Raw genomic sequence first — 57,583 nt, 5'->3', positions numbered from 1 at the left:
ACACAACTGGTCATGAAGCCTTTTTAATTAGCTTTTTCAACTGATTTTATTTAGCTTTTTCATTTGGCGTCGACAAAGGGGGAATATCCATAGAGACAAAAGATTAATCAAGCAACTATTTAAACAACAGAACAATGAACCATCAAACGAAAGAAAATGTATTATTTATCTCCGGCATAGACACGAACGTCGGAAAGACCGTAGCCACCGGAATGATCGCCAAGGCATTGGCGAAAGCCGGAAAGAAAGTGATCACCCAAAAGATGATACAGACCGGATGCGAGCACGTATCGGAGGATATCGAGGCACACCGCCAAATCCAAGGGCTCCCCTTTACCGACGAGGATACGCAAGGACTGACTTGTCCTTATATCTTCACCTATCCCTGCTCTCCTCATATGGCGGCGGCGAAAGATGGAAGACGTATCGATTTAGACACGATCACCCAAGCCACTCGGCGATTGCGAGAGACCTACGAGTATGTATTACTGGAAGGAGCTGGAGGACTGATGGTTCCGAACGACATGGAATCCCTCACGATCGATTATGTAAAGGAACAGGCGTATCCTTTGATACTTGTCACGTCCGGCAAGCTGGGAAGTATCAATCATACTTTGCTTAGCTTGTACGCCTGCGAGCGGTACGGTATCGAGGTAAAAGCCATCGTCTATAACCAATATCCAAGCATCGACCCGCTGATCGAGGCGAATACCTTGGAGTATCTAAAGGCCAAATTCCCGGAGATCCCCTTAATCCTCCTTCCGGAAATGAAAAAGGGAAGCGAGGAGCTTCCCGATATTCGCCCGTTGCTATAACGCCCTATCAAGCCGGATCAGGAAATAGATCCAGTATTTTCTGATCCGCTTTTCTCCGGATCTCCGGTGTAATGCTATCCTTCACCATTTTCAATACGAAAGTCATCACCGCCACATCGTCCGTGAAGCCGATAATGGGGAGCACGCTCTCCGGGATCAAGTCGAAAGGCAATATAAAGTATCCTAAAGCCCCGATTATATAAGCCTTATGTTGAAGAGGCACCTTTTCATCCTGCAACATATAATACAGCGTCAAGACAGGACGCAATACCGTAGCCCCCACTTTCTTCGCTACCCGCTCTATCTTCTTCCAGAAACTCTTCTCCGAGAAATAAGTCCCATATCTTTGTATCTCATGTACTTCCTCGAAAGGAACATCCTCAATCTTTCTTGTGTCCATAAACGAATCCTATTAAATCATCTTTCACAAAGATAACAAGTAGTGTAGAAAAATTGCACATCAAATGAGGAAATATTACACAATGCCACCTCCACACCCGTATTCAAAGCTTTTCGTAATAATCTCATAAGAAAACAATTATAAAGAAATCTACAGGATTTATCACATCTGGCACGCCTTTTTCAGATAATCCTTTAGTTAGTATAGGTATTAATAAGACGTTTTAAACAAAAAGAGATGAGAAATGTAAAAACATGGGGCATACTATTCCTATGTCTACTTCTATTGCCCGGGGTAGCGTATGCGCAAAAAAGACAGATCGAAGGAACGGTGATTTCCCAAGAGGACAAGGAGCCTCTGATAGGAGCGACCGTTATCGTAAAAGGGAGCCTGTCGGGAGCGGAGACCGATCTTGACGGGCATTTCACGCTGGAAGTTGATCCTGACGCCAAATTCATTATTGTCGATTACATCGGCATGAAGCAGACCCAAGTACCTATCCCGAAAAGCGGTATCTTAAACGTGGCTTTACAACCGGAGGCGATGAACCTCGATGAGGTCGTGGTAACCGGTTACGGTAACTTCTCACGTTCTTCCTTTACCGGTTCCGCCAACACTTTACGGGCTGACCTACTGAAAGAGATGCCGGTGGTTTCCATAGAACAAAAACTACAAGGCATGACCTCCGGTGTCAATATCACGGGAAGCTCCGGGCAACCGGGAGCGAACGCATCCATCCGTATCCGTGGTATGGGCTCGTTCAACGCATCGAACGAACCTTTGTTTGTGATAGACGGAGTTCCCGTCACCTCGGGAAACCTAAGTACCGGAAGCGGATCGGAGGCCTCCTACATGAACAATGCCAAGACCAACATCATGAGTACGATCAATCCCTCCGATATCGAGAATATCACGGTTATCAAGGATGCCGCCGCCGCCTCCCTTTACGGTTCCCGTGCGGCCAACGGTGTTATCTTGATCACGACCAAACAAGGATCGAAAGGACGTACCCGGGTCACGTTGAACGCTAGCGCAGGATTCTCGGACGCGGCGGTAGACTTCCGCCCGACCCTCAACGGAGAGCAACGCCGGGAACTACTTTATGAAGGCTTGGTTAATTACGCGCAAGACCAGATCGCCAAAGATCCCGCATCTTTCACCCAGACTCCGGAAGAGTACGCCAACGCCAATATCGGGGCATACACCTCTGTTCCCGCTTTAGGCTATACCGATTGGAAAGACGTGTTGATGAGACAGGCCGTACATCAAAATTATGAGGCTTCCGTTTCCGGTGGCTCCGAGAACACGACGGTCTACAGCTCCTTGGGTTATCAAAAACAAGAGGGTCTGGTGGAGAACTCATCGATGGAACGATACTCCGGACGCTTTAACGTACAACAAAAGATCGGCAAACGAGGCGAGGCCGGAGCGAACCTCATGTTCTCGCAAGTGAATCAAGAGATGAACGAGGAACGTACATCCAGTATCAATCCTTTCTATTGCATGGCAGTAGCCACTCCTCCCTCCTACCCAGTATTTAACGAGGATGGTTCCTACGCCAATACCTATCCCGGAACGAACGTAAATCCTTTGCGGGATATGCGTACCGACTATAACCGGGTTCGTATGACCCGTATCTTCGGTACGGCGCACGGTGCGGTAGAGATTATCAAAGGACTTAAATTAAAGGAAGTACTCAGCTATGATTATAGCATCCAAAAGGATGCCCGCTATTTCAACGCATTAAGCGGGGCGGGTCCCAAGAGCGGTAGCGATGCCCAATCGTCCAAAGGTTTTATCGAATACGGGAAATTGATCTCTTCTACCTCGTTGAACTACGTGAGGACATTCGCCAACAAACATCATCTGGATGTACTAGCCGCTTATGAGGCGGAAAGTTTCCAGACAGATAAAGCCGCCGGTGAGAAAAGCAAGATGCCGTCCGACCAATTATTCGAGCCGGACAATGCCGCCGTTATAAACAGTTTCGTATCCTCTACACAGGATTATCGGTTGCTTTCTTATCTAACCCGCTTGAATTATGATTACGACAACCGGTATTATATCGCCGGAAGTTTCCGCCGGGATGGTAGTTCCCGATTGGCACCGGAGCATCGCTGGGGTAATTTCTGGTCGGTCTCAGGCATGTGGCATCTGGGAGCCGAGGATTTCATGAAAGCCGTAAAGCCGGTGTTGAGCGATGTCAAGATCCGTGCCTCTTATGGTGTGAACGGTAATCAGCCGGGATCTTATTACGGTTATATGGGTTTATATAGTTACGGAAAGAACTATATGGATAACCCCGGTTCGTATGAAAGCACACAAGCCAATCCCAATCTAAAATGGGAGAAGAACTATAATATGAACCTCGGACTAGACCTCGCGTTTATCGATCGCATCTTCGTAACGCTCGAGTATTACAATCGTGACACCAAGGATTTGCTTTACAACCGTCCGATCAGCGCCACGACCGGATTCCTGAACTATCTGGGTAATCTGGGGCAGTTAAACAATAAAGGTGTCGAGCTGGAGGTTCGTTCCTTGAATATCTCGAACGCAGATTTTAATTGGACTACGGTATTGAACTTGACACATAACAAGAATAAGATCGTGGCCCTTGATGGTAATCTCGATCAAGTGGTAGAAAGTAGTTGGTTTATCCGGAAAATAGGATTGCCATTCAATACATTCTATGTAAAGGAATTCGCCGGGGTAGATCCCTCGAGCGGAAATGCGCTGTATTATAAAAATACGGAAGACGAGAACGGCAATCTAGACCGCACCTTGACCCAAGATGTCAATGAGGCGCAAGCGGTTCCTTATAAACAAGTAGATCCAAAGATATCCGGCGGCCTTACCAATATCCTTTCTTATAAATGGTTCGACTTGGCCTTTACGCTCTCTTATTCATTGGGCGGCTATTCTTTCGACAAGACCGGTACGTATATCGAGACAGACGGAGCCAGCGAAGGAAACCGCAACCTGCCCATCTATGAGTTAGACCGTTGGCAAAAGCCCGGTGATATCACCGACATTCCCCGTTTCGTATTGGGACGCTCCGACAAAGTGAGCGGTGGTTCCTCTCGCTTCGTACATAGTACGGATCACTTGAGATTAAAGAACCTGACGTTCGGGTTTACCCTGCCTCATAACTGGACCGATAAAGTCTTGCTGGATAAAGTCCGTGTCTATTTCTCCGGCAGCAACTTGCTGACTTGGGCGAAATGGAAGCAATATGATCCAGAGGTGCCCGTATCCGGCGAGGTATTCTGCGAGACACCGCCCATGCGAACCTTTAGCTTCGGCGTGGAAGTTAATTTCTAAACACAACAATTCATTCGATAAAAAAGAAATACAATGAAATGGTCAATTAAATATATCGTAAGCGCTCTTCCTTTCTTATTCACGGCTTGCTCCGGAGATTGGCTGGATCTGGATCCCTCCACTTCCGTGACCAGCGATAACGCTATTCAGTCACTGGAAGACGCTAAAACCGCATTAAATGGAATCTATCGCATAGCATCCGAGCATAGTTATTATGGAGACAACTACCTCTATTATGCCGACTGCCGTGGCGAAGACGTACAAGCTCGTATTGACAAAGGTCCCGGCAGACGTGTATCTCCGTACTATCTGTTCAACGTAGCCGCCGACGACGCTTTTAATATCACGAGAGTATGGAACCAACCCTATATCGTGATTCATCAAGCGAACAGCTTAATCGAGAAAATAGACAACGGTAGCGTCCAAACCTCCGACACGCAAGAAATCGCCCGTATAAAAGCAGAGGCGTTGGCTATGCGTGGCTTGGCCTTATTCGATTTAACCCGCCTCTTTGGCATGCCTTATACACTGGATAATGGGGCGTCCTTGGGTGTGCCCATCGAGATCAAGACGGAGTTGCCGACTCACCAACCGTCTCGCAACACGGTAGCCGAATGCTACAACCAAGTGATCAAAGACCTGACCGAAGCCTTACCCAACCTTGTTACAACCAAATCCGACGGTCACCAAAATGTATGGAGCGTGAAAGCACTTCTATCTCGTATCTATTTATATATGAACGACAACGAGAACGCCCTTAAATACGCTCAAGAAGTAATCAATAACGGAGGTCTTTATACCTTGTTCACGCACGATGAGTATGCCTCCGTATGGGGAAAAGACTTCAATTCCGAATCCCTGTTCGAGTTCTACTTTACGCTTACCGAGCCTTCCGGCGGTAGTGGCGGAGAAGGCGCTCCCATGGTATATGCCGATAACGTGAAAGATTGGAACAATTTGGTCTTGACGAAAGATTTCTTGGATTTACTGGGTGAAGACCCGGATGATGTTCGCCATGCCTTATGCCGCTTACCTCAAAAACCGGACGAGGATATCCTTCCAACCGGTTCGACTGGACATCCTAAATATCTGGCGAAGTATCCCGGAAAAACAGGAGATGTATTGACCGGCAATCCGCAAGACAATGACCTATGCATCATCCGTCTGTCCGAGATATACTTAAATGCGGCCGAGGCAGCTTTCAAGCTAGGAAAACGTAGCGAGGCGTTAGGCTACCTGAATCAAATCGTAAGCCGAGCCAACCCCAATAAATCCGTTAGCGACTCCGAGCTTTCCCTAGAGAGAATCCTTAAAGAACGCCGCAAAGAATTGGTTGGCGAAGGACATGCGTTCTTTGATTACATGCGTAACAATATTCCGGTAATCCGCAAGGGCGGTTGGCATTTGCCGCAATTACCTACCGACGCACAGGTGATCAACGCTTCCGATCCCCGGGTAGCACTCCCGATTCCGCAAAGCGAGATCGACGCAAACCCGAATATCGTACAGAATAAACGGTAACCAACAAGAAAAAGGGGAATGGCATTAAAACCATTCCCCTTTTTCTTGTTTCGCTTATTTCTTTTTCAAGATCCGTTGCGCCGAATCCGACAGCACCACGATCGCACCGGCCAGTATCGCCGTATCTTTTATCACCAATCGCCCGGCCCCCGATAATAACGGGAAACCAAATTCCCCGCTGCCGAGATTAGGTACCCAGACCTCCGGAGTCGTGACCAAGAAGGACAACGTCCCGAACGTCATGATTATAGCCAACCCCGCTCCTACCAAACCGATCTTCGGCGAGAAAATGCCGAGGAAAGTCAAGATACCGATCGCCATGATCAAGATTCCCAAGCCACGAGAGAAGCCATACGTGTTATTCTCTTGATGCCACTCATGCTTCGCTTGATCGAACTCACCCTCTTTTAATTTATACGTCTTATATTCGGGAGCGCTTTTCGTATAGAAGAAACTCATGAAAGGGCTGTTCGCCACAAACGGAACGATGCCTTCCGCTTCATAATTCCAGAACTTCAAACCGCCGATCCACACAAATATGATCAAGATCGATATACGGATCAAATGAATACCTAGCTTCTGAGTAGAGGCCGCCACTTGCAAAAACGAGTAAAACAGGTCATTCAACTTTTTCATCTTATTATTTGTTTTATAGTATTGAACTTATACCGCAAAGATCGGTAGAAACACCTATCCCGTAAATGGCGATTTTACCGGATGAGTTAGCAATTATTCCCGTTTCTCTCTTTTCCGGTACTCAGAGACGCTTTCTCCCGTCATTTTCTTGAAAAAACGGCTGAATGTGGCTTGATCCTCGAAGCCCAAGATCTCCGTGATTTCCTTCGCGCTCTTCTGGCTATATAATAGCAATCGTTTGGCCTCAGCCTCAATTCGTTCGTGAATGATCCGTAACGGAGAAGGTAATCCGCAAGTCGTAAAAAGGTTGGATAGGGTTTTTGGGGAGCGATGCAGCATATCCGCATAATCTTGGACCATCTTCTTTTCCTTAAAATGGTTATCTACCAATACATAGAACTGGCGAACCATATCGAACGCCTTTTCCCGTTCCGGGCTTACCGAAAACTTCTCACGTGCGATCCGGGTGCACAAAATAATGAAACGTTTCAGTAAGATACGCAGCATCTCCTCTTGCAAATTATCCTTTATGGCGTACTCACTCGTTAGGCTGTCTGTGATATCGCGCAAAGAGGCAACTTGGGATTCGCTCAATTTCAATTGCATCACATTGGAAGTCCCGTTAAAAAGAAAACCATTACACGACACCTCATTGTCATGTCCGAAAATACAATAGAAGTTACTGTTAAACAGAAGGGTCAAGTACTCGCCATTGATCGCCTTGAACTCGATATGGTGCAAAGGAGTCAAGGGAATAATCTCACCTTTCACTAAGGTAGTCGGTACGTGATCGATCTCCAGTTGCAACGAACCGCTTTGTACCCAAATAAACTTGTAAAGCGTATTATCTTTCTGCAAAGCAAGGTTCGTGTGATACGAATCGGTCAACGCTATATTACCTCTTAAGCGAGTATTAAAAATATATTCCATAGATTTCTTCCGGATTTTAAGACGGATAAAGATAACAATATTATATAAACAAAAAGCGGAAGTTCACTTTATTCCCAGCAAACTTCCGCGTCACTAATCCCCAAAACACACTATACGAGTTATTTCGACTCTAATAAAATATCATCTACCAATTTCTTCAACTCATTCTTCGGCATAGCCCCTTGAACCATACTCGGTTCTTTCTTCATCGGTACAAACAATAAAGAAGGAATACTACGGATACCGAAAACACTCGCTAAATCCGCCTCTTTATCGACATTCACCTTATATACGTTGATTTTACCCTCGTACTCTTTGCTGATCTCATCCAAGATAGGAGACATCATCTTACAAGGGCCACACCAAGTGGCATAGAAATCGATAACCGCAGGTTTATCACCCTCGAACTTCCATGCGTTCGGGTTTGTCTCAAAGTCATACACTTTCTTTACGAAATCTTCTTGTGTTAATTCTGTTACTGTCATTTTATTTTCTGTTTTATTGTTATTATTCTTATTTCCATTACTAGCGTTCGCCATTCCTACCAAAAGACTTGCGAACAATACGGCACCGACCTTAATAAAACCCATCTTGAACCTCCTTTTTATTTATTACTTTGTCTTCTATTTATATTGCAAAGTTCATCTTATTTCCACGATTAAGAAATGGCCATATCGCCGGATAAGTTTGCAATACTTCCCGATCCCCATCAAAAAAGTATAAAATAAGTTTTTTCAAGATAAATGCCGTACCTTTGCGACGTTTTCCCAAAGAACACATTATGAGCAATAAACAATTATTCAACGACCCTGTTCAACGTAAACGATATATTTGCGCTTTATTAATGATCTTATTAATGGTGGGTGTCTCCGAGCTTATGGGAGAGAAAGAGATTATCTTCCCGGAGATGGCGGCGCTCACGATCGGAATGTGGATCGTAGATAAAAAAGTATGGACCGTAAGTCGTCTTAAATTAGTTCTGTTAATGTCGATCGGGGCCATCGTCGGTGTCTGTATCGTACGCTATTCTCCTTTTCCCTTGATCGTAAATCTATGTATCTCGTTCGCGTTCTCGGCGATATGCCTACAAGTCTCCCGGACCACATTGATTCCACACATATCAGCCTGTATGCTCCCGATCCTTTTAGGGACGGAGAGTTGGGTATATCCGATAGCCGTGACGGTTATGTCGTTGGTGGTCGTTGGCGGACAAAAGTGGATGGAGAAAAATAAGTATAGAAAAGAGATTACCTATACCCCGGTTCAACGAGACCCGAAGAAGAATTGCCTCAAATAGGGAACCTTGCTGGCAACGATACCTCTTATCGCCGCAATTCCCATTCATACCGGTTATTTGTATTGTATCCTTCCCCCGTTAATCGTAACGTACGTGGAATTCTCCACCTCGAAGGCCGGATTCCGAGGACGTCCCTTGGGAACTTTCCTGCTGCTGGCAATAGCGGCTGTCTTAGGAAGTACCTCCCAATTGATCGGACATATTTATTTGCATTTACCGGAGACGGTCGTAGCCCTCTTCCTTTTCATCTGCTTATTTATCTTATTCGAGTGGTGGGGGAAATTTTTCGCTCCGGCCGGGGCGATCGCGTTAGTCCCGATGATCATTTCTCCCCAAGGGCTGATAGGGTATCCATTGCAAGTAATGATAGGTGCTGCCCTGCTCATCTTCATCGCCATGGTTCTTTTTTTAAAATGTTACAAATGGCCTAAATCACATCTAATTTATTGTTTAGTCCCCGCCCCCATACGTACTTCCCATAGATACCGATCCTATTTACGCCAACAAGAAAGAAAAACGATGCCGAACCTTGGTTAACAAGATCCGGCATATCGTACGTTCTTTTTCCGTAAAACCTCAACGATCTACAAATGCAACTGCAAGCCGATAGAAACCGGATGCACCTTCGGACCTTTCCCATTTTCAAAGAGGTCGATCGGTGAGTACTTGGCGTAAAGACCGATCCAATCCCAACCGGCTTGAAATAAGAAATCCATAGTTACCGGACGGATATTCATACCGGAATCCATTTTCTCTTTGTGCTTTTTACCGGAAGCGTCATTATATACGATCTTCGAGGAAGAACAAGTCTTGATCACACCGACTACACCCGCAGACAAGAAGAATTCACTCGAACGCTTTTTAGGTTGCCATTCCAATAACAACGGAATGGTCAGACTCGTGATATTCAACTTACTCGCTTTCAACGTAACACCCTCAGGAGCCGGACGCAAAGCCGTAACACCGTCTATCTCCTTGAAATACTCATTCGTATCTATCCGGTAACGGCTCCAACGCATACCGGCACCGATCACCACCGCCCAACGATACCGAGAGAACGGGAACGCTTTTTCCAATACATTCAAATTATATTCCAATGAGTTTCCACTACGAAGGGAGACTCCGTCTACATCATTTACATGTAAACTCCCATCCGCAAAGTTCGCGAAGCCCATTCCAAAACCGGCCCAATGCGGATTGAAGTCCTTATCCCAAGTAGGCACAGGGATATTGATAGACTTCACGTGTTTACGGCGTTCATAGCTTTGTCCGTCCCGGTAATGCCCTTCGAAGATCAACTCGTCGTCCACGGAATCACCCTCCTCGTCTACCTCATACACCCTGACTTTCATGCGATCGCCATTATCTTTCACCTCGATACGTTTTCTCTCAAGGGTGATAATCGTATCCCCAGCCAAAGGCTCAACCTCAGCGGCCATCAACCCGATTACTGGGAAGCAAGCCATTAAGACTAAAAGTATTCTTTTCATCTTCCTATCTGTTTTGTTTGTTTATAAATCTTTCTTCGTAAATAATAGCGTGATTAAATCATCACTATCCAAATCTCCCTCAATGTACACCAAGGTTATTACCCCTTTCTTGCTGACCTTAAAAAGGACAAAACGGTTGATATCTGCTTCTACGCCCTTCAACTGGTAATAAGCGGAGACTACCCCTCCATCGTCCGTCACCTCTTTGATCTTCCGGGCCCCTTTCTGGTCCGCTTCCAGACATTGGCGGGTAAACCGCAGGGCTTCCGGATCATCTTTGATCGTAATACTCTTATAACGAGTCATGCCATACGTTTCCAACATCTCGTTAGACAACTCCACCATCGTGACATTACGTTTTTTGCCATATCGTTGAAAAACTTCCTGAATCTTCAAGTCTTTCTGTGTCTCGGCAGCCGAGACACCACAAGGCATTAAGCAAAATACCGCCACCAGCAACCATAACATGTATTCGAACCGTCTCATATTTACAGTATTTTTATTCATTATCATCAAATAAAGAACGAAGCTCGTCCAATTGGTTATCAATAATCATACGGTCGGCCTCATCACGATCCACTTCCGGGAAGTACTCGTCCGCAGGTGTGGCCACCTCCTGCAAAGCTTCCAGCGCCATGGAGCGAACTTTATGAATATCCGTATAACAACGACCGTTTATAACGACATAATTATCCGAGCAGAAACAAGGATCTACCGGATTCAACAGATGGTTAAGCCCCAAAAGCAGCAAGAAACTGGCGGCGATACCGGATACCAAATACAACACGGATCGTAAAGTAAACGTCTTCTTTTCCTCCACCTTTTCCGCATCCAGCATAAAAAGGATATCCTCATCAATCGGAATCAATGCCTCATCCGGCTGTCGCTCCTTCCGGCTCTCTTCCTCCAAATAGGCAAACATAGGCGTATAGACCGCCAACCTGTCCGGAACATTCCCGGAAGTAAAGAAGGCTCGAAGTTCCCGCTCTTCTTCCGAAGAGGTTTCTCCTTCAAAATATCGGTTTAATAACTCGTCTATGTCCATTTCTCTTGTTTATTTAATTGTAAAAACTGTTCCCGTATCTTTTTCCGAGCCCTTGAGAGATTCACCCGGACATTCTCGACCGGTGTAGCCGTGATCTCCGCAATCTCGGCTAACTCATAGCCCTCTACATCCTTCATCCGGATAATGGTTTGCTGCAAAGCGGGCAACTGGGCGATCAAGTGCCGTATGCATTCAGCGGCATCCCTTTGCTCCAGTTGTTCGTCGGGGCTTACCGCATCCGATACCAACGTAACGCTCTCCAACTCCGATCCCTGCGGCTTTCGCAACTTTATCTTATCCAATGAGAGATTTTTCGTAACCTGCATAGCCAGCGCCTCCACGCTATGGTAGGCATCCAGTTTTTCCCGGATATACCAAAGCTTTATGAATGCCTCTTGCACCACATCCTCAGCTTCGGCTGTGTCCTCAACCAGTCTCTGGGAGAAATTCAACATCTTCTGCCGGAGAGGTAGTACGGTTATTTTAAACGTCTCAAGTTCCATTTCTATAATCAAGACGACAAAGGAAGAAAAACATATCATGGAAAATTAACTTATTTGGAAAAAACTTTGCCTGTCACCTGCTTGTTTGTAATAGAAAACTTAAACGTTATGAAACTAAAAGTATCATTTACAGCCATTTTATTCATGAGCTACTGCTTATTCCTCACCGTAGGTTGCCAACAAAAGAAACAAGGTTCCGATGACAAATCGGTCCCTCAAGCGATTCAAAAGGTGATCCAGATAAAATATCCGGGGGCGACCATTACCGATTACGATAAAGATACCGCAGGTGTAGAAGTCGACATCAAGGATAAAGGCGTTAAGAAAGAGGTTCTGCTCGGCAAAAATAACGAGTGGCTAAGCACGAAATTCGATATCCATGCCGAAGATGTTCCCGTAGACATCATGGACAACCTAACAAATTCGGCTTATCATGAATATAAGATAGATGAGGTGACACAAATAGACAAGCCTTCGGGAACATTTTACGTATTCAAACTAGAGCATGAGAACAATGAGGTTCGCCTCACGTTTAACTCAGAGGCCCAATTATTGAAGTAGAACGGTACTGAATCTTTTCTTATTCCAGATTTTTACCAGAATATTTCAGTAGCTTTGTGTGATTAACAAGCTAGCCTATGAAAATTCTGGTAGTCGAAGATGAAAACGCATTGAGAGAAGTTATCGTTCGTTCTCTTGAGAAAGAACGATATGTGATAGAGAGCGCTTCCTCTTTCCGGGAAGCTTCTCTTAAAATAAATGATTATGATTACGATTGTATCGTATTAGACATCATGCTTCCGGGAGGTAGCGGCCTTACCCTTTTGAAGGAATTAAGGGCCTTACGCAAGAAAGACAGCATCATCATTATCTCCGCAAAAGACTCTATCGAGGATAAAGTTACAGGATTAGATCTTGGGGCCGATGATTATCTGACCAAGCCTTTCCATCTGGCGGAATTGAACGCCCGCATCAAGAGCGTTATCCGCCGCAAGCAACAAGATGGGGAATTGCAACTGTCTTTAGCGAACCTAACGATATATCCCGATAAACATTCCGTCTATATAAACGGGAAAGAGATCGTATTGAACCGTAAGGAGTTCGATCTGCTCTACTATTTCATATCCAACCCCAACCGTTTGATCAGCAAAGCTACTTTAGCCGAGTCCGTCTGGGGAGATTATATAGACCAAGCCGATAATTTCGACTTCATCTATAGCCAAGTAAAAAACTTGCGAAAGAAATTAAAAGCCGCCGGAGCCATCCCCGAAATAAAGGCGGTCTATGGCTTCGGTTACAAAATGACCGACGAGGAATAAATATGAAGCTAATCCATTACACCCTCCGCAATTTATTTGTCCCCATATTGGTCATTTTCGCCGCTTGGGGATGTGTTTTCTGCCTTATGATTCTACATGAGGTAGAAGACGAGACGAATGACAGCCTTGAGAACTACAAAGAGATTATCATCCGCTCCGCCTTAGCGGACAGCACATTGCTGAAAGATCATGTGGATATCATGACCCGGTACTACATTCGTGAGGTTCCGGAAAGCGAAGCGAAACTAGATAAGGACGAGTTCTACGATACTACGGTATACATAGAGATAGAGCAAGAATACGAACCGGTTCGTGCCTTACGCACTTATTTCATGACAAAAGATCGTAAATTCTACGAACTGACGCTGGAGTTATCCACCTTAGAACAAGAAGATATGATCGAGACGATTATCTGGAGCATGGCCGTCTTATATATCGCATTGATAAGTTGCATCTTATTCGTGATCCATCGAGGATTCAAAAAAAGCTTTAAGCCTTTATATAAGCTATTAAGCTGGCTGAAAAGTTTTCAAGTAGGCAAATATAATCCTCCATTAAACAACCCTACACCCATCGAGGAATTTAAGATATTAAACGAGACCGTTCAAGAAAGCGTCAACCAGAGTGACAAGCTATACAACAAACAAAGACATTTCGTAGAGAATGCCGCCCACGAGTTACAAACTCCATTGGCCGTATGCATGAATAAATTAGAATTATTGAGCGAACATCCGGATTGCACGGAAGATCAACTGAAAGAGATCGCTGGCTTGCATCAAGCGTTGAACGGCATCATCCGGTTGAATAAATCCCTCCTATTACTTTCTCGGATAGATAACAAACAATTCCCCGAAACCCGGGATATTTGCCTAAATCATCTTATCCATAAGATATTAGAAGGAATTAATGACATATACGAAAGAAAAGCTCTCCACTTACGAGTTTCAGAAAAAGAGAGTTTGGTATGCACCATGAATGAATCGCTGGCCACTACGTTAATCACCAATCTCATAAAAAACGCCTATGTCCATAATTACGAGAAAGGGGATATAGGAATCACGATCTCTCGCCGTATGCTTACGATCGCAAATACGGGAATCGACAAAACCCTTGATAAGGAATTATTATTTGCCCGTTTTGCCAGCCAAAGCAAACAACAAGAATCGACGGGCCTTGGGTTGGCCATTGTCAAATCAATAGTCGATCTATATTCGATCCGGATAGATTACCAATACGCAAATGGTATGCATACATTCATATTATTATTCTATTAACGGCCGAAATTCCCAATTTTTTCCAAAATGCATCCTTTTCTTTGCGGTATAATAAAAAACAAGGCATATGAAAAGGATCAATTATTTACTGATAGTCTTATCATTATTATCTGTCATAGCTTGTGCCGGCAACGATAAGATCACGAGTGACACCAACGTATTGCCGGTTTCCAGCCGCCAATTCATATCGGATCATTTTAAGGACATCCCGGTATCGCATATCCAAATAGAGAAAAATCTGATCCGGATTAGCAGTTACGACGTGATCCTCACGGACGGGACCAATGTTGAGTTTAACCATAAAGGAGAATGGAAAGAGATTAAACGGCATGGGCTCCCTATCCCGCAAGCGATCATTCCGGAGGTAATACAAGACCTTATCAAGAAAAACTATTCATCGAATAAGGTTGTTAAAATAGAAAAAGAGATACGGGATTATGAGATAAAGCTAGATAACGGTCTTGAGATGACATTCGACTTAAAAGGGAACTTGATTGATATCGATGACTAATAGACACTCTAAGATAAGTATTAATATATTTTTAATTAAAATCAATCGTATGAAAACAAAAGCATTCATAATGGCAACTTTGGTTTGCAGCTCATTCGTATTCATGTCATGTGATGACGATGATGACAAATTCACACCTGAGAGTATTGTAACAAAAGCCTTTGACACAAAATATCCGGATGCGCAACGTGTCAGTTGGGAGAACGAGGCAGGCTATGTCAAAGCAGAATTTTACACCGGTTCATATGAGGCTGAAGCGTGGTTTGATCCGCAAGGCAACTGGATGCTGACAGAGACCGATCTTCCTTACAAGGCTTTGCCCCAAACCGTAAAAAACAGTTTCGAGGCAAGCCTATACGCTAAATGGAAGATAGACGATGTAGATATGCTAGAACGTCCGGACGCTGGTACCATTTACGTTCTCGACGTTGAAAATGGCGAGCAAGATGCAGACCTACATTATACGGAAGGCGGTATTCTCATCAAGGAAGTAACCGATGGTAACGGCGACAACGAGCATCGTCCCTCCGTTACCCCCAGCGCTATTAAGGAACTCATTTCAGAGATGTATCCGGGAGCGACAATCCTTGAGATAGATACGGAGGCAAAAGGTACCGAGGTGGATATCCTTCATGAGAATATCCATAAGGAAGTTTGGCTGGATACCCAGAACAAATGGTTATATACAGAGTGGGAAATACGCTCTTCCCAAGTACCCGATATCGTGATGACCGCATTCAAGGCCTCCGCATATGCCTCTTATCGAATCGATGATATCCATGTCATTCAAAAAGCGGAAGGACTCTCTTATGAGTTCGAGCTGGAGCAAGGAGACCGAGATATAACGATTCTTTTTAATGAAGAAGGGATCTTAGTCTCTCCTACCCATTAAAAAAAGACTCTTTATCGCAGTACTACTGCAACCCACGTGCAGTAGTACTGCAAAGCGGGTTGCAGTAAAACCTCATGAACTATATCGGAGTGGATGGATAAGGAAAGAATTACTGAAAATGATATTTCTGCCACGTATAGACTTTCGGTTCACTGAGATACGGCTCTATTTTCTCACGAGCCTCTTGGCTCAGATATTGAGGAGTCGTATAAATGGCGGTCAAAGTCTGATCATCCGGACTCAATCGATATTGAATTAAATCCATATCCAAATGTGAGGCGGCCTCTTGATAGGCTTCGTCTTTCTTATCCATTCCCTGCTTGATATACCAATCGGAAGTTGGCTGCGTGAATAAATCGGATGTTGCCAAAGGCTCCCAATTGGTCGTGAAAAACTCGATACGGCTATCCGGAACCGGGCCGTTTACCGTAGAGATCATACAAACCACGTAGGTATTGTTTACCAAGGGAAGTAATTTCATCTCTACCGTGCTACGCTCCGTAGTCTGTAGCAAAAGGTAATCGTTCGTTAGCTTTTGCAAGGTAGAAAAGCCATTCATCGTATTTTTCAGCCGGGATTCTTTTCCTGAAGTATAAAGATCCACCAAATCCTTTCGCCAAGCGTGCTCCAATTGAGGAATGTATTGGTCTGGCATCGCCGTGAACACACTTGTCATATCTTGTGCGTTCATTCCCAACGCAAAGACACAGATCAACAACGTAACTATAACTCGTCTCATTATCTAATTTTCTATTTTGTCCCCAAATATAGGAATATCATTCCTAACAACACAAGGAATAAGTCGATCGCCTTGTTCTTTAAGTTTTTTTCATGGAAGAAGATGGCTCCCGCCAAGAATGTCACCAATACGTTACTCCGACGTACCATCGATACGATCGAGATCATGGAATCCGGGAATGTCAAAGCATAAAAGTACACCCAATCCGCCACGCATAAGAATACGGAGATAAAGATGATATTCCATCGCCATTGGAAAGGCGTGCTCTTTTTCCGGTTCGGATACCATAGAAACAACAGGATAAATGACATGATAACACATTGATAGACATTAAACCAGACTTGTACCGTCATTACATCCATACTACGCATCAAATGCTTATCATACAATCCGCTCATCGCCCCGGTCAAGATAGACAGGACCGTGAAGAAGATCCATTTATTATGGGCAAAATGAATCCCCTCTTTCTTCCCCGATGAGGAAAGGAGATAAAAGGAAGCGATAGAAAGCAAGACTCCGACCCATTGAAATAGATTCAGCCGTTCCCCGAACAGAAGCATCGCACCCAGTAATGTAAGCACGGGCTGGCTGGCCTTGATCGGCCCGGTTATCGTCAGCGGCAAATGTTTCAAGGCAAAATACCCCGATATCCAAGAGGATAAGACGATCACCGCCTTTATCAATACCTTCAGATGGTCCTCTAAAGAGGCACGGGGTACATACACTATCGTCCCGTCCAAGCAATCCGTATAAAAAGAGAGCAAGATGAACGGGACGAAAATCAAACTGCTTATGAGCGTATTGAAGAATAAAACGGGAATAACGGCATTCCCATTTAACGACATTTTCTTATTGACCTCGTAACAACCTAACAAGAAGGCGGAGAGGAAGGCTAGAGCTAACCACATGGTTTAACCCTCCACTGGAAAGAGTTCTTCCGGGTACGTGACGTCTACCAAGAACAGGGCGTGTCCCGGCACGGAGGTTCCGGCCTTGCAACGATCCTTTGCCTCAATCACGTTTCGGAAGCCGTCTATCGTTAAACGTCCTCTTCCGACTTCCAATAAAGTACCAACGATCGCACGCACCATATTACGAAGGAAACGGTCTGCACGGATCGTAAACACCCAAGTATCCCCTTCTTGCGTCCAACCCGCATGTTGGATATGGCAATTATTCGTCTTTACATCCGTATGCAACTTACTGAAACTCGTAAAATCGATATAATCGAATAAGACCTTACACGCCTCGTTCATCGCCTCGAAATCCAAACGACCGGGAAGCTTATAAACCAGCTCGTAATTAAACGGATCTTTCCTGGTCGTAATATAATATTTATAGGTTCGTGAAGTGGCGTCGAAGCGGGCATGCGCTTCCGGTACGACAGGCACGATCTTATAAACGGCGATATCTTTAGACAGCAGCCTATTTAATTTTTCCGCAAGGAAAGCCAAATCCTCGATCGGTCCTTCCCAATCAAAATGGGCGATCATTAAGCGGGCATGTACACCGGCATCGGTACGGCCGGCCCCCACAATAGGCACGGGCTTACGCATCAAGATGGCCAAGGCCTCCTCTATAGATTGCTGCACCGTCATACCATTCGGCTGGATCTGCCAACCCCGAAAATTCTTTCCGTTATACCCCAGATATATAAAATATCGTCTCACGCTTATACTCTTTACTTTATCTTTTCTAAAATATGGCACAAAGGTACAGAAATCCAGCCAAGCCGTTGCCTGAATGGACTAAAAAGTTTAATTTTGCATCTTTAACAGCTTCACTTCAAAACTATCTGACATGTTTGAAACATTACTTCAGTCTTCTTATTTTGCCCTGTTTCTGATCATAGCGCTTGGATTCATGCTAGGCCGGATACAGATCAAAGGTCTTTCGCTAGATGTATCGGCAGTTATTTTCATCGCCCTGTTATTCGGTCATTTTGGGGTTATCATACCCAAGGAATTAGGGAATATGGGGTTGGTGTTATTCATCTTTACCATTGGTATCCAAGCGGGCCCCGGATTTTTCGACTCCTTCCGTTCCAAAGGCAAGACACTCATTATCCTGACGTTATTAATTGTCGGTTCGGCATGCCTGACAGGAATCTTATTCAAGTATATCTTGGATATCGATACCCCGAGTATCGTCGGTCTGATCGCCGGGGCATTGACGAGTACGCCCGGTTTGGCGGTAGCGATCGACTCCACGCAATCATCCGCCGCATCCATCGCCTATGGTATCGCTTATCCGTTCGGCGTAATCGGCGTGATCCTTTTCGTGAAACTATTGCCAAAAATGCTTCGCAAGGATTTGATAGCCGAGGCTAAAGTGCTGGAAACCCAAAGGAAAAGCCAATATCCTACATTACATACCGCCGCATTTAAAGTCACGAATAAAAACATCTGCGGAAAGAGTTTGGCTCAATTGCAGGTACGGGCCATGACCGGAGCGGTAGTCTCCCGTATAAAACACGACAATGTCATATCTATGCCAACTCCCCATACCACGCTTAACGAAGGAGATTTACTGAAGGCCGTAGGTAACGACAAAGCCTTGGAGCAACTGACATTATTGTTGGGAGAACGTATCGAGGGAGATCTGCCGTTAAGTGGCGGACAGACCTTGCAATCCCTGTTACTGACCAATAAGAGCATTATCAATAAATCGCTAGGCCATTTAAATTTACAAGGCACTTTCGGTTGTACGGTAACCCGTGTGCGTCGAAGCGGAATCGACCTTTCCCCGGAACCTAATTTAGTGTTGAAGTTTGGAGATAAGTTGATGGTCGCCGGCGAGAAAGAAAGCGTAAACGAACTCGCCCAATTCATCGGCAATGATGAGAAACGTCTTTCGGATACGGACTTTTTCCCGATCGCTATGGGTATCGTATTGGGCGTATTGTTTGGAAAATTAAATATATCCTTCTCGGATTCTTTCTCATTCTCTCCGGGACTGACCGGCGGTATCCTTATGGTTGCCTTGGTATTAAGCGCCATCGGAAAAACAGGCCCGATCATTTGGTCTATGTCCGGCTCCGCTAATAACCTGCTTCGCCAATTGGGATTATTACTATTCCTCTCCGAAGTAGGGACATCTGCCGGTGTAAACCTAGTTTCCACTTTCCAATCAAGCGGTTTAACGTTATTCGGAGTCGGTATCGCCATAACAATGATCCCTATGATCGTAGCTGTATTAGCCGGATATTATTTCTTTAAGATCAACATTCTCGATTTAGTCGGAACAATCGCCGGCGGTATGACCAGTACCCCGGGGCTTGCCGCCGCAGATTCCATGACAGACAGCCCAGCCCCAAGCGTGGCTTATGCGACAGTTTATCCGATAGCGATGGTATTCCTGATCTTGTTTATACAGATGATAGCGAATTTGATTGTCTAAATCTTTATTTATTGAAAAACACAGAATATGAGAAGAAAGAACATGAAAAAAACCGCGGCTTTATTCCTCTTAAGTGTCGGTATAAACTGCATGACCGCACAAGACATCGTGCCTGTGTATGAGTTTGACATCGATGTACAGAATGTAGGTGCGCCTATCCAATCAACTATGTATGGAATCTTCTTCGAGGATATCAATTTCGGGGCAGATGGAGGATTGTATGCGGAACTAATCAAGAACCGCTCCTTCGAGTTTGAGAATCCATGGGGAGGTTGGGAACCTTTCGGTGATGTAAGCATAGCTGAAAAGAATCCCTGTTTCGACAAAAACCCCCATTACGCACACCTGACTTATGCCGGACAAATCACCGGAACCGGTCTGGAGAACGAAGGCTTCAAAGGTATCGGTATAAAAGCTAATGAAAATTACGACTTTTCCTTATATGCCCGTACCGAGACCAATAACCCGATCAAACTACGTATCGAATTGGTAAATAGAGATAACGATATTTATGAGACACAACACCTAGAGATAAAAGGAAAAGACTGGAAGAAATATTCCGTTATCTTGTCTCCCAAAGCGACCGAGGCTAAATCACGCCTACGCATCACGATGGAAACGGCAGGCTCCTTGGATCTGGAACATATCTCCCTTTTTCCGCAAAAGACATTCAACAATCGCACGAACGGCCTACGCCGCGATCTAGCACAAGCGTTGAAAGATCTAAAGCCGGGAATCTTTCGTTTTCCGGGTGGATGTATCGTTGAGGGTACAACCATCGCCACACGCTACCAATGGAAAAATACGGTAGGCCCCGTAGAGAACCGGCCTATCAATATCAACCGGTGGAATTATACATTTCCTCACAAGAAATTCCCGGATTATTATCAATCTTACGGTTTGGGATTCTTTGAGTATTTCCAATTAAGCGAAGATATCGGAGCCGAGCCCTTGCCTGTGTTGAATTGCGGGCTGTCATGCCAGTTTGAGAATGAGGACATGGACCAGCATGTGCCAGTAGATAAATTACAACCTTATATAGACGATGCCTTGGACTTAATCGAATTCGCCAATGGCCCGGTTACCTCCCAATGGGGCAAAATGCGTGCAGATATGGGGCATCCGGCTTCTTTTAATCTGAAATTTATCGCTATCGGTAACGAGCAATGGGGACCGTTATATCCCGAACGCCTCGAGCCGTTCGGGAAAGCCATCCGAGCTAAATATCCGGAGATCAAAATCATTGGTAGTTCCGGTCCTAATTCGGAAGGAAAAGATTTCGAATATCTATGGCCGGAGATGAAACGCTTAAAAGTAGATCTGGTGGATGAACATTTCTATCGCTCACCTGAATGGTTCCTAAATAGTGCCAAACGATATGATTCGTATGATCGGCAAGGTCCCAAAGTGTTCGCCGGTGAATATGCTTGCCACCCGACTAACCGGGAGAATAGCTTCCTGACCGCATTATGCGAGGCTGCGTTTATGACCGGTCTTGAACGGAATGCCGACGTGGTTGAATTATGCACATACGCCCCTTTATTCGCACATGTCGATGCGTGGCAATGGCGCCCGGACTTAATCTGGTTCGACAACCTAAACATCGTGAAAACTCCTAACTACTATGTACAACAATTATACGGGCACAATGCTGGAACAAACGTATTGCCCCTGACGATGAACAAAGAAGCCGTTACCGGGCAAAGCGAGCTATTCGCCACAGCCGCTTTCGACAAAGGCACAAACGAGTTCATCATCAAAATCGTCAATACCAGCATCCAGAGCAAAAAGATCCAATTAAACCTAAACGGAATCTCATCCGGCAAGCATAAAGGAAAGTTGACAGTCTTACATGCCTCAGACCTAGAAGCGAAGAATACATTGGGTAAACCGGAAACAGTCATACCCATTGAATCAGCGGTGGAACTAGAGGCTCCCGTTACTGAAGTCTCCATCCAACCATTAAGTTTCTTAGTCTATAGGATATCGCTATAATCTATCATACATACGAAAGTTATGAATATTGAAGAGTTTAGGGAATATTGCCTTTCGTTGAATGGTGTTTATGAAAAAATGCCTTTCACGAATGTCCCTGATAAATACAGTCGGGACGTTCTTTGCTTTTATGTAGGAAGTAAATGGTTCTGCTTCGTAAATATCGAAGTATTTGATTTTTGCTGTATCAAATGTGACCCGAATGAATCGGGAGAGTTGCAAGCTCGATACTCTGGCATAACACCCGGTTGGCATATGAATAAAAAATACTGGATTAGTGTCTATTTTAATCAAGATGTACCCGACAACAAGATCAAAGAGCTTATAAAACAATCCTACGATATCGTATATCAATCTCTTCCTAAAAAGGAAAAAGGGATGTAGATTTTAGCGCAGTTACTCCGTTTATTTTCCATTTGAGAAGGACGTTTGAAAGATTATACGTACATTTGTGAATTCACCTAAACGACTTAAATATGATGCAAACAAATTTACAATTGGACCTTGCCTTCAACTATCTGGAAAATACCGGAACCAACATCTTCCTTACCGGAAAAGCGGGAACAGGAAAGACCACATTCTTGAAAAAACTTAAAGAGACTTCCCCAAAACGGATGATTGTGGTAGCACCTACCGGAGTGGCGGCGATTAACGCGGGAGGGGTAACCATTCACTCCTTCTTTCAGCTACCTTTCGGACCGTATATACCGGGTAGCGAAATGGCCTCCGGGCAAAATAAATCCTATTCTCATAAATTCAGCCGGGATAAGATCAATATCATCCGTAGTATGGACCTGCTCGTTATTGATGAGGTCAGTATGGTACGTGCCGATTTGCTGGACGCTATCAGTGATATGCTACGTCGTTACCGGGATAGGAATAAACCCTTTGGGGGCGTTCAATTATTATTGATCGGAGATTTACAACAATTAGCCCCCGTAGCGAAGGAGGACGAATGGAATTTGTTGAGAGAACATTACGCCTCTCCCTTCTTTTTTGACAGTAAGGCTCTTTCCGAAAGTGATTATCTTTGCATCGAATTAACTCAAGTATATCGCCAAGCGGACGATACGTTCGTACGCTTATTGAACAATATCCGGGAAAACCGCTTCGACGAGAATACGCTACACACCTTAAACCAACGTTATATCCCCAATTTTAAACCAAATGACAAAGCGGGTTATATCACGCTGACAACCCATAATTATCAAGCCCAGCAAATCAATAACCGGAAATTGCAAGAATTACCCGGCCCGGCTTATACGTATAAGGCGGAGATCAAGGATGACTTTCCGGCTTACTCCTACCCGACCGACGAGGTATTGGAGCTAAAGCAAGACGCTCAAGTCATGTTCGTAAAAAACGACTCTTCCGGCGAAAGACGATATTATAACGGAAAGATCGGCCGAATTGTCTTCATCAGCCCGAGCAAGATTATCGTATCCGACGAATTAGGAAACGATATCACCGTAGACCGGGAGACATGGACAAACGTGAAATATACGATCGACGAGAACACGAAGGATATCACGGAGACAATCGCCGGCTCTTTCAGCCAATACCCACTGAAAACCACTTGGGCGATCACGATCCATAAAAGCCAAGGCTTGACTTTCGAGCATGCCATCATCGACGCATCCGCCGCCTTCTCACACGGACAAGTCTACGTTGCTTTGAGCCGTTGCAAGACATTGGAAGGAATGGTATTAAGTAGCCCGATCACTCGAAACGCCATGATTAGCGATGAGAAGATATTAAGTTATACCTCTTCCCTCTCGGAGCGTCAACCGTGTGAAGACCAACTGCGTCAAGCCCAACAACAGTATTATTTGAGATTGGCAACCGAGCTATTCGACTTCAATCCCGTACAACAAAAGTTGCAATATACATCTTACGCGGCATACACCCATCTGCAAAAACTATACCCGGAATTAAGCAACCAATATCCCCGGGTACGGGATTATTTCCGTTCGGATATAGTAGAAGTAGGCGAACGTTTCTGCCAGCAACTCACCCGTATGATCTCCAGCACGAATCTCTATGATACGGACGAGCATATACAAGACCGCATCCGAAAAGGTTGCGCTTACTTTCTGGAAAAGATCGAGACCTATTGCCTCCCTTTGATAGAGGCTTCCGATGTAGAGATCGACAATAAAGAGGCCCGTAAGGCATTTACATCCGCATTAAAAGCTTTCAGCGATGAGCTTACGATCAAGGTCGCTACATTAAAAGCCTGCCAAGATGGTTTTCGTCTCATCGACTATCTATCCGCCAAGGCTAAAGCGAACATTGAGGAGTCGGCTGTTGCCAGCAAGCGGAAATCGACACGGAAATCGACGGAAGCGGAAAAGATCCCCGTCTCCACGGATGTCTTACATCCTGAGCTATATGCCCGTTTGAAACAATGGAGATACGAGCTTGCCGTAGAAAAGGAGTTGCCTCCTTACACGATCTTGCAACAGAAAGCCTTAATTGGCGTTTGCAACACTTTGCCCACGAACTCGAAAGAACTGTTGAAGATACCCGGAATCGGCAAAAAGATCATAGAGAACTACGGTGAGACCCTATTAGAAATCGTATCTTCCTACTCACCTTCCACGCATGGGAACGGGCTGTGAGATACGGAGACAACTCACGATAGCGGCGACTAAAGCGAAACCGACCGCCACATACATACAAATCGGCATACTATCGGTCGCAGAGGTGACACTAAAGATCAAAGCGACAAATGTCGTCCCCAGCGTTTGCCCCAGCAGTCGTGCCGTACCTTGCATACCGTTCGCCCCACCACTCCGGGAACGAGGGGCGGCCGATATCATCGTACTATTATTCGGGGTCTGGAACAGGCCAAAACCCATACCGCAAAGCATCAATCGCCAAGCGATATCCATATTGGTGGGTTGCTCCGGCAATAAAGCCAATAGAAGAAGTCCGGTCGCATACACCACCATTCCGATACCGCCTAACAATCCGGGATGATATTTCTCGATCAGCCTCCCGGCCACCGGAGCGATCAAGATCGTCGCTACCGGCCAAGGAGTCAACAGCAGCCCCGTCTCCACCTCATTTCTTCCGGCTACATTTTGCAAATAAAAAGGTAATGATACCATCGCCAACAACTGTGCCGTAAATGAAGTAATCGAGGATAATACGGACAAGGCGAATATCGGAATCCGCATCAAGTCCAATGGCAATATCGGAACCTCCTGCCGTAGTTGCCTGCGGATAAAAAATGTTCCGATCACCAATAGAAGAAGAACCTGTAAAGCGATCATTCTCCAGTTCTCATGATGGGCGATGCCTTCCAACGAATAAATCAGCAATCCGAAAGTCAAGGCATTCGAGATTCCACCGATCTTATCAAACTTTCGTTTCGGCCCATCCTTGCAAGGATTTTGAGGCAAAAGAAAATAACCCGTTATAATCGCGCAAATCCCTAAAGGTACGTTGATAGCGAACAACCAATTCCAAGAAGCGACTGATAAGATAGCGCCCGCCAACGACGGCCCGGCAGCAATCGATACCGCCACGACCATGGCATTGATACTCATTCCCCGCCCTATATATTGTGGAGGATAAATAATACGAAGTAAAGCGGTCGTCACGCTCATGATAGCCGAGGCTCCGATCCCTTGCAATATTCTCGCGACCGTCAACATGGCGAAAGACGAGGATAAGGCACAGAATAATGACGTTGAGCAGAATATTGTCGTCCCGATCAAGAAAATCCGCTTATATCCATAAATATCTCCCAAAGCGGAGAACGATAAAAGAGACATCGTAATCGTTAGCTGATAAGCGTTGACAATCCAGATCGTGGAGGAAGGGGATGTCCCGAATTCACGGGACAAGGTAGGAAGCGCCACGTTGACAATCGTGCCGTCCAACACGGACATGGTCAATGCCAACGCAACCGCTATTACTGCCCAATAACGCCTCGGTATAAATCGTATCATATTACATTATTTCTTCAAATCGAAACCCAGCATCATGCCATCATATTCACTTGCCAACTTATTGATAGCTTTCAAGGTCGTATTGCTGGATATAGAAGAAACCGTGCTCAAGAACTTCAGTAATTTATCCGCGTTAAAAAGCAATGTCAACTCATTACCAGAAAGGACGACATGGGCGGTAAGCGTAGAAACGGTCAGCTTCTTATTACCCACCGTATACCGTAACGTCACCGTTTTATCTTCCGGACTCACCGAGTAAGTACCTTTCAGGCTTCCCCTTTTCAACGCGCTCGTAAACGTACTATCCGAATTAAAGACATAATTAAATACACCTTCCACGATACCTACTTTCGCGCAATATTCCTTCATTTTCTTCTCTGCCTCGGTAGCAGCCAAGCTTCCCGCTACATTCTTCAAGGCATTATCACCTTCCAGTTGCAGGGCAGGGTTCACATACATCCAAGTTCCCTGTAAATTCTCGAAAGTCACGGCTTTCCCTCCGGTGACAGAAGTCACGGCGTTCTTTACGGCAGATGAATTTAAGATATCTTTCAAGGACTGTCCCTTCATGTTTCCGGGAATCAACAAAAGGCCGCATACGACCATCCACATACATAGTAACTTTTTCATCTCTTTGTTTTTTACTCAATTAGAAAAATCGACCAAAGATACGAATATTATTCATACATTTGTTTTAAATAACTTTATACAAACATACCATGAGAAAGCAAGTCGTACGTATTTGTATGTTACTGGCCTGCGCCTTTAGCTTTATGCAAGGGCAAGCCAGCATCCAGCCTTCTATCGTAAAAGCTACGATTGACGAGCTAATAGCCAAGGACGCTAAGAATCAAGCAGGAATCACGAAGGGTGTCGAGCAAGTAGCCCGCCTCTGGCAAACCTCCGATGGGGATGAGCAAGCGTTTCAAACCTTCTGCCGGGAGAATTATCTATCCGATCCCGCCGAAAAAGACCAAGTTTTCCTCAAGATCAGCGAGTATCTTGAAGGTATCAATGGCAATTTCAACGAGATGGTACTCTGTCTGCAACGAAATTTGAACCTAGATACCGGACCTCTACACGCCATCGATGAGAAATTCGGATCCTACAGCCCCAGTTCCCACCTAATGGACGATCTATACGCCAACAAGATCGGCTTCATCATCGCCCTCAACTTTCCCCAACTTACTCTCAAGGAGAAAGAGGCGTTAGGTGATGACCGTAAAGCATGGGCCTACGCCCGGCTAGGCGATATGTTTACGGAACGAATACCGGCGGAAGTAAAGCAAGCCGCCGCAGATACGGAAAGTGACGCGGATATTTACATAGCGGATTATAATATCTATATGGGGCATTTACTAACTCCTAAAGGAAAAACCATTTTCCCCTCCGACATGCGCTTACTTTGCCATTGGAACCTTCGCGACGAGATCAAGGCCAGTTATAACAAAGGAAAAGAGGGATTGGAAAAACAACGGATGGTATATGAGATCATGAAGCGAATCATCTCGCAAGAAATCCCGAAAGAGGTGATCAACTCGGATCGTTACGAATGGAACCCGTACGCCAATACGTTATCTCAAGCAGGAAATGAACTAGAAGGTACCCCTGAAAGCCCGGCCCGCTATCAGAAAATGTTGAATAACTTCAACGCCATGCAGCGTATAGACAAATATACGGGAAACACCTATATAGACCGTAAGTTCACGGAAGATATGGAAATAGATGTCAACGATGTAGAAGCCCTGTTCGATCAATTCCTTTCCGCCCCCGAACTAAAGGAAGTGGGGAAAATCATCTCCAAACGCCTCGGACGCAAACTGGAAGCCTACGATATATGGTACGATGGCTTCAAGGCCCGTAGCAATCTGGACGAGAACAAGCTAAACGAGCAAACCCGTACCCTGTATCCCGATGCGGTAACGATGGAAAAGAAGCTACCGGAAATCTTACAGAAACTAGGATTCAGCCCCGATCGTGCCCAATATCTGGCGGATAAGATCGCAGTCGATCCCGCCCGTGGTTCCGGTCATGCGTGGGGAGCCTCCATGAAAGGCCAGCGTTCCCGTTTACGTACCCGTATTCCTTCACAAGGGATGGATTACAAAGGATATAATATCGCCATCCATGAGTTTGGGCACAACGTAGAGCAAACGATCTCATTATATGATGTCGATTATTATATGCTCAACGGAGTTCCCAATACGGCTTTCACCGAAGCGCTGGCCTTTGTCTTCCAGAAAAGAGACCTTGAGTTACTGGGCATAAAAGACGAGAATCCGGAAAAAGAAAAGATGGATATCTTGGATAAGATATGGAGCATGTATGAGATTTGCGGTGTTTCCATGCTGGATATCTCCGTATGGAAATGGATGTACGCACATCCTAACGCTACCGCCGGGGAATTGCAGGAGGCCGTGATCCGTCTTTCCAAGGAAATCTGGAATAAGTATTACGCTCCGGTATTCGGTGTGAAAGACGAGACCGTCCTAGCGATTTACTCCCATATGATCGGTTATCCGCTCTACCTTTCCGCCTACGCTTTCGGACAGATTATCGAGTTCCAACTTGAGAACTACCTCAACGGCAAGGATTTCGCGAATGAGGTTAGCCGTATCTTCAAGCAAGGCCGCCTCACCCCGAATGTGTGGATCAAGCAAGCTACCGGCAACGATCTTACCGTAGATCCGATGTTGGAAGCACTCCGTAAGGTATTAAAAGACTAAAACTCTTAGGCCTCATATACTTGGCTCTTACAACCAGAACAAACCGATTCAGATGTGTGTGTGTCAAAAAGAATGATCAAGTCTGTATGGACACGACAACATTTTGGCACACACCTATACAATAAAAAGAAGACTTTTCCCCAATTTGATTATTATTCGCCAAGTTATTCTATACGGCTACAAATACGATCCCATCGTACCCCCCTTGTCTGCGGATTCATGGATCTCCATATAAAGGTGGCCTTTCCCACTATAAATTCTTCAGGCAACAAGCCCCAATAACGAGAGTCTTGCGAGTCCTCGATCCGGTCCCCTGCCACGAAATAGTAATTCTTTTGGAAGGTGTAGCTCACGATCCGGGGATCAAGCTTTTGGCCGGTCTCCCATTCTATCAGCTTACGATAGATACTGATGTTCTCACGATTCATATCAATCACATCCCCTTTCCTTGGGAGATACAGCGGGCCGAAGTTTTTCACGTTCCAACTTATCAAGCTGTCTTTCGGAAAACTCCAATATAACCCGGCATCTTTCAGCATTTTGTTACTCTGGACGGAAAATAGTTCTTGTCCCTCGATATTCCCTACGGGTTCAAATATCCCATTGACTCTATAATAACCATTTACGATAGATAGACTATCACCCGGCAACCCCAGACAACGTTTAATGTAATATTTCATCATATGCATCCCTATCTTGTCCGAATCGTTAGGGTACGGATAATTAAACACGACCACGTCATTTCTCCTTATCTCTCTTAGCCCCGGTAGACGAACGATCTGAACCTGCTCGCCACGCAAAGAAGCGAAAACGTTGAACAAACGGGCTCCAGGAATCAGCTTGTTCACCAGCACATAGTCTCCCGCTATCAGTCCGGGTTCCATGGAATTGCTCGGGATCTTAAAGGACGAGAAGAGGAACATTTGCATAACCACGAATAAGGCCACGACCATACAGCCCCAAAATAGCGTATCGACCACATATCGGCAGAGCTTGTAAACAAGATCTATTTTCTCATTTTTCTTCATCTTACAAGAACGATTTCCTTTTAAAAGCACCCGTAGGTTCCAAATACAGTAGCACACGAGATTCCCATAACACCTCCATCTCCATTTCCCTAAATTCCATCAATCCCCAATTAGGCACGCCCACCAAAAAGAATCCTCCATGAAAGCCATAACACACAGCGAAGTCATACGCTCCCCAATCATTCCTTATATGTAAGATGACCGGATGGGGGAATTTTTTCAAGTTCGACAAGGTAGACGCTCCGGTTTGCGTACGTAATCCCACCGTTTCCGCCACGTTCGCCAAATCGGATAGAAAAGTTCTTCCGTCTGTTGACTGGCAGGCTGGCAATAAACGGGCAGAATCTACAGCTCCTTTATGGTATCTTATGATTGATAGCAGACACATCACCCCGGAAGATGGAATATCCCGATACACAAATGTCTTTCGTATAAAGCGGAGTGATTTCATATTGCCTCTGTATTTATAGCCGTACTTTCCGCCAAGATCTTTGTTCGCATCATGGAAAGATTTCGTTTGAAAGTAGCATAATTCTCAAACAGTTGGACGATTCTCTTCTCGATTGTTCGTGAAGAGTCCAACTTAATACGTGCCCTCAACCCCAAACCGTGATAGACCACCCGCGCTGAGTTTCCTAATTGATCCGATTTTAATGATAAGGGGCATACAAGCATGGGTACCTCCTTTTCGATACATTCCGCGATGCTATTCATCCCGCCAGACGTGATCATCAAGTCGCAGTATGAAAGCAAGTGCAACTGGGGTACCTGTTGGAACACATATAGATTGGACGGACAAGGGAGTAAATAAGAGGTATTATGATACTTTCCTACAGATAGTATGAAAACAAATTGAGGATTTCGTAAGCAAATATCCCTTATTTTCATGAAAATGATCTTAGATCGTTTTTCAAACCCCATAACGGTACTTGAAAAACAATAGATGATCTTGATATCCGGGCGTTGCTGCTTCTGTAAACAAACCTCCTCCATGACCCGGGCATATCGTTGGTTGAGCATGGGATCCTCCCGCATCAAGTCCACTCTAGAGGGCGCATATTGGCAATTAGGTGGATATTTACGGGGAAAATCAAGGCTTGAGGGATTCATAGACAGGATCTTACTCTCTTTTATTCCTATTATAAAAGGCCGCCTCCAATCGATCTTCTCCTCAAAAGGGAAACCACATTCTAAGAAAAGCCTCTTATACAAAGAGAAATAGTCTTGTCTACATAGCAGCATAGAGAAAAACAGGTTCCTGATTTTTCTCACTATCACGATCTTTTCCCACGCCAAGCGTATGCCCAGCCTAGATATGCTTGTCTGCTTAGGGATCAGGCCGGAGGTGAAAGGAGGAACCCAAGGGTCATAAAGGGATAGCGGCATTGTCTCTACTAATACGACAGGAATTCCCAGCTTATGATACAAGGCCGTGCGCAAGGCGCATTGGGCATCCAAATAGACACGATCGGGAGATAAGGATGTAATCCGGTTTTCCCAATCGGCTATTTCCCGGAAAAAGGCATGCTTCCTTTTTTGCGTAAACACAGAGGAGAAACACTCCCCAATAAAACGCAATCCTTTTACACGTAGCTCCTGTTTATCAGACTCTAAGGGATAATCCAGCATGATACACTCAAATCCCTTAGTCTCAATAATCTTTTTATGCTCGGCTTCTACCGCACAATAAACAACTCGATGCTGTCTCTCCCGCCACTGATTCGCAAGCGCAAAACTTGCGTTCAAGTGGCCGATGGCCGGATATATGTCGAATAATAGGGTCATGGCTCTTTAATTAATTTAGTAAGTCCCCTACATCTAGATAGGCGAACTGTATATCTGCATTCAGGCTCATTAAAATTCGGTTATTGTCTTTATCATAGCAAAATCTTATGACCGGATATCCGGTTTCTAACGTCTTTAGATAATTACCATCCAAATCGAAAACTACAAATTTTGTGGGATAATTAGTCTTTCCATTTGTGAAAGATTTATTTCCAGAGTAAAGAGCGACTATTCTATTATTACAAAATACCACAGGTCCATAATAGTCAATGCCATGCGTTTCCGTACTCCACTCAGTTCCATATACATTATACTTTAATGTTCCATCTAGATTACATATTGTCATCAAATCATGAGGGATATAAGTCTCCACATAAATACCATGTTCCATAGAGATATCAAAACAAACACGTTTCTTTTTAACATCCGGATGAGTAGTATAACTCATAGGTGTTATTTTGCCGGTTGCCATATTGAATTTTGCAACAATTGGATTGAAATTACCGTTGCCTAAACGTTGTATAATGACTCCAATAGATAATGTGTCGTTAATGTATGTATATTTCTCTATAACTAGTTGTTCATTCATTGTCATTTTTTCAATAGGTAAATATGCCGGATCTGCTATCGCACTATCCAAATCATAGCTAAAAATCTTATATTTACCAAAATCTGACACGTAAAACTTACGATTCATTTTATCTTCTTCTATAGACCCTATACGTGCGATCTCTCCCGGTCCTTGTCCTCTTGGGGCAATACTTGTTATATACTTAAAGTCGTTCTTATCAAAAATATGTACAAACTCATTTGCTGTTTTATAATCGGTGATAAGCATATAATTATCTATTACAATTGGCCATGAATAGCTATTGACAAGGATATCTTCTATCACGATCTCCTTTATCCGATCACGAACATTGATTACATTATCTCTTTTTCCTTGGTGTTTTTCAGTCGCAGAGTTTGAGGAACATCCCCAACAAAAAACGATCAGAAGAAATAGGCAGACTATTTTATTCATATCGAGTACTGTTTGATTTTGTGAAACATATTTCCTTTTTTAGAATGCTTAGGGATTAATGATCTATTTAACCCCTAAACATCTAAACTAGTTAAGCTGATATTATCATAAACTTACATGCCATATTCTCGATAGAAATAAATGCCATTACACTCGCATACACCACTACCATCTACACACCCATTCGGGCAGTAAGCCAGCGCCTCAGTGTTCGCCGACATAAGATCGGAAACTGAAACCTCCTCGTTAGTACTATCGGTATTATTGAACCCGAAAGCGGCTGCTATCGCCGCAAAGCTACCTATTGTTAAAATTTTCTTAAGCATAATGTTCTTGTTTTTGATTTGTTAATTGGAAATAATCCACACTTCCTAAGCCTATTAAACTTATGGAAATTGCCAAAACCTAACTTATAGGTCGATAACTTTTCGTACCTTTGTACACCTCCTTTCTTTTTAAGGGGTAGTGTCTCTACAGCGATGACGGGAATTCCCAGCTTATGATACAAGGCCATATGCATGGCGCATTGGGCATCCATACATACACGATCGGGAGACAGCTCCGCAATCTTTTTTTCCCAATCGGCCGCTCTCCGGGAAAAAGCCTGTTCCCTTTCTTGTGTAAACGCAGAGATTACGCATTCCAAGATAAAACGCAGACCCTTTACACGCAGCTCTTGCTTGTCCGAGTCCAAAAGATAATCCAGCATAACGCACTCAAAACCATTATCTTCTATCCGCTTCTTATGCTCGGCTTCTACCGCGCAATAAACAACTCGATGCTCTCTCTCCCGCCACTGATTCGCTAGCGCAAAACTTGCGTTCAAGTGGCCGATGGCGGGGTATATGTCGAATAATAGGGTCATGGCTTTCTAATCTAATAGGGTTCCTACATCTAGATAAGTGAATTGCATGGTGTCATTCATATTCATTATAATTCGATGATTGCTCTCATCATAACAAATATTTGCAATCTTATATCCCGTTTCTAATGTTTTTAAATAATTACCCTCCAAGTCAAAAACGACAAATTGGGTAGGCAAATTAGATTTTCGCTCTTTTGTAAAAGATCTCTCCCCCGAATAAAGGGCAACTATCCTATTTCCACAAAATATAACAGGACCGAAGAAATCTTTACCGTGTGTCTCTGTATCCCACTTAGGACCGTACACATTATATTTCAGATCTCCATCAAGACTACAAATAGTCATCAAATCATGTGGCGCATAACACTCCACATAAATACTATCCTTTAAAGATACAGCGAAAGTAATTCGTTTCTTTTTAACCTTTGGATTAATCGTATAAGGCATAGGGGTTATTTCTCTGGACCGCATGTTTAATTTTCCTATCACCGGTAAAAAATCATGACTACTAAGACGGTGTATGGTTATAGCGATAGACAATGTATCATTAATATATACATATCTGTCTGGAAAAACATCTTCGCCCATTTTCATCTTCTCAATAGGAAGATAGGCAGGATCTGCTATTGCGCTATCGATATCAAAACTGAAAATTTTATTTTTACCATGATCTGATACATAAAACTTACGATGCGCTTTATCTTCCGCAATATGACCTATATTGGTGATCTCTCCGGGCCCTTGCCCTTTAAGAGCGGTACTTGCTACATATTTAAAATCACTCTTGTTAAAAATATGGATTAATTCGTTTGCCGATTTATAATCAGTGATGAACAAATACTTATCAATAATCTGCATCAATGCGAAATTACTAATAAGAACATTCTCTATTGATATGCCTTTTATTTGATCATGCACATTAATTATATTTTCCCTTTTCGATTGATATTTTGCTGTGGTGGAATCAGAAGAACAACTCCAGCAAAAAGTTATTAATAAAAGTTGACAGATGACTTTATACATAAACAACATTTTTTAGAACGTTGACAAATCGATATTTTTTCATTCAATTAACATTTACAATAATTGGAGGTTAAAATACATTTAACCTCCAAAACGTTATACTTATATGAACCTTATGAAGCTATAAGATAACACTGGCTCGAATTACCCGCCACTATATTCTTTATAACAAGGATACCAACCATTACAATAACATCCATTTCCATTTTCTACACACCCATTCAGGCAATCAGCCAGCGCCTCAGTGTTAGCCGACATAAGATCAGAAACTGAAACCTCCTCGTTAGTACTACCGGTATTATTGAACCCGAAAGCGGCTGCTATCGCCGCAAAGCTACCTATTGTTAAAATTTTCTTAAGCATAATGTTCTTGTTTTTGATTTGTTAATTGGAAATAACCCACACTTCCTAAGCCTATTAAACTTATGGAAATTGCCAAAACCTAACGTATAGGTCGATAACTTTCCGTACCTTTGTACACCTCCTTTCTTTTTTAAGGGGTAGTGGGGAGAGTTTGCCAAGTGTTTCGAGGCGCAGGGCAAACCTCTCCTTTCTTTACCCGATGATTATTTATTCCGCTCTACCTCGGATCCGGAGCTTGGCCGGATATTCGGTATTGCATTTCAACTGAATGATCTCATTGAAGAAGCCGACATCCTTGGGATTCATCGTGACTTCCACGGTAGCGATTCCACCCGGGGGAATGGGCTGTTTCGGATATTCTACCGAGGCGCAACCGCAAGTGGAGCTTGTGGCAATGATAACCAGCGGCTTATCACCCGTATTCTTTACCTCGAAAAGCTGTTTCTTGCTGTCGCCTACCTTCAAGGTTCCCAAATCGGCCTTGATGGGGCTTACCTCGCTCGTTGTTATCAATTTGTCATCTTTTTCGTTGGCTGTATCGTAGGTCTCCGACAGCTGCTTGAAATACAGGCTTCGGATCTCCGTACTATGCACAGGATTGCCGATCACCAAGACCTTATTGTCTTTATCTAATAATAAGGTATGGAACTGGGGGAATGGTGGGAAATCGTTTAACTTGTTCAGCTCGCCATCAAAATCGATGCAGACCGGCAAGTCGAACAGATCCCTTTTAAAGAATTGGCACAACTCCTTATAGTCTTTCGGGAAAAAGAAAAACAGGAAAGGGATTTCCCCATCGCTTATCGAATTAGTATACTTAATCAATTCCTGCCATTTCTGCAATTGCAGTTTACAGTCCACACAACCGGAGGAATCCACATACACCAACACCTTATAGGGAGACTGGGGTATCGAGTAGTCCACAGTATCTTTGCCGTAAAGTGTGAATACGGGATGATCCGGGAATTTAACCTCTTTCCCATACCATTCCTTAACGATGGGAAGCAGCTCATTATCGCCCTTTTGCCTGCCACAGGATAAAAACATGATAAAAGTCAGCAGCATAAGCCATGTGTTCCTTTTCATAAGCCTATCAATTTAAGAGTCTGTAAAAAACACCTGAAATCTTTTCTTCATAAAGTTTCCATATCAGCCGGATAGTTTCTTTCTCTAGAGGGACTAAATTAAAAAAAGACGTATTAAACAGATGTAACGGTAATCACGATGGCAATATATAAAAAAAACATCGAACCAACAAGAAAAAGTAAAAAAAATTAACAAAAAAAATTAATATTCTTTTCTCAAGGATATACTTACTAAGCGAAGTAAGTACATATCCATGGGCACTTGCAGTATATCTTCTATGGCCAAGTAAGTATATATCCTGAAACCACTATGATGAAAAAATGTGACCCCTTTAACGCAAAAAGGCCATCCCGTTTCCGAGATGGCCTTCTTTTATATAGAAAGAATCTTATGTTCCGATTACAACTTGTCGTTAGAACCAAGAACGTTGATGATCTTGTGTTTGTAAAGTTTCTCCATGTTATCACGAGCCGGGCCCAGATATTTACGAGGATCGAATTCAGCCGGTTTCTCAGCAAAAGTCTTGCGGATAGCGGCAGTCATCGCCAAACGAGAGTCTGAGTCGATATTGATCTTACATACAGAAGATGTAGCAGCCTTACGCAACCACTCTTCAGGAATACCGATAGCAGCCTTCAAAGCGCCACCATATTGGTTGATAGTCTCAACCTCTTCCTGAGGAACAGAAGAAGAACCGTGAAGAACGATAGGGAATCCCGGAAGTTTCTCCATAACAGCGTCCAAAACGTCGAATGCCAATGGAGGAGGAACCATCTTACCTGTAACAGGGTCGATCGTACATTGCTCCGGAGTGAACTTATAAGCACCGTGAGAAGTACCGATTGAGATAGCCAAAGAATCGCAGCCCGTACGAGTAGCGAAGTCGATAACTTCCTCAGGATTGGTATACGTGTGGTGGTCTGAAGAAACCTCATCCTCAACACCAGCCAATACACCAAGCTCGCCTTCTACAGTTACATCAAATTGATGAGCGTACTCAACAACTTTCTTCGTCAAAGCAACGTTCTCCTCGTAAGGAAGGTGAGAACCGTCGATCATTACAGAAGAGAAGCCAGAGTCGATACAGCTCTTGCAAGTCTCAAACGTATCACCATGGTCTAAGTGAAGAACAATCTGAGGATTCGGGCAACCTAATTCCTTAGCATATTCAACAGCACCTTGTGCCATGTAACGAAGCAAAGTAGCGTTTGCGTACTGGCGAGCGCCCTTAGAAACTTGCAAAATAACCGGAGATTTTGTCTCTACAGCAGCCTTGATGATAGCCTGCATCTGTTCCATGTTATTGAAGTTGAAAGCAGGGATAGCATATCCGCCCTTGATAGCCTTAGCGAACATTTCTTTTGTGTTCACCAAGCCCAAATCTTTGTAATTTACCATAGTTGTTATTATGTTATTACGTTAATGATTAAAAACTTGCACAAAGATAATCAAGATTCACGACAAATGATGCTTCAAAGCATATAAAATAACACAAAATCAACGCCCTTGAAAAAAATAATACGATTTTCTTTGTTTGTTTGTGGCAAACCCTTACCTTTGCAAGCCAAAATACCGGTTACCAAATATATACAGAGTATAAATTAAAATAGATAATAAAGCAATGAAAAAAGGTATTCATCCTGAAAATTATCGTCCTGTAGTATTTAAGGACATGTCAAACGATGATGTATTCATCACTCGTTCTACTATTAACGCTAAAGAGACGATCGAGATCGACGGCGTAACTTATCCGTTGGTAAAGGTCGAGATCTCTAATACTTCTCACCCGTTCTACACTGGTAAGTCTAAGTTGGTCGATACAGCCGGACGTGTTGATAAGTTCATGAGCCGTTATGGTAACCGTAACAAGAAATAAGATTTCTTTCTTTAAGAAATAAAAAAAGGTCACGATTTGTATCGTGGCCTTTTTTTGTATCTTCGCGGGAGTTAACATAATGAAATATCATGGCAAAAACGAAAGAACAATTACTAAACATCTTGGATCAGTTCCAGTTGGACGAGAAAGTAGTTTCCGCTGAACCATTCGGAAACGGACACATTAATGATACATTGAAAGTGACCAACGAGAAAGGGGAGATCAAATACGTGCTACAGCGTATCAACCATTTAATCTTCACCAACGTGGATATGCTGCAAAATAACATCCATGTGGTTACCACTCATATCCGCAAAAAGCTGGAGGAAAAAGGTGAAACGGATATCGACCGTAAGGTATTAACCTTCTTGCCGACTAAAGACGGGAAAAAATATTATTTCGATGGAGATAGTTATTGGCGGGTATGCCTATTCATCCCTCGCAGCAAAAGCTATGAGGAAGTAACTCCTGAGCTTTCTTATGAGGCTGGCAAAGCGTTCGGTGATTTCCAGACCATGTTGTCCGATATACCCGAGGGTACGCTGGGCGAGACCATCCCGGATTTCCATAATATGGAGTTCCGCTTGCGACAATTCCATGAGGCTGTAGCCGCTAATCCGGCAGGCCGGTTGGAAGAGGTGAAAGATTTGGTAGAGGAGATCGAGAAACGTGCCGAAGCGATGTGCATCCAAGAACGCCTGTACCGTGAGGGCCAATTGAAGAAACGCACGAACCATTGCGATACAAAAGTTAACAATATGATGTTTGACGCTGATAGCGACAAGGTGCTTTGCGTGATCGACTTGGACACCGTGATGCCGGGCTTCGTCCTTTCCGATATCGGCGACTTTATCCGTACCGGAGCCAATACGGGTGCCGAGGACGATGAGAATCTGGATAACGTAAACGTTAATATGGAGATATTCAAAGCCTATACCCGTGGATATATGGAAAAAGCCAAGGCGTTCTTAACTCCTACCGAGATCAAATTGCTACCTTACGGTGGACGCTTATTGACTTATATGCAGACCGTTCGTTTCTTAACCGATTATATCAACGGCGATACCTATTACAAGATCCATAGCCCGAAACATAACTTAATCCGCACAAAAGCCCAATTCAAGCTACTTCAAAGCCTAGAAGCCCATGCGGAAGAGATGGATCAGTTCATGAATCAATGGTTATAATATAAAGTAACTGAGGAATATAAAAACGGGCGGGATGACTCATCGATTCATCCCGCCCATTCTTTTTATTTCGTCCAATAATCCAACACCGTAACCGCCGATGCCTTCCCTCCTAACACCTTGCCAAACGCTTTATGCGCCGGATGTACCAAATAGGCGTCCCGATCCGCATCCGAATGAAAAGTCAAGAAAAAGCAATGAGTCAAGCCCTGTTGCAATCCCTCCGGACTACAATCTGTTCCCCACTCATATCCTTTGATCAAATCGATTTGAGAAGGCAACTTACTAAAGGCATCCTCAACCTCTTTCACCTGCGCCTCGGACACATCCGGCTTAAAACCGAACATAACAACATGGCGAAGAACTTTCTCCGGCTTTTGAGTATTCGAACAGCCTACCATAGATACCGAGAACGCGATAACCGCAAGGATAGATAATACAGATACTACTTTCTTCATGATATTCAAGATTAGATTTCTATTGCTTTGTTATACGTTGCAAAGATAGTATAAAATCCAGTACAACTTGTCCAAAACCTCCGTATCCCTTAGTCCTTTCCATCCCTATCTTTAGACTTTTCCTCTAGAGACATCCATCATCTATCAACTGTTGGACGATCATGCAACGGCTGGTAGAAGATCATGCAACAGTTGGTGGAAGATCATGCAACGGCTGTCGCATGATGAACACAAGCAGACAAAAGGGCTAACATCTGTAAGGATACAGCCTAAACCTACAAGGGAAAAACCTAATACTATAAAGGGATTATTTTCAAGCGAACCAAATCTTAAACCTCGTCAATCCATCCGGATAAGAGCGAAGAGAGAATCGGCAATCATGTTTTAACAGCACCTCACGGATAAAGATCAAGCCGATGCCCTGTCCGTTCGGCTTCGTAGAGAAGAACGGGCTGAATAGTTTCGTTTCCGTATCCTTGTCGATGCCCTTGCCCGTATCGGCGATCTCCAAGCAGGTGGGACGCACTGTCGTCCGGATATAGATCTTTCCATCCCGATCGATGGATTCGGCGGCATTCTTGATAATATTGACCAAGACTTGCTCGAATAAGGAATTATCCAAATTCACGACTGGAGATTCCTCGCTCAGATCCATGACAATCTCGATATTCCGGTTCTGGCAAACCGTCTCCATAAAGCGTTTGCAAGCGAACACCACTTGGTTCAATTCTTGCGGACGGCTTTGAGGTTCGGGTATACGCACCACATCAGCGAAATTGGTGATAAAATGGCTCATGCTATAACAACGTTCTATGGAGACCCGCAAAACCTCGCAGACATCCTCCATATCCTCCATCCCACTGAAAGTGGACTCCAGCGTATCCAAGGTAGAGGTGATACCCGCGGTCGTATTATTCACCTCATGAGAGATCATACGTATCACCTTCTCATACGCCTTCTTCTCGGCCTTGAACACCTCTTGGGTCAACGTCTCTATCAAATAAAATTGGTGGTGAAAACCCCGGTCTACGAATGAGGAATGCGTACATTTATAAATATTAGCGTCGTTCAGCCGGACGGTTTGCGCTTGATACATCGGAACCCGTACCAATTCTTCCGCCAAGGGAGAATCTAGTTGAAGAAAACGTTTTCCCACCATATCCTCCGAGCTTTGCGCGCCAAACAATTTACACGCGGCCGGGTTCATGGATAGAATCTCCTCATCCAAGTTCAAGATGATCACTCCCATCGGAGAGGCGTTGACCAGCAAGTCCAAGAAATGGTTTTGCTCCCGGAGGTGCAAACGCTCATTCTTCAACTGCTCCATCATCTTATTAAACACATCGACCACCCGGTCCGCCTCCGTTTGCCCGACCTTTCCCAAGCGGGAACTAAAGTCTTGCTCTTTCAACAACTCCATACCGTTACCGATGATATGCAAGGGCTTTATGATACGGCGATAAAAGACAAATAAATAGATGATCGTAAGCAAGACCAAGGCTTCTACCGCAAAAAACATCCGGATAGAAGACGTATAAAAGACATAATAAGTCACCACCGCCAATATAGTCAACAGCAGCGTCGTCAATATCCAAAATAATCCTTTCAGCCTCATCCTCGCCTCTTCTTATTTATCGATCGGGATTCCGTATTTCTCTAATCTCCGGTACAAGGCGGCACGACTGATTCCCAGTGCCGTAGCGACATGCGATAAATTACCTCCATGCGCTTCCAAGGAGCGTAAGATGGTTTGCTTCTCCAACTCATCCAAGGTCAAGCCCTCCAAAGAAGACGGAATCGTCGATTTAGAGCCGGATGTATTCATGCAATGAACCTCGAAATCAGCGGCATCCAAAAGCGTCTTACCCGACACAAGGATCGTCCGCTCCACCAAGTTCTTCAACTCACGGATATTACCGGGAAAAGGGAGACGGCTTAAATAGGTCTGGGCATCCGATGAGAACTCCACCCTCGGTAGCCCATTGACCTCCGATTGCTTATCCGCGAAATATCGGGCCAGCAATGGGATATCCTCCCTTCGCTCACGCAAGGCGGGTAAATGCACCGTGATCAAATTGATCCGGTAAAAAAGATCCTCACGGAACGTACGGTCCGCCACCATCGATCGTAAATCCCGGTTCGTAGCGCTTACGACCCGTATATCCACCTTCCGTGGGCGGCTATCCCCCAAGACCTCAAAGGTCTGGTCTTGCAATACCCGAAGCAGCTTTACTTGGCAAGACAGTTCCAAATCGCCGATCTCATCCAAGAAGATCGTACCTTTGTTCGCCATCTCGAAACGCCCTACCCGATCCATGTACGCGTCCGTAAAAGCCCCCTTCTTATGTCCGAACATCTCGCTCTCAAAAAGACTCTGGGATAGTCCGCCTAGGTTTACCTTCACGAAAGCCTCTTTCGACCGAGGGCTATTCGCATGGATCGCTTCCGCGATCAGCTCTTTACCCGTACCGCTCTCGCCGGTAATCAAAACAGAGGCATTTGTCGGGGCGATACGCGAGACCGTCCCCAATATATCCATCAAAGCGGCACTTTGCCCCACGATCTTATCAAAATGAAATTTATGGTCGGCATCCGAACGGTTCAAGGGAGCGTTTGTCTCTTTCTTCTGCTCGCTCAATTCCAAGGCGGTCCGGATCGATTTCAATAATACCAAGTTATTCCAAGGCTTCGTGATAAAATCGAAGGCCCCGGCTTGCATTCCCTGCACCGCCAAAGAGATCGATCCCCAAGCGGTCATCAAGATCACAGGTACATCGGGACGAAAGATCTTCACCTGTCTCAATAATTGAATCCCCTCCTCGCCCGTGGTAGTCAGCGTGAAGTTCATATCCATCAAGATCAGCTCCGGCGCCGTGGCACGGACCACCTCCAAGGCCTCCTTCGGCCCCGGAACCGCCTCCGGCCGGAAACCCGCACGTTTTAGCAGGAATGTAAGCGAGGAACGAACAGCCGCGTCATCATCTATTATCAGTATCATATAATCAATTTATCGTTTCACGATTTCCTCGAAATCGGCATCTAATGTACGATTATTCAAGAAATCATACAATGTTATACTACGGATGTTATAAAAATAGCGCCAATAATAATACAGTTCTTGGATATGCTTTTGCTTCGCGTCATCCTTCGAGCTCTGGGCGTCATTCAGGTCTAGGATATCGATCTTTCCGATCATGAAAGTCTCGATCGAGGTCTTGTAGCGCTTTTCCGCCAACGTGTCCACCTCGGCGGCTATCTCCAATTGAGCGGCCTGATTGTTGAAATTCTCCACCAAGAGGAAGATATCTTGATTAAAATCCATTTGCTCCTGACGAATCTTGGAAAGTACGACATCCCGATTCGATTCGGCTACTTTTACCTTTCCCTTCCGTTTTCCCCAGTCCAAGATAGGAATCGAAAGCCCGACCTCTACGATCTGGTTATCTTTCAATGGATTGTAAGCTCCTCGCATGGACATATCCTTACCGGTATAACCCACGGAGGCAAACAGGTTAATACTTCGACGGTTTCCCTTGGCGGTCGCCACATCATAATCCGCTTCCAACTGGCGGCGCATGATATTCTTTGAGAACGAGTTATTTTCTTGAGCCTTCTCCAATACCGCCTGATAATCCATACGGACTCCTTCTATCGCCTCGGGAAGAACAGGCTCGATTACGTCTTGCTCGCTCATCCCTAAAAAGGAACGGAGCTTGAACATCATCGCGTTGTAATTGGATTGAGCCTCGGTCAGCCTGCCTTTCGCTTGCAAAGCCGACTGTTTCAAGCGCATCAACTCGCTCTCCGAGATATGCCCGATCTTACGCTTCGCTATCGCTATATCATAGAGTTTATTAGCATTCTGCAAGTTCTGATTACAGATATCCAGATTATCTTCCGCCAACAGTAAGTTGAAGTAATTCGTGATGGTAGCGATCGTTACATTCTCCACGTTCTCCATATAAGCGGCCTTAGCCTCTTGGTAACGAACAGGCTCGATACGACGTTTCCATTTTTGGTCATTCACACCGAAGATCGGTTGCGTCAATGTCAAACTAACAGGTACGCTCATAAACTCGTTGTAAGCGCCACTACCTAGCTGACGGGTAAAATCCAAAGAGGTATTCAAGGCGATCTTACCTCCGGTCAAGGCTATGTTCTGGGCGATAGAGATCTCTCCATTTAAGCCTAAGGCATTGTTTTGCACATAGGTATAAGAACCATCCGATTGCTGGTACTTCGAGTATTGCTTGCTATATGAAGGCAGAGTCCCCGTAAATATCACTTCCGGCAACTGATCCGCCCGATGCGTACGGAATTCCCAATAGGCCGTTCGCAACTCATTGAGCGCCACGGCAGCGTCTACGGATTGAAGCTGTGCGATCTGGATCGCTTGCCGCAGGGTTATTCGAACTTTATTCGTATTGTCTTGGGCACATACTCCCGAAATCCCCGCCCACAGACAACACATCGCTATATAGATCCTTCTCATCTTAGTATAAGTTTTTTTATCCTGCCTAAGGCAAAAGGCATGCCAAAAACATATACTATTGATAATCCGATAAATAGGAATATTTAAAGTGTTCGATAATGAACAGTGTGTTCGTTTTTGGATACTTATCTTTGAATGAGTTGATTATTGACGATCGATTTATAGACCTCTTCCCGTAAAGGGCGCGACACCGGTATTTTATGCTCCCCAATGATTAATAGATTTCCTTCTATCGCTTGTACATAAGAAAGATTTACGATGAAAGAGCGGTGCACTTGCATAAAAATTTGTGCCGGCAGCGTTTCCAGTATACTCTTCAACCGGAGATGAACGATCTCTTTGGAAGTGAGGGTATGGATAACAATATAGTTCTCCATACCCTCTATAAATTGAATCTCCTTTAAATAAAGCCTTTTAAGTTGCTTCTCCGTCTTGACAAAGATATAAGCAGGCTCCTCGCTTTTCGATGTAGATTCCATCAACGCATGTGCTTTATTGACCGATTTCAGGAAACGGGAAAAAGAGATCGGTTTCAATAAATAGTCCACCACGTCAAACTCATATCCTCTCAACGCATACCGCTCGTATGCCGAGGTGATAATAACCTTCGGTGTGTTCTGAGCACTCTCCAAGAAGTCCAGTCCAGACATATCCGGCATCTCTATATCCAGAAAAAGCAAATCCGCCTGAACCGAATTCAGCATATTATTGAGTTGTATAGCGTCCTCACATTCTCCGACGATGGTCAGAAAATCAATTTTACCGATGTGTCGCCGAAGTCCTTTTCTGGCGATTGGCTCATCATCCGTTATGATACACTTTATTTCCATATTATTCTGATAAATCAATACATAACTCAACCCTAAAACGGGTATTGTCTTTTTTTATACGTAACTCATGTTTATCCGGGTACAATAGCTCCAATCGTTTTCTCAGATTGTCGATCCCAATGCCTTTCCCCTTTCTTTGTTCCAAGGAGTCCGGATTGAAAGTATTGCTTACCCCAAAGCATACCTTTGAATCCTCTTTCCGCATAGATACTTGTATCCAATACGCTTCGCCCACATATTTAAACGCATTCTCCAATAATGGAAGGAAAAGCAACGGATGTATTTTTTGTCCGGTCAATTCCGAGTCAAAGGACTCCTCGAACTGTAAGCGTTTCGTCATACGAAGTCGCTGGAATTGAATATATGTTCGCAAATAATCAATCTCCTCTTCGATCGTCACTTTCGTATTTATATCATATAATTGATAACGGAGTAAGTCCGAAAGTAACTCTACAGCCTCAATCGCTTCCTCATTTTCCTCATCAATCAAGAAATAGATCGTATTCAAGGCATTAAACAGGAAATGGGGATGGTATTGCATCTTCAGCAACTTTAATTGGGTTTCCAATTGATCTACTTTCATTTTCTCCAATTGGACGATTTTCTCCGAATAGCGTTTGGCTAATATATTATTACGGATCAAGAAATAGTATAGGAGAAAGATCGGCACAGCTACCGCATTGATCATTAACGCCTCTCCCCACCGATAGGTCGTTCCATTTATAGAATAGATCACGATATACAAGCCGATATTGAGCACGACTAAATTAAACAAGACCACCCACAGATATTCCCGGAACACCGGACGGGACCTCCGCTCTTTATTCCTATCTAAAAAAATATTAGCCAAGTAATTAAAAAACAAATAAGATAAGCTAACGCCGATCAATATAATAGCAAGGGCCTTGATACGCCCGATCCATGCGTCCACTCCCAGTTCCCACATGCGGACACCATAAGCGACATCCGTAACAATCCACAGGCAACAGATCGTCAATATCGCCATTAGCAACGGACTTAGAAAGTTATATTTTATCTTCATATCTGATTTCAAGCCATAAATTTATTCTTTTACTTTGATCTATGCTCGTATCACGGGCACTTTTTTAATCAACGAAGTTATCGTTCCAGATAAAAACCAACAAGTAATCTTGACGAATTGCGGAATATGAAAGGTGAATATCCTGTTTGTTCGTCAGGATATGCGATAAAGGCAAAAAATACCTATATTTGCCCTCCTCAATAAGAGATGCTATAAAAATGAAGAATGACGGTTTCACATTTCGAAAGAGAGCCAGAAGCTTTAAATTCGCTTTCAACGGAATCAAGCTATTGATCACGAAGGAGCATAACGCTTGGATCCATTGTTTCGCGGCAGTTTGTGTACTTATAGCCGGGGTGGTATTCGGACTTTCCCGCATGGAATGGATCGCAGTAACGATCGTGATCGGAGCGGTATTAGCTGCCGAGGCGGTCAATTCATCCATCGAGGCCCTAGCAGATTTGGTCTCCCCTGAGTATAATGAGGCTATCAAGCGAACGAAAGACTTGGCGGCGGGAGCCGTATTATTGATGGCGATAGCGGCAGCGATCGTCGGGTTTATCATTTTTATACCTAAAATAGCAACTATATTTTAAATCTATGAGACATATCCTTTTCGCAATTACAATGCTCATGCTGTGCCTGTCCGTTAACGGACAAGAATTGAAGGTGACCGGTAGCCGGAAAGCCATACGGACCTCGGGAGACGTATTGGTGTTTATCACTCCGGTGGCGAGTTTGGCGACAGTATTGGCAACCCAAGATTGGCAAGGGCTGAAACAAGGCGTATTCACCGGGGTTACGACATTGGGCGTAACCTATGCGCTGAAATACCTAGTGAAGAAAGAGCGGCCCGACTTCAGCGATAATCATTCGTTCCCATCCATGCATACCTCCGTATCCTTCGCGGGAGCCGCTTTTATCCAAAGGCGTTATGGATGGAAATGGGGTATTCCGGCTTATGCGGTATCTACCTACGTGGGTTGGAGCCGGGTCTATGGAAAGAAGCATGATTGGTGGGACGTGGCGGCGGGAGCCGTTATCGGCGCCGGTAGCGCCTATATCTTTACCCGTCCGTTCGCGAAGAAACATAACCTGTCTATCAGCCCGGTAGCGGGAGACGGGCATTATGGGGTATATGCGTCAATGACGTTTTAACTCGCGGATTTTTGCCAAGCACGAAAACAGCCCGGCCATGTATCACTACAAGACCGGGCTTTCAATTGTGTGTATGTGTGAAATATGTAAGTTAACTCTTATTCATAATGCAACGCCTCCGCTGGCTCCAAGCGGGCTGTCGAGTGGGCGGGATACCATACGCCACAGATGATCATGAGGACGATCAAGACAAACGTAATCCCTCCGCAAATCGCAAAGCGCAGCCACGTGAACGGAAGCTGATAGGTATCTATCAAATCCATATGGGCGATGTTGAAGCTGATGACTAAGGACGGGATGAACGCCAAGACCAGCAATAGGACACCCTCTCCCACCATGATCGAGTTCAACTGACGGCGGGTAGAGCCTAAGGCCATCCTAAGCCCCATCTCGCCTTTGCGATATTCCGTACGGAACCAGAAGGTACCGATGATACCGAGGAATATATTCGCCAATAGGAAGCAGGCTACCGCCACACGGGTTTTCACCTCGTTCTCTACGCCGATCGAACGGATATAGCCGTCGCGAATATATGACAAGGGCTGTACGTCTAGCAGATAGAGGTTGCCTAGCCGAAGCTGTTCGGCCATATCCTTGCGGAAGCGTGCGGGGAAATCAGCATTATCGACATCCGGACGGACACGTACGCAGAGTCGCACGGCATCTATCATCCCCTCATAGTATCCTTCCTCCATCCGGCTTAGCCGCAGGGCCCTATAGACGTTGGGTTCCGCCTTGGTGTACTCATGACGGCGGATGGGAACGTTGATACCACGGATTGTCTCCTCGATCTCGTCGGTCACATTCCCCCGGTACGCCTTTTGCCCGAGTAGGGAAAGGCCGGGATTCATCGTCTCCACGTCGGCGGAGATTACGATGGAGTTGTTATCCTCGATGGCCCGTTTCAAGGAAGCCGTCTTGCCGTCCTTATCATAGATACGGAACACGTCGAAGAACTCCGGGGTGACGAAAGCATAGCGGCAGGGCACCTGCAACGTATCAATCCGCCAAACGAGGTTACGGCTTCCCATATAATAAGGCATCCCCCATCCGTAAGGCAGGCCGATTCCACGCCGGGATAGGTGCGGATGCGATCCAACGCCGTCAGCAGATGAACACCATCCGGCCGCTCCCGCTTCTCCTTCGGGATATAATCCGGGCTTCTTTCCGAAAGGCTGCTGATCACGATGCTGTACGTATGCCGGATATCGAAGCCCAGAGGAGCCGTATACGTGCGCCCCATCACATACAGGTAGTCCACAAGGAACCAAAGGAAGACCGAGACCAGCAATAACTCAGCCCACAACCAAGCGTTTTGCTTGCGCTGGTTCCAGATCAATTGTAATAAATGTCGTATCATATCTTTCTATTATTTTAGTATAGCTATCATCCAATGCGGGAGATTAATGAACATTCTCGTTGAGAGCCGAGATGATACGCATCCGTGAGGCTCGCCAAGCCGGGATTCCGGCGCTCAGCAGGTTCAACGCGAGACAAGCAAGGAACGCGTAAAGGAAGATCACCGGATTGAACATCATCTCCGCATTGACAAAGGTGCGACCGATACCCATCGACGCCGTGCCCGTATCTAGCAACCAATCGGACAAAAGCAGTACGGAGGCGTATGAGAAAAACAAACCTAACACACCCCCCAGCAAGGTCTGCAACAGATTCTCGTAGAGTACCTGCGTCAGTAGTTCCGAGCGTGTCGCCCCGAACGCCTTCCTCACCCCGATCTCAGCCATACGTTTACGCATCCGGCTTTGCGTGATACCGCTCATGTTGATGGCTGGGATCAGCAAAAGGACAAGAACGATGATAACATATTTCATTACCAATTCCCGTACATTCGGCTCAGAGAAAGCATCCTCGCGAGCCAAATCGCCCAAATGGGTATCGGGTCCTCCTCCAATTTTCAGTAGGTGCGTGCTTTGTGATTCGTTAAGGCGAGCGATATTCGCCTCGGCCTCGGAGTGGATCGCATCAAAGTCGGCGGACGAACTTGCGAGGATATAACAACGAAAGCCCCCGACAAGACGGTCGGAATCATTATCATACAGGGAATTGTCGGTGGTATAAGGCAACCAGACATCGCCATAGGCTGACTCGGCTAGCAGGGAGACATCCCGCACGACGGCACGAATGGTATAGGGCACGTAGCTGATCTCGACGGTACGGCCTACGACCTCGGTCGTGCCATAGAGCCGACGTGCCACGGACTCGCTTACCACAGCATCCATGATGCCACTTTGTACTTCTTCCTCGCCATAAGGCTTACCAGAGAGGAAACGAAAGTTGAAGATATTCCAGAACGCCGCGTCCGTAAAGGTCACGTCGCACTTGAACTCCACCGTATGATCCGCCACTGCCACCAAGCGTTGCACGCCATGATACGCCATGCCTACCTTCTCGGCAGAGCACAAGGGATAGAAACAATCTTTCACCACCCGGGAAGCGAGAAGGTAGCAGTCGTTATAAGATTCGTTCTCTTTGTAGGAGGCACGGGTATCACTGACGTACATCATCCGGTCCCGATTGTCTTCCGGTGAGTAATTGGCGGTACGCATCTGCCATACGATCACGATCACCATGATCATGCAAATCGCCAAGGTCGTACCGAAGATAGAGACTCCGGAAAGGAGCTTGTTCTCTTTCAATAAGGCCCAGGCTTGTTTTAGATAGATATTGTACATATTTATTTTATTTATCTGTTATCATTCATACCGCAACGCCTCGGCAGGCTCCATCTCGGCGGCCCGGCTAGCCGGGAGCCATATCCCCACGAGGATCGCCGCCGCCATCAAGAGCCACACGGCGATGTTCACCAGCAGGAAGCGCAAGGGCATCATCGCCGGCCAGTAGTTATCGGGAAGCACCATCTGCGGACCGTAAGGCAAGTCCATCAGGCCTGCCAACACGATCTGCGACTCGATCAGGAGCGCAAAGGGCGTGATCAGTGCCAACATCACGATTCCCTCGCGGAACAGCATCCCCCGCACCTGTCCCCGCCCGGAACCGATCGCCCTCCGCAGGCCGATCTCCCCCCGGCGTGTCCGGATGCGGTACCAGAACGTACCGATCACGCACAGCAGGATATTCACGCACAGGAAGACCAACAACGAGAGGCGTATCCGGTAATTATAGGTAATGCCAAAGGCAAAATCCATGTCGGCCTTATAGCGGTGGTAGGGTGTGAGGCGCTTCAGGAAGAAGTTGCCCGTCCGTAACTCCCGGCTCATGCGCTCGCGGAAAGCCTCGGCGAACCGCACATCCGACTCGCCTCCGGCCACCCGGATGAAATAGTTCATATCCGGAATCTCGCCATAGTCCGGTCGCTTGGGAAAGAAAAGGACACCTCGCGGCAGGTCGTTGTCGAGGCGTTTCACGTCCTCCAGCACGCCGACCACCCGCTTGTGGGCCTCGCTCTCCGCAGGGTCATCGGAATCCGTGATCAACCTCCCCACGGCCTGTCCCTCACCGAAGAGCTTCCGCTCCATCTGCCGAGTAATGAGCACCGCCCGCGGGTCGCCCCAGTCGTAATCGGCGGTAGAAACCACCTGCCCGTCGGCGGCGCAGCGCTGCGAGAAGACCTCCAGGAAGTCGGTCGTCGGGTCGAACCACATCGCCATGCAGCCGATCGTGCGGGCCGTATCCTCCACATTGCGTATCCCCGTGCCGTTGTAGCAAGGGCTGTAGGGCAAGGAGGCACAACCGTAAGAGGCCCCCACCTTCGACACGCCCGGATAGGCGCAGAGTCGCTCCAGGATACGGGCGTAGTGTACCGGCAGGTTCACCGAGTCGCTCTCGGCAGCCACGTACTCGCGAGCATTCTCCGGCAGGAGTCCCATCTCCACCAGCCACACTCCGTCGTAACTACGGCCGACGGGCAGGCTACGGTTATAACTCTCCACGAAAAAGTAATCCAGCAGGAACCATGCCAAGCAGAACACCAATAACAGCTCCAAGCAGACCGACAGGCTCGAACGCCAGCGGTTTATCAATTGTTTACATATCATTAACCACATATCTTTTACCTCCTATCCATTTAAGCGTTCAACGAATTCACGATCGGACGGCGCGAAGCCCTCCAAGCCGGCCACAGGGCCGACATCAAATTCAGCAAGAAGCAGACGAGCAGCGCCGCAGTGAATATCCACGGGTTTAGCAGCCCCTCCAAGGGGAGCGACACCTCCACCCCGTCGGGAATGGCTTGCGAGAAGCCGTTGCCAATCTTAAACACCCACGAGCGCATCCCCCCGGCCACGAGGAAGGAGAACAGCAACCCCGCCAATCCTCCCAGCACGGTATACAACAGGTTCTCTACCAAGACCTGCCCCAGCAACGTTCCGCGGGGTGCCCCGAACGCCCGGCGCACGCCCAGCTCGGCCAGCCGGCGTTCCATCCGGGAGTCTACCATCCCCAAGAGGCTCACAGCCGGCACCAGCAAGAGGAAGAAGATGATGATAGCATAGCGCGTCAGCTCGCCGGCGAGATCCAAGTCCACACCCGAGTAGTAGCGGAAGACGCTCTCCCAGTGCAAGTCCGGCGCACCATGTGCGGTAAAGGTACGCCCCTCGCCCAGCGAGTGCCCGTAGGCCCGGAACCGTTCGCGGAGCCGCTCCTGCGCCTCCCGCAACGAGGCTCCCTCCTTCACCAGCGCATAGCAGTAGAAAGAACCAAGGCCGGGGTTGCGCTCGGCGTTGCGCAGCTCACCCATCTCCCAGTCCTTGTTGTAGGTATAAGGATACCAGATCTGCGCATAGACGCGGTCGAGCAGGTACGAGGCGTCTTCCACCACGCCCGCCACACGGAACTCCTCGAAGTTCACGCTCAGCACGCGGCCCACGGCCTCCTCCTCGCCGAAGACCCGACGGGCCAGCGAGCGGGCGATCACAACCACGGGCAACCCGCTACTCACGTCGACCGCAGTGAAGGGTTTCCCCTCCACGAAGCGAAAGGAGAAGACCCGCCAAAAATCTTCGTTTACCGCCATGCGTACCGTGGGCTCCTGTACAGGCGAACCTTCCGGCTGTACGAATGTAGTTTCTTGGTCACGGGTAATCGCCACGGCCTCCAGCTCCTCGTTGGGCATCACTTGCTCACGGATCAACCGGCTCGATAGCCGGCTGCTGCTGTAGCCGCCATTACCATATTCCACCGCCCCATAGCGGATCACCAGCATCCTGTCCCGGTTCATCTCCGGATAGAGTGGGGCCGTCTTCACGTAAAACACGATGGATAGCACCATCACCAACGTGATGGCCAGCCCCGTCCCCACGATGTAGACCGAGCTGAAGAGCCGCTCCTGACGGAGCAGGGCCCAGGCTTGTTTAAAGTATATCTTGTACATATTTATTCACGTTATCTTTTTTATCTTTACCACTTAACCATTCATTAAACCCGTTACCATGGATAAAAAACAACTAGCTCCCTCGGGCGAATACCACTCCATCTACGGCAAGCGACTGAAGCTGGCGGGCGATCGCCCCGAGGGAGGCCTCTACCTCCGCTCCGCCATACCCGGCAACGCAAATGCTACTGCACCTGCCTTCCGTCGAAGAAGCGTACCACGCGACTGGTCTGCTGGGCCTGCGACTCGTTGTGGGTCACCATCACGATGGTACGTCCGTCCTCCTTGTTGAGTTGGTGAAGCAGTTCCATGACCTCGATACCCATCTTGGAGTCCAAGTTACCGGTCGGCTCATCGGCGAGAATGATGTCGGGGTTACCTACGATCGCACGGGCGATGGCTACGCGCTGACACTGGCCGCCGGAGAGTTGCGTCGGGAAGTGGCGCATACGGTGGCTCAGGCCTACCTTCTCCAGCACGGCCTCGGCCAGTTTGCGGCGCTCCGAGGAAGAGACCTTGCGATAGAGCAAGGGAAGTTCCACGTTGTCCAGCACGTTCAGGGAATTGATCAGGTGAAAGCTCTGGAAGACGAAACCGAGTTGCTTGTTACGGAAAGCGGCCAATTCCTTATCGTTCATGCCTACCGTGTTTACGCCGTTGATCTCGACCGTTCCGGAGGTAGGTAAGTCCAGCAGGCCCATGATATTCAACAAAGTGGACTTCCCGCATCCGGAGGGTCCCATGATGCTGAGGAACTCGCCTTGCTGTACCTCTAGGTTCACGTTTTCCAACGCAACTGTCTCTATCTCTTTCGTACGGTAAATCTTCTGTAAATTCGTTAGTTTGATCATGATTGTAATATTTTAAATGATTAATGTTCTGTAATGTCCTCCTATAAGCAAATAGCATGCCAAAAGTGTAAACAACTGAATCACAGCCACAGTCCATAAAAAAAAGCTGTCCGATAATGAACACTCGCTTCATTATCGGACAGCCGGGACGGACAATCGTGTCTTATAACTAAATTATTCGTATCGCAACGCCTCCGCCGGGGCCATCCGCACCGCCTTGTGGGAGGGGAGCCATACACCGAGACCGATCATGCCGCCCAGCAGCAGGTAGGCGAGGCCCGAGGTGGCCGCAAAACGCAGCAGGGTGATCGACTCGCGGTAGGTATCCAGCTTGTCGAGGTAGGCCATGTTGAGGGCGAAGAGCAGCAACACGGGCAGGGTGACGGCCAAGAGCCCCAAGCCCTCCATGAGTATGTACCGGCCCAGCTTGGCACGACTGGATCCAATCGCCATACGAAGCCCGATCTCGCCCCGTCGCCGCTCGGTGCGCAACCAGAAGGTACCCACGATACCAAAGAATACGTTCACGAGGAGGAAGCTCATCGTGGCCAACGTTTGCTTGTTTGCCCGCTTTGCGAAGGCAAGGAGACGCTCGCGCTGATCCGTCAGCCGGGTGACACCCTGCACGAAGTAGTTGTTTACCGTCAATCGCTCCGAGGCGTTCTCCAAGAGGCGGTACATCTCATCCTCCGTCATCGCCCGGCGCACGCGCACCGAGAGCTCGGCGTTCTCCACGCCAAACTGCCTCATGCACTCCTCCAGCGTCTCCCCTTTCAGGATGGAGAAGTAGCAGTTCTCGGGGCGATCGAAATCATTGCTCCGGAAGGTGGGAAGCACCGCCACCACGGTAAAAGGGTTCGAGAAGTCATCGTTCCCGGAGATCTGTCGACCTACCGCCGACTGGCCACCGAAAAAGTGCTCCTCGCCCGCCCGTGTCAAGACTGTCGGACGATGGGTCTCGCACACCAACGGGGTGACATCGCGCCCCTGCATGTCCTTGATCCGGAATACCTCAAAGTACTCCGGCGAGACCCTCAGCTTATGGTAACTCCGGGCCGACAAGCCTGTCGTATCCCCGCCCACGGGGAATAGGCTCCCCCACGAGTTGCCGAAGGAATAGGGCATCGACCAGAAGGTCACACACGCCTCTTCCACCTCCTCCAGCGAGCGGATCCGGTCCATCAGGGCCAGTAAGTCCTGCGTATCGGAAGTCTCCCGGAGCGAGTCCGGCACGAATCCCGGCGCTTGCTGGGAAAGGCGGGAGAGGCGGAAACGCCACGTGTTCTCAATATCGTATCCCATAGGGGCGTAGTAGCAACGCATGTCTACCCACAACTTATCCAACATGAACCAAACTGCGCAAACCACGAGCAACAGCTCGCCTACGATCCAAATGTTACTACGGCGTTGCGCCCAAATAATCTTGATTATATGCTTTATCATAGCCTTTATTATTTTAATCCTCATTTCCACTCAAAGAATCCACGATCGTCCCGCAGGCAGCCCGCCACGCCGGGATCCCGGCACTCAGCACATTCAGCAAGAAGGCGGCGAGCAAGGCCGCGGCGAACAAGCCCGGCTTGATCAGCATGGCCGCAGTGAAGGTGATATTCGGATCGTTCATCACCAACGACTTGCCCAACACCAGCAAAAGGATGGAGAGTGGCAACCCGATCAGACCCCCGATCAAGGTCAGCACCAGGTTCTCCGAGAGGATCTGCCGCAACAGGTCGCCACCGGTAGCTCCGAAAGCCTTGCGCAAGCCGATCTCCTCCCGCCGTTTCTGCACGGACGACTGTACCACGCCGGTCAGGTTCAGCGCCGGTATCAGCAAGAGGAAAAGGAGGAACGCCCCCGACTCGGCCATGAACGTCTGCCAGTCCACCTTGTTCCAGGCGTTGCTGCCCATGGCGGAATCCACCTGTGAGAGTGCCCCGGCAGGGAAGTTCACGTTATAATCCACCTTGCTCTCGTTGTAGCACCTTACCTGCTGGTCCAGTTCCGCACGGACTGCCTCGAAGCCGGAGGCAGAGCGGGCCAATAGGATCATAGAGAGATCGCCCGATATGTTCTCCCCGTAGTCCGGCTTCGGAGTCATGAGATTATCGTTACACGAATAGGGGATGCAAACATCGAAGAACGAGGCCATCAAGGGGTTGGGTACGTCACGCGTCACGCCGCATACGGTGTAGGTCACGTAATCCAGCACGATCTGCCGGCCTACCGCCCGCTCGCCCCCGAACAAGCTTGCGGCCATGCGGTTGGAGATGACCACCCGGGGGATCGCCGACTGGAAATCGGCCTCCGTGAAAGGCGTTCCTTCCACGAAATCGAAATCGAAGATCTTCCAGTAGCCCGCATCCGTATAACAACACTCATATTCCTTGAAAAGCCGTTTTTCCGGCAACGAGACCGGATGGCTCGCCCTCACGTAGGCCGCCACCGCCTCCGGTTCCCGCAAGGTATAGAAACACTCTTTCACCACCTCGGCCGACATGTTGCTGCGGTTACGGTTTCCGGAGCCATCCTTTGGATTCGCCTCCGTACCCCAGACGTACAACATACGAGCCCGGTTCGACTCCGGGGCGAAGCCCGCCGCATTGATCTGGAATACCAACACCAACACCAGCACCACGGCGATCGCAAGAGCCGTCCCGACGGTCGAGATCAAGCTCACCAGCGGGGCTTCCTTCAGCTGCCCGATCGCCTGCTTTACAAATTGCTTATACATACTATCCTGTTTTTATTGATTTATACTTATTGATCACTCATAGCGCAACGCCTCTGCGGGATCCATCCGCTCCACCTTACGGGCGGGGAACCAAATCCCCAGGCAAATCATCGCACCCATCAGGAAATAAGCCCCCCCGAAAGTCAACAAAAAACGCCATCCGGTGTACGGCAGGCGGGCTGTGTCCGGCCAATCCAGAGCCAATGCGTTCACGAGGAAGGCCAAAGCGATCGGTAGCGTCAACGCAAGTAGGAGCAACCCCTCAGTGAAAAGGAAGCTCTTCTGCGTACGCCGCGAGGCTCCCAAGGCCATCCGCAGGCCGATCTCTCCCCGTCGCAATTGCGTGCGCAGCCAAAAGGTGCCCACGATACCGAAAAAGATATTCAGCATCATGAACGAGATCAGGGCCAGTTTTTTCTTATGATTGTCCATCCGGCTTTTCAAGGCCTCCGTACGCATCTCGGTCAGGGGCGTAAGGCTGGAGATATAGAGGTTACCGGCCGTGGCCTGCTCTTGCATCTGCCCGAAAAGGCGGTCCAGGCGGTCGCTCTCCATCTCTTCCCGCAAGCGTACCAGGCATTCCATCTGGAGCACCTGATGATCGTTGGCACTCTTCATCACCTCCTGCCCCGTCCGGCGCACGATGAAAGCGCAAGCCTCGCTCGCCTTATACGGGTTGTCGCGCATCGAGGCAGAGACGGCGGCCACGGGCATGATCCGCAGATCGTCCATACTCCATCTCAAGCTCCGCCCCACGGCCGATTCCTCGTCGAAGAGTATCGCCTCCAGCTCCTCGGATATCACCAACGGCCCGGCGTTCTCCTCCATCGCCTCCCGCAAGGGACGACCCTGCTTGTCCGTCATGCGAAACACATCGAAATATGCGCTCGACACCTCCCGCATACGTATCACACCGCTCCCCGCATCGGTAGAGTCCGCCTCCGCACGCATCAAAGACGACCACCAGTTACGAGAGAGGAATGGGCAGCCACAAACCGACACGCACGTGGCCTCTACCTCCGGCACTCGCTCCACCAACTCCAAGAGACGAAGCAAATCTTCCCCTTCCGTCTGTTCCCGCAGGGAGTCCGGAAGGAAAGCCGGAGAGCTCTCCGCAACCCTTCCCAGGTTGATCCGATACACCCGTTCGATATCCATGCCCAAGGGCCGACGGTAGGTGTACTCATCCACCAGGAACGAGTCCAACAATCCCCACAACAGGCAAACCACCAACGCTAACTCCAAGAAGAGCCACACGTTGCTCCTCCGCTGATTCCATATCATTATCATTAGATGTCTAATCATAGCACTATTCCTCCCCTTTTATCGTTCCTCGTGATCTTTTAATGACTCGCAAATCGGTTGCCGTACGATAAACCAAGTAGGCAAACCCGCTGACAAGACGTTCAACAAAAGGCAGCAAAAGAACGCCGCCAAGAAAACCATCGGCTGAAATAACATCTCACCACTCAATGCCGCATCCGGATCGCTCAGCATGAAGCTCTTCCCGATATACAGGAACAAGAGCGACAGGAGGAGACCGACCAGGCTACCGATCAAGGTCAACACAAGGTTCTCGCTCAAGATCTGCGTCATCAACGTGCCCCGTGTTGCGCCAAACGCCTTACGAACCCCCATCTCCGCACGCCGTTTCAAAAC

General features: G+C 46.6%; 56 protein-coding genes and 1 pseudogene (1 of these 57 running past the window's edge). 18 read left to right on the top strand and 39 right to left on the bottom strand.

Annotated elements, in window-relative coordinates:
- The first annotated feature begins 134 nt into the window (after positions 1-134).
- Positions 135-815 carry a dethiobiotin synthase gene (gene bioD / locus D7V92_RS04180; RefSeq protein WP_009275806.1) on the top strand — a complete coding sequence of 227 codons (681 nt, stop codon included), beginning with the start codon at positions 135-137 and terminating at the stop codon, positions 813-815.
- 7 nt (positions 816-822) lie between these two features.
- Here the strand turns inward: bioD and D7V92_RS04175 are convergent, their stop codons facing one another.
- On the bottom strand, positions 823-1,215 hold the full coding sequence (locus tag D7V92_RS04175; RefSeq protein ID WP_121772322.1) for a YkvA family protein: 393 nt from the start codon (positions 1,213-1,215) through the stop codon (positions 823-825).
- Positions 1,216-1,452: 237 nt separating this feature from the next.
- Here D7V92_RS04175 and D7V92_RS04170 point away from each other — a divergent pair, with 237 nt between their 5' ends.
- Positions 1,453-4,539, top strand: coding sequence for a TonB-dependent receptor (locus tag D7V92_RS04170; protein WP_008773400.1), 3,087 nt, complete (start codon positions 1,453-1,455; stop codon positions 4,537-4,539).
- 33 nt (positions 4,540-4,572) lie between these two features.
- A complete protein-coding gene (locus D7V92_RS04165; RefSeq protein ID WP_121772321.1) occupies positions 4,573-6,060 on the top strand; it encodes a RagB/SusD family nutrient uptake outer membrane protein in 1,488 nt (495 codons plus the stop codon).
- 54 nt (positions 6,061-6,114) lie between these two features.
- Here D7V92_RS04165 and D7V92_RS04160 read toward each other — a convergent pair whose 3' ends face one another.
- From D7V92_RS04160 to trxA, 3 genes are all read right to left on the bottom strand, one after another.
- Positions 6,115-6,696, bottom strand: a complete 582-nt coding sequence (locus tag D7V92_RS04160; RefSeq protein WP_005864846.1) for a DUF417 family protein — start codon at positions 6,694-6,696, stop codon at positions 6,115-6,117.
- A 93-nt stretch (positions 6,697-6,789) separates the two neighbouring features.
- The gene (locus D7V92_RS04155; RefSeq protein ID WP_005864844.1) at positions 6,790-7,626 is read right to left on the bottom strand and encodes a helix-turn-helix domain-containing protein; all 837 of its coding nucleotides are present in this window, start codon (positions 7,624-7,626) and stop codon (positions 6,790-6,792) included.
- 119 nt (positions 7,627-7,745) lie between these two features.
- Complete coding sequence (gene trxA, locus D7V92_RS04150) at positions 7,746-8,216, bottom strand: thioredoxin (RefSeq protein WP_005854752.1); 471 nt, start codon at positions 8,214-8,216, stop codon at positions 7,746-7,748.
- Positions 8,217-8,407: 191 nt separating this feature from the next.
- Here trxA and D7V92_RS04145 point away from each other — a divergent pair.
- A pseudogene (locus D7V92_RS04145) lies at positions 8,408-9,460 on the top strand (HPP family protein).
- A gap of 47 nt (positions 9,461-9,507) precedes the next feature.
- On the opposite strand, the gene D7V92_RS04140 reads toward D7V92_RS04145, so the two are convergent.
- From D7V92_RS04140 to D7V92_RS04125, 4 genes are read right to left on the bottom strand one after another with little or no spacing between them, the layout of a single operon-like run.
- A complete protein-coding gene (locus D7V92_RS04140) occupies positions 9,508-10,413 on the bottom strand; it encodes an outer membrane beta-barrel protein (RefSeq protein ID WP_121772320.1) in 906 nt (301 codons plus the stop codon).
- A gap of 21 nt (positions 10,414-10,434) precedes the next feature.
- Positions 10,435-10,899, bottom strand: a complete 465-nt coding sequence (locus D7V92_RS04135; RefSeq protein ID WP_005864834.1) for a hypothetical protein — start codon at positions 10,897-10,899, stop codon at positions 10,435-10,437.
- Between the two features lie 13 nt (positions 10,900-10,912).
- Positions 10,913-11,458, bottom strand: coding sequence for a hypothetical protein (locus D7V92_RS04130; protein ID WP_057326681.1), 546 nt, complete (start codon positions 11,456-11,458; stop codon positions 10,913-10,915).
- On the bottom strand, positions 11,449-12,000 hold the full coding sequence (locus tag D7V92_RS04125) for an RNA polymerase sigma factor (protein ID WP_005864832.1): 552 nt from the start codon (positions 11,998-12,000) through the stop codon (positions 11,449-11,451). The genes D7V92_RS04130 and D7V92_RS04125 overlap by 10 nt, the downstream gene beginning before the upstream one ends.
- 69 nt (positions 12,001-12,069) lie before the next feature.
- Between D7V92_RS04125 and D7V92_RS04120 the strand changes: the two genes are divergently transcribed.
- The 5 genes from D7V92_RS04120 (at position 12,070) to D7V92_RS04100 (ending at position 15,957) form a co-directional block, all read left to right on the top strand.
- Positions 12,070-12,522, top strand: a complete 453-nt coding sequence (locus D7V92_RS04120; RefSeq protein ID WP_121772319.1) for a PepSY-like domain-containing protein — start codon at positions 12,070-12,072, stop codon at positions 12,520-12,522.
- Between the two features lie 77 nt (positions 12,523-12,599).
- Positions 12,600-13,280, top strand: coding sequence for a response regulator transcription factor (locus tag D7V92_RS04115; protein WP_121772318.1), 681 nt, complete (start codon positions 12,600-12,602; stop codon positions 13,278-13,280).
- 2 nt (positions 13,281-13,282) lie between these two features.
- Positions 13,283-14,554: a HAMP domain-containing sensor histidine kinase gene (locus D7V92_RS04110; RefSeq protein WP_121772317.1), complete on the top strand. Its 1,272-nt coding sequence runs from the start codon at positions 13,283-13,285 to the stop codon at positions 14,552-14,554.
- A gap of 67 nt (positions 14,555-14,621) precedes the next feature.
- Entirely contained in the window at positions 14,622-15,065 is a 444-nt protein-coding gene (locus D7V92_RS04105; RefSeq protein WP_121772316.1) for a PepSY-like domain-containing protein, read from the top strand.
- 49 nt (positions 15,066-15,114) lie between these two features.
- Positions 15,115-15,957 carry a PepSY-like domain-containing protein gene (locus D7V92_RS04100; protein WP_005864824.1) on the top strand — a complete coding sequence of 281 codons (843 nt, stop codon included), beginning with the start codon at positions 15,115-15,117 and terminating at the stop codon, positions 15,955-15,957.
- A 109-nt stretch (positions 15,958-16,066) separates the two neighbouring features.
- Here the strand turns inward: D7V92_RS04100 and D7V92_RS04095 are convergent, their stop codons facing one another.
- The 3 genes from D7V92_RS04095 to truA are packed head-to-tail and all read right to left on the bottom strand — an operon-like array spanning position 16,067 to position 18,366.
- Positions 16,067-16,696, bottom strand: coding sequence for a DUF3256 family protein (locus D7V92_RS04095; protein ID WP_005864822.1), 630 nt, complete (start codon positions 16,694-16,696; stop codon positions 16,067-16,069).
- 11 nt (positions 16,697-16,707) lie between these two features.
- Entirely contained in the window at positions 16,708-17,604 is an 897-nt protein-coding gene (locus D7V92_RS04090) for a DMT family transporter (protein WP_048927639.1), read from the bottom strand.
- A gap of 3 nt (positions 17,605-17,607) precedes the next feature.
- Entirely contained in the window at positions 17,608-18,366 is a 759-nt protein-coding gene (gene truA / locus D7V92_RS04085; protein WP_036613035.1) for a tRNA pseudouridine(38-40) synthase TruA, read from the bottom strand.
- 130 nt (positions 18,367-18,496) lie between these two features.
- Between truA and D7V92_RS04080 the strand changes: the two genes are divergently transcribed.
- The 4 genes from D7V92_RS04080 to D7V92_RS04065 all read left to right on the top strand — a co-directional run bounded on the left by D7V92_RS04080 (position 18,497) and on the right by D7V92_RS04065 (position 24,711).
- On the top strand, positions 18,497-20,095 hold the full coding sequence (locus D7V92_RS04080) for an aspartate:alanine exchanger family transporter (protein WP_057329009.1): 1,599 nt from the start codon (positions 18,497-18,499) through the stop codon (positions 20,093-20,095).
- 27 nt (positions 20,096-20,122) lie between these two features.
- The gene (locus D7V92_RS04075) at positions 20,123-22,090 is read left to right on the top strand and encodes an alpha-L-arabinofuranosidase C-terminal domain-containing protein (protein WP_121772315.1); all 1,968 of its coding nucleotides are present in this window, start codon (positions 20,123-20,125) and stop codon (positions 22,088-22,090) included.
- Positions 22,091-22,111: 21 nt separating this feature from the next.
- Positions 22,112-22,474 (top strand): MmcQ/YjbR family DNA-binding protein, encoded by a 363-nt coding sequence (locus tag D7V92_RS04070; protein WP_005854719.1) that lies wholly within the window; start codon positions 22,112-22,114, stop codon positions 22,472-22,474.
- Positions 22,475-22,566: 92 nt separating this feature from the next.
- A complete protein-coding gene (locus D7V92_RS04065; protein WP_121772314.1) occupies positions 22,567-24,711 on the top strand; it encodes an HRDC domain-containing protein in 2,145 nt (714 codons plus the stop codon).
- Here the strand turns inward: D7V92_RS04065 and D7V92_RS04060 are convergent.
- Both D7V92_RS04060 and D7V92_RS04055 read right to left on the bottom strand, forming a co-directional pair.
- The gene (locus D7V92_RS04060; RefSeq protein ID WP_008773415.1) at positions 24,682-26,049 is read right to left on the bottom strand and encodes an MFS transporter; all 1,368 of its coding nucleotides are present in this window, start codon (positions 26,047-26,049) and stop codon (positions 24,682-24,684) included. The two genes, D7V92_RS04065 and D7V92_RS04060, sit on opposite strands and share 30 nt — an antisense overlap.
- Before the next feature lie 6 nt (positions 26,050-26,055).
- A complete protein-coding gene (locus D7V92_RS04055; protein ID WP_008780164.1) occupies positions 26,056-26,679 on the bottom strand; it encodes a DUF4923 family protein in 624 nt (207 codons plus the stop codon).
- An 89-nt stretch (positions 26,680-26,768) separates the two neighbouring features.
- On the opposite strand from D7V92_RS04055, the gene D7V92_RS04050 reads away from it, so the two are divergent.
- On the top strand, positions 26,769-28,775 hold the full coding sequence (locus tag D7V92_RS04050) for a hypothetical protein (RefSeq protein WP_121772313.1): 2,007 nt from the start codon (positions 26,769-26,771) through the stop codon (positions 28,773-28,775).
- Positions 28,776-28,939: 164 nt separating this feature from the next.
- Here D7V92_RS04050 and lepB read toward each other — a convergent pair whose 3' ends face one another.
- The 10 genes from lepB to D7V92_RS04000 form a co-directional block, all read right to left on the bottom strand.
- Entirely contained in the window at positions 28,940-29,803 is an 864-nt protein-coding gene (gene lepB / locus D7V92_RS04045; protein WP_121772312.1) for a signal peptidase I, read from the bottom strand.
- Between the two features lies 1 nt (position 29,804).
- Positions 29,805-30,254: a cysteine peptidase family C39 domain-containing protein gene (locus tag D7V92_RS04040; RefSeq protein WP_083434113.1), complete on the bottom strand. Its 450-nt coding sequence runs from the start codon at positions 30,252-30,254 to the stop codon at positions 29,805-29,807.
- Positions 30,251-31,588 (bottom strand): glycosyltransferase, encoded by a 1,338-nt coding sequence (locus D7V92_RS04035; RefSeq protein WP_121772311.1) that lies wholly within the window; start codon positions 31,586-31,588, stop codon positions 30,251-30,253. Before D7V92_RS04035 ends, D7V92_RS04040 begins: the two co-directional genes overlap by 4 nt.
- Positions 31,589-31,598: 10 nt before the next feature.
- Entirely contained in the window at positions 31,599-32,612 is a 1,014-nt protein-coding gene (locus D7V92_RS04030; protein ID WP_008774512.1) for a BF3164 family lipoprotein, read from the bottom strand.
- 113 nt (positions 32,613-32,725) lie between these two features.
- Positions 32,726-32,938: an NVEALA domain-containing protein gene (locus tag D7V92_RS04025; protein WP_008774513.1), complete on the bottom strand. Its 213-nt coding sequence runs from the start codon at positions 32,936-32,938 to the stop codon at positions 32,726-32,728.
- Positions 32,920-33,477 (bottom strand): hypothetical protein, encoded by a 558-nt coding sequence (locus D7V92_RS21955; protein WP_036613077.1) that lies wholly within the window; start codon positions 33,475-33,477, stop codon positions 32,920-32,922. The genes D7V92_RS04025 and D7V92_RS21955 overlap by 19 nt, the downstream gene beginning before the upstream one ends.
- A 6-nt stretch (positions 33,478-33,483) precedes the next feature.
- Positions 33,484-34,500 (bottom strand): 6-bladed beta-propeller, encoded by a 1,017-nt coding sequence (locus D7V92_RS04015; RefSeq protein ID WP_008773421.1) that lies wholly within the window; start codon positions 34,498-34,500, stop codon positions 33,484-33,486.
- 144 nt (positions 34,501-34,644) lie between these two features.
- Positions 34,645-34,863, bottom strand: a complete 219-nt coding sequence (locus D7V92_RS04010; RefSeq protein WP_034531971.1) for an NVEALA domain-containing protein — start codon at positions 34,861-34,863, stop codon at positions 34,645-34,647.
- A gap of 207 nt (positions 34,864-35,070) precedes the next feature.
- Positions 35,071-35,949, bottom strand: a complete 879-nt coding sequence (locus D7V92_RS04005; protein ID WP_034531973.1) for a DUF1573 domain-containing protein — start codon at positions 35,947-35,949, stop codon at positions 35,071-35,073.
- Positions 35,950-36,348: 399 nt separating this feature from the next.
- Positions 36,349-37,347 (bottom strand): class II fructose-bisphosphate aldolase, encoded by a 999-nt coding sequence (locus D7V92_RS04000; protein ID WP_036613082.1) that lies wholly within the window; start codon positions 37,345-37,347, stop codon positions 36,349-36,351.
- A 223-nt stretch (positions 37,348-37,570) separates the two neighbouring features.
- Between D7V92_RS04000 and D7V92_RS03995 the strand changes: the two genes are divergently transcribed.
- Positions 37,571-37,825 carry a type B 50S ribosomal protein L31 gene (locus D7V92_RS03995; protein ID WP_005854707.1) on the top strand — a complete coding sequence of 85 codons (255 nt, stop codon included), beginning with the start codon at positions 37,571-37,573 and terminating at the stop codon, positions 37,823-37,825.
- Positions 37,826-37,914: 89 nt separating this feature from the next.
- Positions 37,915-39,012, top strand: coding sequence for a phosphotransferase enzyme family protein (locus D7V92_RS03990; protein WP_005854705.1), 1,098 nt, complete (start codon positions 37,915-37,917; stop codon positions 39,010-39,012).
- Positions 39,013-39,077: 65 nt separating this feature from the next.
- On the opposite strand, the gene D7V92_RS03985 is transcribed toward D7V92_RS03990, so the two are convergent.
- The 6 genes from D7V92_RS03985 to D7V92_RS03960 form a co-directional block, all read right to left on the bottom strand.
- Positions 39,078-39,470: a Dabb family protein gene (locus D7V92_RS03985; protein WP_057319801.1), complete on the bottom strand. Its 393-nt coding sequence runs from the start codon at positions 39,468-39,470 to the stop codon at positions 39,078-39,080.
- Between the two features lie 313 nt (positions 39,471-39,783).
- A complete protein-coding gene (locus D7V92_RS03980) occupies positions 39,784-41,085 on the bottom strand; it encodes a PAS domain-containing sensor histidine kinase (RefSeq protein ID WP_057319800.1) in 1,302 nt (433 codons plus the stop codon).
- Between the two features lie 12 nt (positions 41,086-41,097).
- Complete coding sequence (locus D7V92_RS03975) at positions 41,098-42,468, bottom strand: sigma-54 dependent transcriptional regulator (protein WP_121772310.1); 1,371 nt, start codon at positions 42,466-42,468, stop codon at positions 41,098-41,100.
- A 9-nt stretch (positions 42,469-42,477) separates the two neighbouring features.
- Complete coding sequence (locus D7V92_RS03970) at positions 42,478-43,962, bottom strand: TolC family protein (RefSeq protein WP_121772309.1); 1,485 nt, start codon at positions 43,960-43,962, stop codon at positions 42,478-42,480.
- Between the two features lie 125 nt (positions 43,963-44,087).
- The gene (locus D7V92_RS03965; protein WP_121772327.1) at positions 44,088-44,792 is read right to left on the bottom strand and encodes a LytTR family DNA-binding domain-containing protein; all 705 of its coding nucleotides are present in this window, start codon (positions 44,790-44,792) and stop codon (positions 44,088-44,090) included.
- Position 44,793: 1 nt separating this feature from the next.
- Positions 44,794-45,834, bottom strand: a complete 1,041-nt coding sequence (locus tag D7V92_RS03960; protein WP_121772308.1) for a sensor histidine kinase — start codon at positions 45,832-45,834, stop codon at positions 44,794-44,796.
- 218 nt (positions 45,835-46,052) lie between these two features.
- On the opposite strand from D7V92_RS03960, the gene D7V92_RS03955 reads away from it, so the two are divergent.
- Together D7V92_RS03955 and D7V92_RS03950 are read left to right on the top strand one after the other, a co-directional pair.
- Positions 46,053-46,430 carry a diacylglycerol kinase family protein gene (locus tag D7V92_RS03955; protein ID WP_005854690.1) on the top strand — a complete coding sequence of 126 codons (378 nt, stop codon included), beginning with the start codon at positions 46,053-46,055 and terminating at the stop codon, positions 46,428-46,430.
- Positions 46,431-46,434: 4 nt separating this feature from the next.
- Positions 46,435-46,992, top strand: coding sequence for a phosphatase PAP2 family protein (locus D7V92_RS03950; RefSeq protein WP_008773430.1), 558 nt, complete (start codon positions 46,435-46,437; stop codon positions 46,990-46,992).
- A gap of 98 nt (positions 46,993-47,090) precedes the next feature.
- Here the strand turns inward: D7V92_RS03950 and D7V92_RS22695 are convergent, their stop codons facing one another.
- The 10 genes from D7V92_RS22695 to D7V92_RS03900 form a co-directional block, all read right to left on the bottom strand.
- Positions 47,091-47,582: an ABC transporter permease gene (locus D7V92_RS22695; protein ID WP_370035884.1), complete on the bottom strand. Its 492-nt coding sequence runs from the start codon at positions 47,580-47,582 to the stop codon at positions 47,091-47,093.
- A 314-nt stretch (positions 47,583-47,896) separates the two neighbouring features.
- A complete protein-coding gene (locus tag D7V92_RS22395; RefSeq protein ID WP_233572785.1) occupies positions 47,897-48,352 on the bottom strand; it encodes a hypothetical protein in 456 nt (151 codons plus the stop codon).
- A gap of 43 nt (positions 48,353-48,395) precedes the next feature.
- The gene (locus D7V92_RS03940; RefSeq protein WP_036613099.1) at positions 48,396-49,685 is read right to left on the bottom strand and encodes an ABC transporter permease; all 1,290 of its coding nucleotides are present in this window, start codon (positions 49,683-49,685) and stop codon (positions 48,396-48,398) included.
- 21 nt (positions 49,686-49,706) lie between these two features.
- Positions 49,707-51,008, bottom strand: a complete 1,302-nt coding sequence (locus D7V92_RS03935; RefSeq protein WP_121772307.1) for an ABC transporter permease — start codon at positions 51,006-51,008, stop codon at positions 49,707-49,709.
- 29 nt (positions 51,009-51,037) lie between these two features.
- Positions 51,038-52,342, bottom strand: coding sequence for an ABC transporter permease (locus D7V92_RS03930; protein WP_087343329.1), 1,305 nt, complete (start codon positions 52,340-52,342; stop codon positions 51,038-51,040).
- A gap of 185 nt (positions 52,343-52,527) precedes the next feature.
- A complete protein-coding gene (locus tag D7V92_RS03920; RefSeq protein ID WP_008773438.1) occupies positions 52,528-53,193 on the bottom strand; it encodes an ABC transporter ATP-binding protein in 666 nt (221 codons plus the stop codon).
- Positions 53,194-53,367: 174 nt separating this feature from the next.
- On the bottom strand, positions 53,368-54,636 hold the full coding sequence (locus D7V92_RS03915) for an ABC transporter permease (protein ID WP_121772305.1): 1,269 nt from the start codon (positions 54,634-54,636) through the stop codon (positions 53,368-53,370).
- 13 nt (positions 54,637-54,649) lie between these two features.
- Positions 54,650-55,924, bottom strand: coding sequence for an ABC transporter permease (locus D7V92_RS03910; protein ID WP_121772304.1), 1,275 nt, complete (start codon positions 55,922-55,924; stop codon positions 54,650-54,652).
- A gap of 33 nt (positions 55,925-55,957) precedes the next feature.
- A complete protein-coding gene (locus tag D7V92_RS03905) occupies positions 55,958-57,208 on the bottom strand; it encodes an ABC transporter permease (RefSeq protein WP_051635841.1) in 1,251 nt (416 codons plus the stop codon).
- 39 nt (positions 57,209-57,247) lie between these two features.
- Positions 57,248-57,583, bottom strand: the 3' end of a protein-coding gene (locus D7V92_RS03900; RefSeq protein WP_227805101.1) for an ABC transporter permease. Its footprint extends 870 nt past the window's final position; only the last 336 of its 1,206 coding nucleotides appear in the window; its start codon lies off the right edge, out of view — the gene reads right to left on this strand; the stop codon is at positions 57,248-57,250.

Source organism: Parabacteroides sp. CH2-D42-20 (assembly GCF_003670185.1).
GTDB classification, from domain to species: domain Bacteria; phylum Bacteroidota; class Bacteroidia; order Bacteroidales; family Tannerellaceae; genus Parabacteroides; species Parabacteroides distasonis.
Note: the sequence above shows the minus strand (reverse complement) of the source record. Positions and strands in the feature narration are given on the sequence as shown.

Excerpts from the sequence above, each read along its gene's own strand:
- D7V92_RS04170 (WP_008773400.1), top strand. The coding sequence starts at position 1,453 with ATGAGAAATGTAAAAACATGGGGCATACTATTCCTATGTCTACTTCTA.
- D7V92_RS04125 (WP_005864832.1), bottom strand. The coding sequence starts at position 12,000 with ATGATATGTTTTTCTTCCTTTGTCGTCTTGATTATAGAAATGGAACTT.
- D7V92_RS04095 (WP_005864822.1), bottom strand. The coding sequence starts at position 16,696 with ATGAGACGAGTTATAGTTACGTTGTTGATCTGTGTCTTTGCGTTGGGA.
- D7V92_RS04005 (WP_034531973.1), bottom strand. The coding sequence starts at position 35,949 with ATGAAAAGGAACACATGGCTTATGCTGCTGACTTTTATCATGTTTTTA.
- D7V92_RS04050 (WP_121772313.1), top strand. The coding sequence starts at position 26,769 with ATGAGAAAGCAAGTCGTACGTATTTGTATGTTACTGGCCTGCGCCTTT.
- D7V92_RS04140 (WP_121772320.1), bottom strand. The coding sequence starts at position 10,413 with ATGAAAAGAATACTTTTAGTCTTAATGGCTTGCTTCCCAGTAATCGGG.
- D7V92_RS22695 (WP_370035884.1), bottom strand. The coding sequence starts at position 47,582 with ATGGCCGAACAGCTTCGGCTAGGCAACCTCTATCTGCTAGACGTACAG.
- D7V92_RS03980 (WP_057319800.1), bottom strand. The coding sequence starts at position 41,085 with ATGAGGCTGAAAGGATTATTTTGGATATTGACGACGCTGCTGTTGACT.
- D7V92_RS04115 (WP_121772318.1), top strand. The coding sequence starts at position 12,600 with ATGAAAATTCTGGTAGTCGAAGATGAAAACGCATTGAGAGAAGTTATC.
- D7V92_RS04155 (WP_005864844.1), bottom strand. The coding sequence starts at position 7,626 with ATGGAATATATTTTTAATACTCGCTTAAGAGGTAATATAGCGTTGACC.
- D7V92_RS03950 (WP_008773430.1), top strand. The coding sequence starts at position 46,435 with ATGAGACATATCCTTTTCGCAATTACAATGCTCATGCTGTGCCTGTCC.
- D7V92_RS03955 (WP_005854690.1), top strand. The coding sequence starts at position 46,053 with ATGAAGAATGACGGTTTCACATTTCGAAAGAGAGCCAGAAGCTTTAAA.
- D7V92_RS04000 (WP_036613082.1), bottom strand. The coding sequence starts at position 37,347 with ATGGTAAATTACAAAGATTTGGGCTTGGTGAACACAAAAGAAATGTTC.
- D7V92_RS04175 (WP_121772322.1), bottom strand. The coding sequence starts at position 1,215 with ATGGACACAAGAAAGATTGAGGATGTTCCTTTCGAGGAAGTACATGAG.
- D7V92_RS04075 (WP_121772315.1), top strand. The coding sequence starts at position 20,123 with ATGAGAAGAAAGAACATGAAAAAAACCGCGGCTTTATTCCTCTTAAGT.
- D7V92_RS04015 (WP_008773421.1), bottom strand. The coding sequence starts at position 34,500 with ATGTATAAAGTCATCTGTCAACTTTTATTAATAACTTTTTGCTGGAGT.
- D7V92_RS04105 (WP_121772316.1), top strand. The coding sequence starts at position 14,622 with ATGAAAAGGATCAATTATTTACTGATAGTCTTATCATTATTATCTGTC.
- D7V92_RS04065 (WP_121772314.1), top strand. The coding sequence starts at position 22,567 with ATGATGCAAACAAATTTACAATTGGACCTTGCCTTCAACTATCTGGAA.
- D7V92_RS04055 (WP_008780164.1), bottom strand. The coding sequence starts at position 26,679 with ATGAAAAAGTTACTATGTATGTGGATGGTCGTATGCGGCCTTTTGTTG.
- D7V92_RS04135 (WP_005864834.1), bottom strand. The coding sequence starts at position 10,899 with ATGAGACGGTTCGAATACATGTTATGGTTGCTGGTGGCGGTATTTTGC.
- D7V92_RS03985 (WP_057319801.1), bottom strand. The coding sequence starts at position 39,470 with ATGAAGAAAGTAGTATCTGTATTATCTATCCTTGCGGTTATCGCGTTC.
- D7V92_RS03965 (WP_121772327.1), bottom strand. The coding sequence starts at position 44,792 with ATGGAAATAAAGTGTATCATAACGGATGATGAGCCAATCGCCAGAAAA.
- D7V92_RS03990 (WP_005854705.1), top strand. The coding sequence starts at position 37,915 with ATGGCAAAAACGAAAGAACAATTACTAAACATCTTGGATCAGTTCCAG.
- D7V92_RS03905 (WP_051635841.1), bottom strand. The coding sequence starts at position 57,208 with ATGATATGGAATCAGCGGAGGAGCAACGTGTGGCTCTTCTTGGAGTTA.
- D7V92_RS03915 (WP_121772305.1), bottom strand. The coding sequence starts at position 54,636 with ATGATAAAGCATATAATCAAGATTATTTGGGCGCAACGCCGTAGTAAC.
- D7V92_RS03995 (WP_005854707.1), top strand. The coding sequence starts at position 37,571 with ATGAAAAAAGGTATTCATCCTGAAAATTATCGTCCTGTAGTATTTAAG.
- D7V92_RS04010 (WP_034531971.1), bottom strand. The coding sequence starts at position 34,863 with ATGCTTAAGAAAATTTTAACAATAGGTAGCTTTGCGGCGATAGCAGCC.
- D7V92_RS03920 (WP_008773438.1), bottom strand. The coding sequence starts at position 53,193 with ATGATCAAACTAACGAATTTACAGAAGATTTACCGTACGAAAGAGATA.
- D7V92_RS04030 (WP_008774512.1), bottom strand. The coding sequence starts at position 32,612 with ATGAATAAAATAGTCTGCCTATTTCTTCTGATCGTTTTTTGTTGGGGA.
- D7V92_RS04120 (WP_121772319.1), top strand. The coding sequence starts at position 12,070 with ATGAAACTAAAAGTATCATTTACAGCCATTTTATTCATGAGCTACTGC.
- D7V92_RS04160 (WP_005864846.1), bottom strand. The coding sequence starts at position 6,696 with ATGAAAAAGTTGAATGACCTGTTTTACTCGTTTTTGCAAGTGGCGGCC.
- D7V92_RS04035 (WP_121772311.1), bottom strand. The coding sequence starts at position 31,588 with ATGACCCTATTATTCGACATATATCCGGCCATCGGCCACTTGAACGCA.
- D7V92_RS04130 (WP_057326681.1), bottom strand. The coding sequence starts at position 11,458 with ATGGACATAGACGAGTTATTAAACCGATATTTTGAAGGAGAAACCTCT.
- lepB (WP_121772312.1), bottom strand. The coding sequence starts at position 29,803 with ATGAAGAAAAATGAGAAAATAGATCTTGTTTACAAGCTCTGCCGATAT.
- D7V92_RS04025 (WP_008774513.1), bottom strand. The coding sequence starts at position 32,938 with ATGCTTAAGAAAATTTTAACAATAGGTAGCTTTGCGGCGATAGCAGCC.
- D7V92_RS04070 (WP_005854719.1), top strand. The coding sequence starts at position 22,112 with ATGAATATTGAAGAGTTTAGGGAATATTGCCTTTCGTTGAATGGTGTT.
- trxA (WP_005854752.1), bottom strand. The coding sequence starts at position 8,216 with ATGGGTTTTATTAAGGTCGGTGCCGTATTGTTCGCAAGTCTTTTGGTA.
- D7V92_RS04060 (WP_008773415.1), bottom strand. The coding sequence starts at position 26,049 with ATGATACGATTTATACCGAGGCGTTATTGGGCAGTAATAGCGGTTGCG.
- D7V92_RS03930 (WP_087343329.1), bottom strand. The coding sequence starts at position 52,342 with ATGTACAAGATATACTTTAAACAAGCCTGGGCCCTGCTCCGTCAGGAG.
- bioD (WP_009275806.1), top strand. The coding sequence starts at position 135 with ATGAACCATCAAACGAAAGAAAATGTATTATTTATCTCCGGCATAGAC.
- D7V92_RS04110 (WP_121772317.1), top strand. The coding sequence starts at position 13,283 with ATGAAGCTAATCCATTACACCCTCCGCAATTTATTTGTCCCCATATTG.
- D7V92_RS03940 (WP_036613099.1), bottom strand. The coding sequence starts at position 49,685 with ATGTACAATATCTATCTAAAACAAGCCTGGGCCTTATTGAAAGAGAAC.
- D7V92_RS03970 (WP_121772309.1), bottom strand. The coding sequence starts at position 43,962 with ATGAGAAGGATCTATATAGCGATGTGTTGTCTGTGGGCGGGGATTTCG.
- D7V92_RS21955 (WP_036613077.1), bottom strand. The coding sequence starts at position 33,477 with ATGACCCTATTATTCGACATATACCCCGCCATCGGCCACTTGAACGCA.
- D7V92_RS22395 (WP_233572785.1), bottom strand. The coding sequence starts at position 48,352 with ATGATACGACATTTATTACAATTGATCTGGAACCAGCGCAAGCAAAAC.
- D7V92_RS04090 (WP_048927639.1), bottom strand. The coding sequence starts at position 17,604 with ATGTGGTTAGCTCTAGCCTTCCTCTCCGCCTTCTTGTTAGGTTGTTAC.
- D7V92_RS03935 (WP_121772307.1), bottom strand. The coding sequence starts at position 51,008 with ATGATATGTAAACAATTGATAAACCGCTGGCGTTCGAGCCTGTCGGTC.
- D7V92_RS03910 (WP_121772304.1), bottom strand. The coding sequence starts at position 55,924 with ATGTATAAGCAATTTGTAAAGCAGGCGATCGGGCAGCTGAAGGAAGCC.
- D7V92_RS04040 (WP_083434113.1), bottom strand. The coding sequence starts at position 30,254 with ATGAAATCACTCCGCTTTATACGAAAGACATTTGTGTATCGGGATATT.
- D7V92_RS03975 (WP_121772310.1), bottom strand. The coding sequence starts at position 42,468 with ATGATACTGATAATAGATGATGACGCGGCTGTTCGTTCCTCGCTTACA.
- D7V92_RS04080 (WP_057329009.1), top strand. The coding sequence starts at position 18,497 with ATGTTTGAAACATTACTTCAGTCTTCTTATTTTGCCCTGTTTCTGATC.
- D7V92_RS04100 (WP_005864824.1), top strand. The coding sequence starts at position 15,115 with ATGAAAACAAAAGCATTCATAATGGCAACTTTGGTTTGCAGCTCATTC.
- D7V92_RS03960 (WP_121772308.1), bottom strand. The coding sequence starts at position 45,834 with ATGAAGATAAAATATAACTTTCTAAGTCCGTTGCTAATGGCGATATTG.
- D7V92_RS04165 (WP_121772321.1), top strand. The coding sequence starts at position 4,573 with ATGAAATGGTCAATTAAATATATCGTAAGCGCTCTTCCTTTCTTATTC.